Source organism: Sphingomonas sp. STIS6.2 (assembly GCF_000732685.2).
Lineage (GTDB): Bacteria > Pseudomonadota > Alphaproteobacteria > Sphingomonadales > Sphingomonadaceae > Sphingomonas > Sphingomonas aerolata.
Window position 1 is genome coordinate 1 of the sequence record NZ_JPDP02000001.1, and the last position, 57,444, is coordinate 57,444.

Here is a 57,444-nt window from a genome sequence, read left to right on the forward strand (position 1 = left end):
GCTGCTGCTGCTGCTGGCCGGCGCCGGTATCGACGTTGCTCTGCGTCAGCTTTATCCCGCGCGCATCGGCGAGTTCGGCCAGCCGCGGCTGCGCGTCCTGCAACAGCGTGCGCGTGGCGGCCTGTTCGGCGGCGAAATGCACATGCAGCGTATCGCCGTCCTTGCGGACCGAGACGTCGATCGTGCCGAGTGCATCGGGGATCAGGCGGATCCGCGTGTCGGTCGTGTTGGCCGCATCGCGCAGAATATCGATCCGCTCGATCATCGCAGTTGGCCAACGGTCTTGGCGCATGTCGAGCGGCGCTTGTACGTCCACGGTCGGGGCAAGTGCGTGAACGGTGCCGGCGGCGGCGAGCGGGGCGAGCAGCGTCGTGTCGTCCCGTAGGCGGGGCTCGTCACGGCGCTGCGCCGCCGCCTGGATCGCGGCGCCGAAGACCTGCGCGGCGGAGGCAACGGTGCGGGGTTGCGGCTGTGTGGCGGCGGCGGGCGGCTGCTGCACGACGAGGGTCACGGGTGGTGCGCCGTCGCGTGACGACCATCGCGGTGGCGGCGTGTCGGCGCTGGCGGAGTCCGCGGCAACTGCGGGCGGCAGTGCCGGAGCCTGAGCCGGCGCGCCCGGTGCCGGCAAGGGCATGACCGTGCCATTGAAAGAGGCGGGCGGCGGCAACGCTTCCCCTGCTGGCAGGCTGGGGGTGTCGGAAAGCGCGACCGGGCGGGTGCCCGACAGGATCGCGGCGGCGACCTGGAAATCGGAAGCCGCGGCAAATGCCGGGCGTGCGCCGGAAGGCGGCGGCGGGGCATTGCTGCTTGGCGTCTCATCGACGGCGGGCGTATCCGCCGTCGCTGGCGTGGCGATCCCGGACTGAAAGGCAGGAGCCTTCCTTGCGGCGTCGCGCGCAAACGCAGCGGCGGGTAGCGGCTCTGGCATCGTCGAGAGAGGGGGAGCCTGTCGCGCGCCGGGCTTGTTCGACCTGGCGAACGCGTCTCCCGCCAACGTTGCCGTGCTGATACCAGCTTCGGGCAGCGTTGCCTGCGGTGCGGCGGACGGCAGGGCTTGGGGGGCATCGGTCACGACCGGCACGGCGGTCGGATCTGCCCCGGGGATCGTCGCCTGTTCTGTCGGTGTGTCGTCGGTGGCGTCGGAATCGCGCGGACGTTTCGCCGTGGTCGGACGTTCGGTGCCGCGCAGGCCGATCCGGATGACGCGCTCCGGCGGCGGCGGAAGCCGGTTTTCGACCGGTGCCGGGTCCGGGCCTTCGATCGGCACGTCGCCGCCCCCTCCGACCAGCGGCGACACAAGCGGCGATTTCACCGGCGTGAGCGCGGACGTGCCCAATGCGACGGGCGCGAGCGCGGCCGCCGCTGCGGCCGCCGGTACGTCGGCTTTAATGTCCGCTGTTGCCGCGAACGGCACCTGGGCGAAGGCGACGCCCGGCGACCAGAACGGCAGTGTTTCGGCCGGAGCGGCGGCATCCGGCAAGGGCTTGCCGCCGCTGACAGCCGGTTGCCGGGTGATGCTATCGGCCGGTGCGACGTCGGCCACCAGCCCGGTGTCGAGCAGCGCAGCTAGCGTGTCGCCGAAATCACCCGCGGACTCGCCGCCCGCCACGCGTGGCACGGCCGTAAGGGCTAGGCCAGGAGGGGAGGCAAGCGCGGGCAGGATCATGCAATCTCTCGAATAGGGCGGTGTCAGCCCGTACTCAGCAAGGATCGTGCCGGTTCTTCCTGCAGGCCGGTGCCTCCTCGAGCGCGCGCAGCTCCCGGATGACCGCATCGGCCTGCGCACGCGCGATGAGCTTTTCGACCGCGCTCTGGTCGCGCTGTGCGGCGCGGGTCGCATCGGTGGCACGCGCGACCTGATATTCCGCCGACCGGACGCGCTCGACCGCGGCGTCGGCGGACTGTTGCAGGCGTTCGCGGTAATGCGCCGACGCCCCCAGCGAGACCGCGACCGCCGTCTGTTCCACGGGAGCGACGGCGGCGGCCAGGCCGGAAATCCGGGTGGACAGCGCCTGTTCGCTGGCGGCCTTGTCGTGCGCGCGGGCTTCGTCGGCGCGGGTCAGGCCGAGCTGCAAGGTCCGGACGCGGTGGATCCGTGCCAGCGTCTTGGCGCGGGCGTCAGCCACCGAAGACACCGACCAGCTCGGCCACCGAATCCGCCAGCGACACCTTCTCGTCCGAATCCTGGCGGATATACTCCATGATCGCGCCGTGGCAGGCGATCGCATTGTCGATCGCGGGGTCGGCGCCCGCACGATAGGCGCCCATCAGCACGAGGTCGCGATTTTCCTCATAGGTCGCCAGATTGCGGCGCAGTACGCGCGCGGCCCGGACATGCGGCGCATCGGCGATGTCGGTCATCACGCGGCTGACCGACGGGCCGATGTCGATAGCGGGATACACGCCGCGCTCGGCCAGCTGGCGGCTCAGCACGATATGCCCGTCGAGGATCGAGCGCGCCGAATCGACGACCGGGTCGTTGCCGTCATCGCCGTCCGCCAGTACGGTATAGATCGCGGTGATCGACCCGCCGGTATGGACGTCGACGCCCGCGCGCTCGATCAGGTTCGGCAGCATCGCGATGGCGGACGGCGGATAGCCGCGTGCGGAGGCGGGTTCGCCGAGCGCGAGGCCGATCTCGCGGCCGGCATGCGCGACGCGGGTCAGCGAATCCATGATCAGCAGGACCTTCTTGCCCTCGTCGCGAAACCCTTCGGCGATCGCGGTGGCGCGCAGCGCGCCGCGGATGCGGAGCACGGGCGAGTGATTGGCGGGCACCGCGACGACGACCGAGCGTGCGCGGGCGGCGCCGGCGACCTTGGTCTCAAGAAAGTCGGCGACCTCGCGGCTGCGCTCGCCGATCAGCCCGATGACGATCACGTCGGCCTGCGCGGCGCGGACGATCATGCCGAGCAGCACCGACTTGCCGACGCCCGACCCCGCCATGATGCCGACGCGCTGACCCTGGCCGATCGTCAGCAGGCCGTTGATCGCGCGCACGCCCACGTCCATCGGCTGAAGCACGCGGCCACGGTCGAGCGGCGACTGGAGCTTGCCCGCGAGCGGCCAGCGGCCGGCCCCGCGGATCGGACCGAGGCCGTCGATCGGCTTGCCCGCGCCGTCGACGACGCGACCGAGCAGTGCGGCGCCGACCTCGGCCTCGCCCGGAGGACCGATCGGCTTGACCGGCGCACGCGGCAGGAGCGCGGCGGGACCACCGAGATTCATCATCAGCGTACGCCCGTTACGAAAGCCGATCACCTCCGCCTCGACGCTCGCGCTGCCCTCGCCGACCTTGCACACGGTGCCGACGGGCAGGGTCAGCCCGACCGCCTCCATCAGCAGCCCGTCGAACGAGGCGAGCCGGCCCGACACCCTGGGGGCCGCGACGAAATCGGCGTTGCCGAGCGTTTCGAGATAATCGGCGGTGAAGCGGTTCAGCACTCAGGCGGCTTTCGCGGGCACCGCGACGCGGTCGATCGCGCTGGCGAGCTGGTCGAGCCACATGGCAGGGCCGTCCTCGACGATCGTCGACGCGCTTTCGAGCACGAAGCTGCCGCGGGCGACATTGGGGTCGCCGGCGGCAAAGATCGACTTGGGCAGCGTGCCTTCGATCAGCGCGACGTCGTCGGGATGCAGGCGCAGCAACGCGGCCTCGGCGGAATCGGCGAGCAGTTCGGTCGCGGATTCGATCCGCCCAGCGAGCAGATCGGGCGAGATGCCGATCTCGCCGACCAGCTTGCCGACCAGCAGCAGGACGGTCTGACGAAGCTGCGTCGCGACCCGGTCGCGGTCGAGCCGGTCGGTGGCGAGCGCGGCGGCGAGCGAGGCGAGCAGCGCCTGGTCACGCGCGGCATTCCCCTGTGCCACCGCGGCTGCGGCGGCGAGGCCCTCGGCATAGCCTGCGGCATGCGCGGCGGCGAGCGGATCAAGGAAGCTCTCGGTCTCGCTGGCGGGATCGAGCGGATCCCAGCCTTCGGTCGGATTGCTGTCCTTGTCGGCGGGACTGAAATGCTTCGGCCCCGGAGTCGGCGCGCTCGGGGGCGGCGTGGGCGTGGCGCCCTGCGGCGCGAACCCGGTCGCCCGGCGCGGTGCGGCGGCGACACGATCGCGGATATCGGCAGCGGCAAAGCCCATCGGCGGCGCGAAGGCGTGCGCGAGCAGCTGCGCCGCGGTGTCGTGGCGCGCGGCGAAACCCGCGACGAAACCGGATGCCCCGACAAACTTAGACATAGTCGTCTTCGCCTCCGCCCATCATGATCGTGCCATCCTTGGCGAGCCCGCGTGCGGTCGCGATCATCGCCTTCTGCGCCTCGAGCACCTCGGCGAGCCGCATCGGTCCGCGCGACTCCATCTCGTCGCGAATGCCGTCGGCGGCGCGCGCCGACATGCAGCCGAGGAAGCGGTTGCGCACCGCCTCGTCGACGCCCTTCAGCGCCTTGGTGAGGATCTCGCCATCGACGTTGCGGATCAGCGTGCCCAGATTCTTGTCGTCGAGCTCGAGCAGGTTGTCGAACACGAACATCGCCTCCTCGATCGCCTTGGCGACGTCGCGGTCGATCTTGAACAATTTGGGCATGACGCGCTGTTCGGTCGCCTTGCGCGCGCCCGACAGGATCTTGGCCGCCTCGCGCGTGCCGCCCAGCGTCACGCCCTGGCCGCTCGATCCGGTCCCGGTGCGGTTGGCGAGCAGCGTGCGCAGCGTGTCGACCGCCTCGGGCGTGATCGGCCCGAGCCGGGCGATGCGGTGGAGGATGTCGGGCTGGACCGCATCGGGCATCAGTTCGAGCACCTGGCCGCCGACCGACGCGTCGAGATTGGCGATCAGCACCGCGGCGATCTGCGGATGCTCCTTCTCGATCATCGCGGCGATCTCGCTTGCATCGAGCCAGTCGAGCAGTTCGAGTTCGCACGCCGCCTCAGCCGGGGTGATCCGCGCGAGCACGCTCTCGGCCTTTTCGCGGCCGAGCGCGCGGTTCATCACCGCCTCGATCTTGGGACGGGGGTCGAAGCCGATCGTCGTGCGCTCGCGTGCGCGGTCGACGAAATCGTCGAGCACCGTCTCGACCTCCTGCTCGGAGACATCGGCGACCTTGAACATCGCCGCGCCGAGCTGACGGACCTCTTCCGGGTCGAGCTTCTGCAGGATCGCGGCGGCTTCGTCCTCGCCCACCAGCATCATCAGCACGGCGGCACGTTCCACGCCGGTATAGGTGCGCAAGCCCTCCATCAGCGTGCATCCGCCTTGATCATGTCGCGCACGGCGAGCGCGGCGCGGGTCGGATTGTCGCGGGTGAAGCCGCGGACCGCGCCGACCCGCTCGTCATAGCCGCGCGAGCTTTCGAGCTGGTCGAGGCTGACCGGGGGGACGACGACCGGACCGGTCAGGGCCTCGGCATCCTCGCCCTCGGCACCCTCGATCGTCTGGCCGAAGGCGGGCCGCGGCGTCGCGTCCTCGCGCTTCTTCATCAGCGCCTTGGCGATCGGCCGCACGCCAAGCAGCAGGACGAGCAGCGCGATGACGATCGCGGTTCCGTTGCGCGCGAGTACCGGCAGCCACGCATTGTCGTACCAGGCGAGGCCGGTATCCGCGGCGGCATCGGCGCCGGCGAACTTGCGGCTGATCACCGTCACATTGTCGTTGCGCGTCTGATCGAAGCCGACCGCGCTCTTCACCAGGTCGGTGATCTGGTTGATCTCCATCGCGGTGCGGCGCGTCTTGTCGGGATCGCGCAGCAGCACCGCGACCGACAGGCGCTTGACGCTGCCCGGGGTGGCGCGGGTCACCGACACTTCGCGGCCCAGGTCATAGGCGCGCTGATACTGGTCGGACTGCTTCATCGCGTCGGGGGCGGGGCCACCGGCGACGGGCTGCGGCATGCCGGGATTGCCGGTCGCGGGCTGCGGTGCCTGGAGCGTGCTGGCGGCGGGCGGCGTGTTGCTGAGCGCGCCGGGGATGCCGCCCGGTGTCGCCGCGCCGTCCTTCTGGTTGCCGGTCCAGTTGCCCGTTTCGGCGCGCAGCACGCCCTGCTTGTCATAGCTTTCGCGCGTTGCCTGGGTCTCGTCGAGATTGACGTCGGCCTGAACCTCGGCGGTGAAGTTGCCGGCCCCGACCAGCGGGGTCAGCAGCTGGATCAGCTGGGTGCGGTACTTGTCCTCGACGCGACGCTGGATCTCGATCCGCTTGTCGCCCGCCGCACCGACGCCGTCGACGCCGCCCGGCTTGGTCAGCAGCGCGCCCATCTGGTCGACGATCGTCACCGAATCGGGCTTCATGCCGGGTACCGACGATGCGACGAGGTTGATGATCGAGGCGACCTGTGCGTCGCTCAACGACCGGCCGCCCTGCAGCTTCAGGATCACCGAGGCCGAGGGCGCGGCATTGTCGCGGACGAACACCGAGGCTTCGGGCGTCGCGAGATGCACGCGCGCCTCGGCGACCGCGTCGATCTCCTCGATCGACCGGGCGAGCTCGGATTCGCGCGCCTGGCGCAGGCGTTCGCCTTCCACCGCGCGGCTGACGCCCATCGGCAGCTGGTCGAGGATCGCGTAACCACCGGGCGCCGCCTTGGGCAGGCCCTGGCCGGCGAGCAGCATCCGCGCGCGCGAATAATCCTCCTCGGCAACCGTCAGTGAGCCCGTCGAATCGTCGATCCGGCTCTTGATGTTCGCGGTCGTCAGCGCGGAGGTGACCGCGGCCTTGTCGGCATCGGGCAGGTTGGTGAACAGCGTCTTCTGCGTCGGCGAGGACAGCGTCATCCACGCAAGCGCGGCGGCGGCGATCAGGCCGATCATCAGCACCATCGGCAGCGAGCGGCGTACCGCGGGCTGCGCGAAGGCGGACTTTATCTGCTTGAGCGGGTTGGCGAATTTCTCGGGGAGGCCATTGGCCGACGAAGCGGGGATGAGGGCAGTGCTCATATCATTACACCGGCATGCTCATGATGTCCTTGTAGGCGGACAGGAGTTTGTTGCGGACCTGAAGCGTCGCCTCGAACCCGACCGACGCCTGCTGGCGCGCGAGCATCACTTTGGCGATGTCGACGGTCTCGCCGCGCTCATAGCTTTCGCTGAGCTTGGCGGCCTGGGTCTGGCCCTCGTTCACGCTCTTCAGCGCGGTTTCCATCGTGTCGCCGAAGCTGACGGGTTTCGTCTCGGTCGGCGCGATGGTCGGGCCGGTCTGGCTGGCCCGCGCGAGTGCCTGGTTGCGCTCGAGGATCTGCGAGCGAAGCGCCATGACGCGGTCGACGCTCATCGCGCCGCCGCCAATTCCGCTGACGCCGCTCATGCCGACATCACCCGGGCGAAGTCCTCACCCTGTTCGCGCGCCTTGGCGAGGCGGTAGCGCAGCGTGCGTTCCGAAATGCCGAGCCGACGCGCGGTCTCGATCCGGCTGCCGCCGCATGCCTTCAGCGTCTCGCGGATCGCGGCGAACTCGCTCATCTGGACAATGGTGCCCAACGTGTCGGTCTGCGGTTCGGCGGGCGTCGCGGCAACGGGCACGAGCGGTTCGGCGATGGGCGCGACGACCGGCGCGGGGCGCGGGGCGAAGGTCATCGTCACCGGGCGATCGAACAGGATGTGGCTCGCCTCGATCGTGTCGCCGCCGCAGAATAGCAGCGCGCGCTGGATCACGTTCTCGAGCTCGCGGACATTGCCCGGCCAGTCGTGCAGCATCAGCGCCTCGATCGCCGCGCGCGACGGCCAGGGAATGACGTTGCGGTTGCCGGCATGACGCAGGATCATCGTCGCGGCGAGCGCAGGGATATCCTGCGGCCGCTCGGCGAGCGACTTGGTGGTGAGCGGGAACACCGCGAGCCGGTAATAGAGATCGGCGCGGAACCGGCCGGCAGCGACCTCGCCCTGCAGGTCGCGGTTGGCGCAGGCGATGACGCGGACGTCGATCGGCTGCGGCACGGTCGCGCCGAGCGGCACCACCTCTCGCTCCTGCAGCACGCGCAGCAGCTTGGCTTGAAGCGTCAGCGGCATCTCGGCGATCTCGTCGAGCAGGATCGTGCCGCCGTTCGCGGCGCGGAAAAAGCCCTCACCGCCCGACGACGCGCCGGTGAACGCGCCCTTCTGGTGGCCGAACAGCATCGCCTCGAGCATCGATTCGGGGAGGGCGGCGCAGTTGATCGCGATGAACGGGCCGTCCTTGCGCGGCGAGCCATTGTGGATCGCGCGGGCCAGCACTTCCTTGCCGGTGCCGGTCGGGCCGTTGATCAGCACGGTGATGTCGGCGGCGGCGACGCGCTCGGCGAGCGCCAGCAGTGCGAGCGATTCGGGGTCGGCGGCGGTTGGCATGTCGGGCCCGCCGATCAGCGCGCGGGCAAAGCCGTTGCCGACCGCGGTATCCTCGGCGGCGAAGCCGATCCGCGCGGGCGCACCGCTCCGCGACGGGGTGACGCTGCGGCCTTCCGAACCGATCACGACGGTGCGCGCGGGGTAGGCGACGAGCTCGCCCTCGGCGACGAGGAACAGGTCGTTCGCGCCCGGCTGTGCGGTGTCGAGCGATCCGATCCCGAAGCCCTGCGCACGCAGGGACGAGACGAGCGCATATTTGCGCGCCGTGACGGCGGCGGATGGAAAGATCGAGCGCATGAAGTCCCCCTGTGACGATTCGGGAATGCGGCCTTGAGGGTAAAGGCGCGGTTAAATCGTGCCGCGTCGCGGCAAACTATTTCCGGGCGCGTTCGCGCGCGCGTGTACGGGAGCGCGCCACGCCGGTGCGCGAGGGGCGGATTTTTTTCTCTAAAGCCCGGCGCGGGGCGGCCGTTACCCATCCTGACGGCTCGGTCCTTCGCCACGGGGGCGGCGGGGTAGCCGGCATGAAGGAGCTTAATCATGACTGTTATCGGGACCAACGTAGCCTCGCTGCGCGCCGCCAACGCTTCGACCACCGCCAATTCGGCGCTGTCGACGGCGATGGAACGTCTGTCGACCGGCAAGCGTATCAATTCGGCCAAGGACGACGCAGCGGGCCTGGCGATTTCGACGTCAATGACGGCGCAGATTAAGGGCATGAACCAGGGCATCCGCAACGCCAATGACGGTATTGCGATGGCGCAGACCGCTGATGGCGCGCTCGCCGAAGTCGCCAACATGGTTCAGCGCGTCCGCGAACTCGCGACTCAGGCTGCGTCGGGCACGTACAGCGCCGACGATCGAACCAACATGCAGATTGAAGTTACCAACCTGACCGCTCAGGTTGGCAAAATCGTGAAAGACACTGAATTTAACGGTGTCAAGCTATTTGGCGCTGCCGGTGCGGGCGGGACGACCACAATACAGACCGGCGCAAACGCAGCCGACACCGTCGACCTCTTCGTCGACGATTTGACGGACTTTGCGGCGATGACGGTAGATATCTCCGACGCGAACGGCACCAAGGCAAATGCGGTCCTGACTGTACTCGACGGTAATCTGAAGACGCTTAACTCGGTCCGCGCCGGCCTTGGTGCCGCGCAGAGCCAGTTGCAGTCGTCGGTAAACAATACGACGTCGAACGTGACCAATCTGTCAGACGCACGGAGCCGCATCGAGGACGCCGATTTCTCGGCCGAGACGCAGGCACTCGCCAAGGCGCAGATCCTGAGCCAGGCGTCGACCGCGATGCTCGCACAGGCGAACCAGAGCCAGCAGGGCGTGCTGAAGCTGCTTCAGTAATCCGATCCCGGCGCCGGCACCGGCCCCCGATCGGGTGCCGGCGCCAGTCGGATCGCCCCCCGGTAAACGGGGCGCAACGAACCCCGGTGGCCTCAAGGCCGCCGGGGTTTTGTGCGTTGGGATGACAGTGGGTTGGCTGAGCGCGCGAGAGTCGACTTGCGCTATCGTCGCAGTGCGGTGGCGATATGACCCGCGGGGACGACGTGTCCGTTCGGTCGTCGGATCGGATTATCGTCCCCCTGGCGGGGGCGGCATGGATTGGCCTGGCTTGCGGTCAGACCTTGCGGGCGAGCGCGCGTTTCAGTTTCGCGTGCGCGGACGCCTTGATCTGGCAGACGCGGGCGGCGCCGATGTCGAAGACCGCGCCGATCTCCTCGAGGTTCATCTCCTCGACATAATAAAGCTGGATCACCTGCGCCTCGCGTTCGGGCAGCGCGGTGATCGCGGCGATCAGCGCGGCGCGCAGGTCGCTGTCGGCGAGCTGTTCGAACGCGTCGGGGGTGTCGTCGGCGAACCACGGCATGTCGTCGGCATAGACCTCGTCGATCGAATCGAACCGGATCGCGTCCGCGGTCACATAGTCGCTGCGCAGCTTGTCGATGCTGACGCCGATATGCTGGGCGATCATGGCGTCTCCGGGGGCCTTGCCCGTCTGCGCGGTGAGCGTGGAAATGGCGTCGGCATACTCCCGGCGGCGGCGCATCGCACCGCGCGTCGTCGTCGCCTGGCGCCGCAGTTCGTCGATCATCGCGCCGCGCAGGCGGGTCGCGACATAGGCCTTGAACGGCGTGCCGCGCTCCTCGAACCCGGCCGCCGCCTCGACCAGCGCGACGAGGCCGACCTGCACCAGATCCTCGACCTCGACGATGCTGCTCATGCTGCCATGCACGTGCCACGCGATCCGGCGGACCATCGCGAGATGCTGTTTGACGAGCTGGTCGGGGTCGCCGCCGGGGCGTTGCTGGGGACGATAGGTGAGGGGCCCCGTCGGGATTTCGCCGGCGCGCGCGGGGTGGGCCTTGTCGAACGCCGCGGTCATCGGTTCGGCGCTCATGCGGCCAGCGCCTGCTGCGGTGCGCCGATGACCGCGACGACCTCGACCGCCTTGTCCTCGGGCACTTCGAAGAACGACATGACCGGGGTGTCGGGCAGGCATGTGCGGACCAGCTTGCGGATCGCGAGGCGGATCGCGGGCTGGACGACGAGTGCGAACGGCTTGGCCTCGGCGATCAGCGGCTGCGCGGCATTCTGCAGCGCCTCGACGATGCGGCGGCCGAGATCGGGTTCGATGACGTGGCGGCGCGACTGGTCGGCGCGCATCGCCTGGCCGAGCAGCCCTTCGAGATGCCCCTCGAGCGTCATCACGCGGAGCGGCTCGCGCATCCCGCACAGTTTCTGGATGATCAGCGCGCCGAGACGCGGGCGGATCAGTTCGATGATCTCCTCGGCATCCTGGCTGCGCTGGGCGGCGACCGCGATCGCGGCGGCGATGCTGCGGAATTCCTTCAGCGGGATGTTCTCGGCGAGCAGGCCCTTGAGAACCTGGGTCAGCGTGGTGATCGGGATCGGCGCGAGCGCGGTGACGAGTTGCGCCGCGCGCTCCTTCAGCCCGTCGAGCAGCGCCTGGACCTCGTCCGGGCCGAGCAGATCGGACGCGGTCTGGCCAAGCATGTGGTTGAGATGCGTCGCGACCACCGTGCCGGGATCAACAACGAGATAGCCAGCCCCGGTCGCCGCATCCGCGTCCGCGGTCGAGATCCAGGTCGCGTCGAGCCCGAAGGTCGGATCCTTGGTGGTCTTGCCGATCAGCGAGCCGAACGCCTGGCCGGTGTCGAGCGCGAGCATGTCGTCGGGCGACACGGTGTCCTCACCGACGACGACGCCGTTGACGATGATGCGGTAGACATAGGGGGCAAGGTTGATGTCGTCGCGGACGCGGACCTGCGGCACGACGAAGCCCAGTTCCTTCGACAGCTGGCGACGGACGCCGGTAATGCGGCCCATCAGCGGCGATCCGCGGCGGTCGTCGACCAGCGGCACGAGGCCGTAGCCGATGTCGAGATTGACCTGCATGCCGTCGGTAACCTCGTCCCAGCCGATCTTCGACTGGTCGATCGCCTCGACGGGGGCGATGACGACGGGGGCGGGGCGACGCTCGATCTGGCGCAGCTTCCAGGCTGCAAACCCGGCGATCGCGGCGGCGGGCAGGATCACCATGTGCGGCATGCCGGGCAGGACGCCGAGCAGTGCGAGGATCACTGCGACCGGCGTCCAGGTGCGGGGGCTACCGAACTGGCCGCCGATCTGGCCGGCGAGATCCTTGTCCGAGGTGACGCGCGTGACGATCGACGCTGCGGCGATCGACAGCATCAGCGAGGGCAGCTGCGCGACGAGCGCGTCGCCGATCGCGAGCAGGATGTAATTGTGCGCGGCGTCGGCGATCGACATGCCGTGGCTGACCGGGCCGAGGATCAGCCCGCCGATGATGTTGGCGGCGAGGATCAGCATCGCGGCAACCGCGTCGCCCTTCACGAACTTCGACGAGCCATCCATAGAGCCGTAGAAATCGGCCTCGGTCGACACCTCGATACGGCGCGCCTTCGCCTCGTCGGGGGTGATCAGGCCGGCGTTGAGGTCGGCGTCGATCGCCATCTGCTTGCCGGGCAGCGCGTCGAGCGTGAAGCGCGCGCTGACCTCGGAGACGCGGCCGGCGCCCTTGGTGACGACGATCATGTTGATGATCATCAGGATCGCGAAGACGAAGATGCCGACGACATAATCGCCGCCGATCAGGAACGTGCCGAACGCCTCGATGACGTGACCCGCCGCGCTCTCGCCCTCATGGCCGTGGACGAGCACGATACGCGTCGAGGCGACGTTGAGGCCGAGGCGGAACAGCGTCGCGAACAGCAGCACGGTCGGGAAGGCGGAGAAATCGAGCGGCTTCTGCGCGTTCAAGGCGACCATCAGCACGGCAAGGCTGATTGCGATGTTCGCAACGAAGAAGATGTCGAGCATGAATGCCGGGATCGGCACGACCATGACGAGCACAAGCATCAGGATCGCGAGCGGCAGGACCGATGCACGGGCGTTGGAGAGCAGGCGGTTCATGGGTTCAGCCCCCCATCTTCGCGAGCATCAGATAGGCGAGCCGCGCGGTGTCGGGCGTCGGGCGGAGCAGGCTCGCCGAGGTCTGGCCCGCATTGAAACCGGCGTTCCGGGTGCCGAACCGGCCCATCGTCGACGTCGCCCAGGCGAGCGCGTCCTCGGCGCTTTCATTGTTCCCGGTGACGACCGTGCTGCCGTCCATGTCGAGCGCCTGTGCGGCGAACTGGACCGAGCCGGCCGTGGCCGAACCGGTCGCGCCCGCGGCGGCGGCGCCGAGCTTCGTCGAGAATCGCTCGTAGATTGCCGACAGCGAGCGCGGCGTACCGTTGGACTCGTAGAAGACGCCGCGATTGGCGCGCGCGGCGGAGGGGAACAGCGCGGCGCCACTTGCGTCCGGATTGGCCTGCATCGTCGTCAGGAACTTCGACGCGCCGCCGAGCCCCAGGAAATGCGCCATGTACAGATCGGTGCCGGTCGCGGTGCGGCCAAGCTTGCCCTCGAGCGCGTCCTTGTTGTCCGACGCATGTTCGGCCGCCATCATCGAGGCGGCGGCGGGATCGTTGCGCAGCGCGAGGATCGCCTGGCGCGTGCCGGCATCCGCGACGCCGAGACGCCCGCCCGAGGACTGGCCGATGCTGTCGGCCGCCCAGCCGAGACCATGCTCCGCGCCGTGCTTCTTGACGACCGCGAGCCAGCTCTGTTCGATGAACTGGTACAGACCCGACGCGCTCGACGTGCCCGCCTTGGCATTGGCGTTAAGCCCGCTTTCGAGCTTCGCCTGGCCGAGCAGATAGTCGAAATCCACGCCCGTCTTGCTGCTCGCAAGCGCGATCGCGGACTGGATCCGGCCGGTAGTGATAGGATTGACGGTCATCCCGCGAGTAATGTCCCTGTTTCAGGACACTACACAGCAAGGGGCGTGCCAGATCTTGCCCGGCCGCGCGGATCAGGCGTAGGCAGCACCCATGCGTGGGCGATAGCCGGCAATGCCGCCCTCGCCGGTCAAGGTTTGCAGGCGGCGGCGGACATTTGCCGCCATCAGGTTGGTATAGATGCGGCAGGTTTCGTTGAGGCGGTTCGCCTCGTCCGCCAGCTCGCGCAGTTCGGGACCGGCAGGGCCGGTGCCGAGCGTTGCGACCGCATTGATGCCGTCGAGCTTTTGCGTCGTCGCGCGCTCCAGCCCAGCGACATCGTTGGATTTCAGCGCCGCAATCTCGGCATGCAGCGCGTCGATCACGCGTACCAGGGCGTCACGCCGGGTCATTCGGTGCCCATTCCAGTTTGAAGGCGAGGAGCCGGTCGGCGATCGTCGCGGGCAGGATCGGGAAGGTGCCGTTGGCGACCGCCTTCTTGACCGCGGCCACGCGCGCTTCGTTGATCGGGGCGGCGGCGGCCATCGTCCGCGCGAGCGCGATCGACGAGGTTGCCGAGGGTTCTGCCTCGACCGCACGGTCGGGCGCCTGCGCCAGAGGCTGGGCGGACGGCTGGACGGGCGTCGTCGCGGCGATGCGCGCGACGCTGCGCTCGCCTCCCGTCAACGGCTTCGAGCCGATCGATTCCACCATGTCTGCACCCTCTGGTTCTTGCTGACAGAGGGAGAAACGGCCGGCGTGCGAAAAGCTTTAACAAAATTAATTCGTCCAGCCGGGCAGGGTCGCGCGGCCGCTGGCGACCGCGATCGCCTGGACCGGCGTGCGGGTGTCGTCGACCTTGACCATGAAGCGCGCGCCCGGGGCGGCATCGGCCAGCGCGACGCCCTCGCGACTGATCGAAAAGCCGTCGGTGCCAGCCTCGATCACGATCGGATCGCCGCGGCGGATGACGGGGGCGGCCTTCACGACCGGGGCATAGGCCGCACGGGTCGTGGCGGGCGTCGCGCCGGGGGCCGAGGCCGGACGGATGACGGGGACGAAGATGCGCCAGGCGGGGCCGGCACAGGCGACGACCACCGCGTCATGCGCTTCGGTCCGCCACGACATCGCGACGGTAGGGCACGTCGCGAGCCGCAACCGCGAGTCGACCGTCGTGCGCGCGCCACCCTCGGCACCGATCGGCCGGCCGGTGAATGCCGAGACCGCGCGATCGAGTGCGGCGATATCCTGGAAGCCGGCGGACGGCGCACCGGCAGCGATCATCAACAGGGCGAGCATCATGAGGGGGTCCTTGGCGGTTCGCCGACAAAGGCTTGGGTGACGATGGCGGCGCGGCGGCCGGTGGTCGGCGAGGTCGCGAGCGTCACGCGGCCGGGGGCGACATGGGCGATCGCGGCCGCGACGGCGCGGGCACGGTCCGAGGCGAGGATCGCCGCGCTGCGCGTGACGGGGTCGACATCGCCGGGCGAGCCGTCGACCGATCCGGTGACGGTGATCTGGACGCGCGGGTCCCGCACCGCGTCACGCGCCCAGGCCGCCAGCGTATCGGGTGACGTCGGCAGCACAGCCGAGCCGACCGTGAAGTCGAGCATGCCGGCCGCGGCGACGGGCAGGGCCGTGGGTTGGGCAGCAGCAAGTAGACCGCCGGGTACAGGCAGTTTCGGCCGCGCTGTGTCGACGGTTGGCGTTACGGAGGCGCCGAAACCCTCGCGCAACCCGGCCGCCAGCGCGCGGGGCGCGAGCGGACGGCTACCTGCGGTCTGCGTGGCCTGGAGGAGCACGAAGAAGCCGACCAGCAGCAAGGCGAGGTCGGCGAGCGTGATCAGCCAGAGCGGACGCCCGGGCTGCGGCTCGGGATAGTCGCCGACCGTCATGCGACGCTCATCAACGGTGCGCGCGGGGCCTCGCGCGCGGCGAGCGCGACGAGTGGCGCCTCGATCCGGGCACGTTCGAACGCCTCGTTGCGGCCCTGTGCGCGCAGGCGGTTGGCGACCGGCATGAAGACGAGGTTGGCGAGCAGCGCGCCATAGAGCGTCGCGAGCAGCGCGATAGCCATCGCGCCGCCGATCGCGGTCGGATCGCTCATCGTCGCGAACATTTGGGCGAGCCCGATCAGCGTGCCGACCATGCCCATCGCGGGCGCGAGTTCGGCGGCTCCTGCCCAGACGTCGGCGGCGGCGACGTGGCGTTCGATCCGGGCATGGCGGCGATGCCGGATGAGCAGCGCCACGTCGCTGGCGCTCGCGCCGTCGACGATCGCCGCGATACCGGCGGCGATGTCGGGATCGGCGATGACGGTGCGGTCGAGCGCCATCGCGCCGTGGCGCTGGGCGATGCGGCCGAGCGCGACGATCTGCTGGAGCAGCGCATCGCCGTCGAGCCGGGCGCGGCCGAGCGTCTTCAGCGCCGCGATCGCGCGGACCAGATCGCGCAACGGCGTCCGCAAGGCGACGCCGAGGATCGTGCCGCCGCCGACGATGGCGAGGGCAGCAGGGTCGAGCAGATGGGCGAGCGTGATCATGTCCCGTAAGTCTTTGCAAGGGCCGGGCCAGTTCGCGATCCCCCGGTGAGCGGGACTCGCGCGGGCCGGTGGTTTGCCGGCTGCGCGACGGGTCGGCACCACGCCTGCCGGAACGATTGCCGCCACCTCTGCCGGGGCGGCAAGGCGTTGCCGGCCGGGTTGCCGCGCGCTTGCCGCCGGGCGGCAAAGCGGCATCATCCGGTCGGCGAGAGTGAACTGGCACGGCCATTGCTTTGGAAGGCTTGCGCAATTCAGCGCGGGAGTTCGGTCCAGTGTCAGGTGGCTCGCTGTTCGGCGTTCATGGTGCGGCCCTCGAGGTGCGATCGCAGCGCATGGGGGTGCTCGCGTCGAACATCGCCAATGCCTCGACCCCCGGCTTCAAGGCGCGCGACATCGACTTCAAGTCGGCGCTCGCGTCGCTCGAGACGGATGGCGCGGGCGGGATCGACGCGGCGACCAAATACCGCGTGCCGACGCAGACCTCGATGGACGGCAACACCGTCGAGCTGAACCAGGAACAGACCGCGTTCGCCGAGAATGCGGTGCAGTACCAGACCACGCTGTCGTTCCTGAACGGGCGGATCAGCCAGGTCACCCGCGCGCTGAAGGGGGACTAAGCGATGGCCAATGCGCCGATGACGATTTTCCAGGTCGCGGGCCGCGCGATGTCCGCGCAGCTATTGCGGATGAACACCACCGCGTCGAACCTCGCCAATGCGGGCGGCGTCGCGGGGTCTGCGGAGGCTGCGTACAAGACGATGAAGCCGGTGTTTCGTACCAGCTTCGACGCCGCCAGCGGGATGTCGACGGTCGATGTCGAGAAGGTCGTCACCGCCGGCGAGGCCCCCGCCAAGCGCTATGACCCGAACAATCCGATGGCCGACAAGGATGGCAACATCTTCGAGGCGGCGGTCGATGAAACGCGCGAGCTGGTCGACATGATGGAGACCGCGCGCAGCTACCAGAACAATGTCGAGGTGATGCAGACTGCGAAGTCGCTGATCATCGATACCCTCAAGCTAGGCCGCTGATCATGGCAAGTTCCTTCGACTCCACGCTTTCCAACCTCGGCATTACGCGCGCGACGACCGCCGCGACGACGACCACGGCATCCAATTCGACGACTCTCAACCAGTCGGATTTCCTGAAGCTGATGACCGCGCAGATGCAGAATCAGGACCCGTTCAACCCGGTCGACAACACCCAGATGGTCGCACAGATGGCGCAGTTCTCGAGCCTCGCCGGTATTTCCGAGATGAGCACGACGATGAAGTCGATTGCCGACAAGCTGAACGTGACCAGCGCGAGCGATGCGATGGCCTATGTCGGCAAGACCGTGCTGACCGCAGGCGACACGGCCTATGGTCGGACCAGCGGCGGGCTGGCCGGCGGGATCGAGCTCGGCGCAGCGGCGAGCAACGTCAACGTCACGATCACCGATGCCAATGGCGGCGTGCTGAAGACCATGTCGCTCGGCAGCGCCGACAAGGGCACCGTGAACTACGACTGGGACGGCAAGACCGCGACCGGCGAGGATGCCGGGACGGGACCGTTCAAGGTCATCGTCAACGCCCAGAATAATGGCACGACCGTTGCATCACAGAACCTCGTCTGGGCGCCGGTTCAGTCGGTTTCGACGACGACCGGTGCCGCCATCCTCACGCTACCGGGCCTCGGTGAGGTCCCCGTCACCGCGGTTCGCCAGATCGGCTGATCGCCCGCTGCTTGCCAGAATTCCAGGAGTAACCCGATGTCCTTCTATACCTCGCTTTCCGGCCTCCAGGCCTCGCAGACCGAAATGTCGACGATCTCGCACAACCTCGCGAACGTCTCGACCAACGGTTTCAAGAAGAGCCGTACCGAATTCGCCGACGTGATCGCGTCGAGCGTGTCGCTGAACCCGGCGCAGCAGATCGGCTCGGGCACCGTGGTGCAGGGCAATCGGCAGCAGTTCAGCCAGGGCAATCTCATCCAGTCGGCCAACGCGCTCGATCTCGCCGTGTCGGGCGACGGCTTCTTCGTGGTCAAGCCGAGCACGACGTCGCTCAACGTCAACTATACGCGCAATGGCGGCTTCCTGGTCGATGCCGATCGCTATGTGGTCGATTCGAACGGCAGCCATCTTCAGGTCTATCCGGTCGACGGGTCGGGCAAGGTCGTCGCATCGGGGCTCGATTCCGCGGTCAGCCTCCAGCTTCCCGCCACCAGCGGCAAGGCCGTTCCGACCGCGAACGTGTCGATGTCGCTGAACCTCAGCGCCAATGCGGCGATCCCGGCGACGAAGACGTTCGACCGGTTCGACCCGACCAGCTACAACCAGTCGGCGCAGACGACGATCTACGACGCGAGCGGCAACGCGCAGACGCTGACCAATTATTTCAAGCGCACGACGACGCCCGATGCCGCCAACGGCAATACGAGTAGCTGGGAAGTGTTCAGCTATGTCGGCGACAAGCCGATGACCACCAGCGGTGCGGCAAGCGTCGAGCTGGACTTCGACACCACCGGCAAGCTGACCGCGCCGACCACTGCGGTCGCGTTCGACCCGTTCACCACTGCAGGCAGCAGCACGACGCAGCAGTTCGGCTTCACCTTCGGGCTCGACACCATGCAATTGGCATCGGCGTTCAACGTCGCCGCGCGCGCGCAGGACGGCAAGGCGGTCGGCCAGATCCAGGGCGTGACGATCGACGAGTCCGGCATCGTCAAGGCGAGCTTCTCGAACGGCGACACGCAGGCACTCGGCCAGGTGATGCTCGCCAACTTCTCGAACCCCGAGGGTCTGCGCCAGCTCGGCAGCAGCTACTGGTCGGCGACGGGCATTTCGGGCGAGGCCAAGCTCGGCATCGCCGACGTCAACGGCTTCGGCAAACTGATGTCGGGGACGATCGAGCGCTCGAACGTCGACATCACCGAAGAGCTCGTCTCGCTGATCGCGGCACAGCGCAATTTCCAGGCGAACTCGAAGGCCTTGGATACCGCAAGCCAGATCTCGCAGACCATCTTCAACATCCGCAGCTGACCCAGGGCGCGGACGGAGAACCCTGAATGGATAAGCTGGTCTACACCGCGGCGACGGGACTGCGCGCGCACATGGCGGCGCAGTCGGCGATCGCCAACAACATGGCGAACGCGTCGACCACCGGATTCCGCGCCGACCGCGTGGTGTTCGACCGGATCGACCTGAAGGGTGGCGGCCAGCAGTTCGAGGCGCGCGCGCCGACGTCGGAGGAAGTGACCGACGCCGACCGCGCGCCGGGGGCGATCCAGACCACGGGCCGGCCGCTCGACGTCGCGGTCACCGGCGCGACCGCATGGCTCGCGGTCCAGGCGTCGGACGGCTCCGAAGCCTATACGCGGCGCGGCGACCTGGAGATCGCGCCATCGGGCGTGCTTCAGACCGGCGACGGTTTTCCGGTGATGGGGTCGGGCGGGCCGATTACGATCCCGCCCTATGACACGCTCTCGATCGCGGGCGACGGGACGATCTCGATCGTGCCGCAGGGTGGCGACGCGAATGCGCCGCAGGTGATCGACAAGCTGAAGCTGGCCGACACCAAGGGGTCGGACACGGTCAAGGGGCTCGACAATCTGCTGCGTGTGCGCGGTGGCGGCGTGCTGCCCGAGGATCTCGATGCGAAGGTGCAGGGCGGGGCGATCGAGGGATCGAACGTCAACATGACGCAGGCGCTGGTCGACATGATCGAGAATCAACGCAGCTACGAGGTCCAGGCCAACATGCTGAAGTCCGCCAAGGACATGGATGAAAGCGGTGCATCACTGATGCGCCTGCCGAGCTAAGGAAGGATTAGGCCATGAGCAGTTCCGCCATGCATATCGCGCGTACCGGGCTCGATGCCCAGGATACGCGCATGCGGGTCATTTCGAACAACCTCGCCAACGTCAACACGACGGGGTTCAAGAAGGATCGCGCCGCGTTCGAGACGCTGGCGTACCAGGTCGTCACCGCACCGGGTGCGCAGTCGACGTCGGAGACCAAATACGCGACCGGGCTCAACCTCGGTACCGGCGTCCGGATCCAGGGCACGGCGCGGATCGATACGCAGGGGTCGATGCAGACGACGGGCAACAGCCTCGACCTCGCGCTCGACGGCGACGGCTATTTCCAGGTGCAGATGCCCGGCGGCACGCTCGGCTACACCCGCGCGGGCAATTTCTCGCGCAGCCCCGAGGGGCTGATGGTGACCAGCGAGGGTTATCAGGTGATGCCCGGCATCACCGTGCCCGAGGGGACGACCAACATCACGATCGGCCAGGACGGTACCGTCTCGGCGACGATCCCCGGCCAGTCGGAAGCGCAGCAGATCGGCCAGATCCAGGTCGCGAGCTTCGCCAATGGTGCCGGGCTCCAGGCGACCGGCGACAATTACCTCGTCGAGACCGCCGCGTCGGGCGCCGCCAATCTGGGCGTTGCCGGGCAGGATGGCCGCGGTCGCGTGCGGCAGGGGATGCTCGAGGCGTCGAACGTCAACGTCGTCGAGGAGCTGGTCGACATGATCGAGACGCAGCGTGCGTATGAGGTCAATTCGAAGATGATCTCGGCGACCGACGACATGCTGAAATACGTCAACCAGAACATCTGATCGCAGGGCGCATCATGGCATTTCCGATCCCCACGCGCGCGCCGATCGCGCTCCTCGCGATTGCCGCCGGCACGCTCGCGCCGTTGTCGGCGCCGGCCAGGCTGTTCGGCAAGAAGGCGCCGCCCGAGGACTTCACCGTCGCACGGCCGCTGCCCGTGCCCGTGGCGTCGCCCGCGACCGGATCGATCTTCCAGGCGCAGGACGGCTATGCCGCGCTGTACGAAGGCTGGCGGGCGCGGAAAGTCGGTGACCCGCTGACGATCGTGCTGGTCGAGCGCACCGCCGCGTCGAAATCCTCGGGCTCGAAGCTCGACAGCAGCGGCTCGGCAAGCATCACCCCGCCGACGACGGGCGCTCTGAACCTGTTCAACCGCGCCGATGCGACGATCAGCGGCGGGCGCAACTTCAACGGCGCAGGCGCCGCCGACCAGGCGAACTCGCTGTCGGGCGAAGTCAGCGTGACGGTCGCCGAAGTCTATCCCAACGGCACGATGCTGGTGCAGGGGCAGAAGCGCGTGACGCTTAACCGCGGCGACGAGTTTCTTAAGATCAAGGGGCTGGTGCGCACCGCCGATGTCGACCGCGACAACCGCGTGCTGTCGACGCGGGTCGCCGATGCGCAGATCTCGTACACCGGCAAGGGCGATGTCGCCCGCGCCGGCCGCCAGGGGTGGCTCAGCCGCTTCTTCTCCGTCGTCAGCCCTTTCTGAGGCCGTGACCATGCGCTTCCTGCTCGCCCTTTTCGCCTCGCTCCTGATCGCAGCCCCGGCGTCTGCCGACCGGATCAAGGATCTGGGCGGGTTCCAGGGGATCCGGTCGAACCAGCTGACCGGCTACGGCATCGTCGTCGGGCTGCCCGGCACGGGCGACGACAATCTGGAATATACCGTCCAGTCGCTTAAAGCCGTCGCGTCGCGCTTCGGGCTGCAGCTGCCGCCCAACGCCAATCCGGGGATGAAGAACGCCGCGGTGGTGATGATCACTGCCGAACTGCCGCCCTTCGCCAAGCCCGGCCAGCGGCTCGACATCACCGTCGCGTCGATGGGCAAGGCCAAAAGCCTGCGCGGCGGCAGCCTGATCATGACGCCGCTGCTCGGCGCGGATAACCAGATCTATGCGATGGCGCAGGGCAATCTCGCGGTCGGCGGGCTCGGCGCGGAGGGCGCGGACGGGTCGAAGATCGTCGTCAACATCCCCTCGACCGGGCGCATCCCCGAGGGCGCAACGGTCGAGCGCGCGGTCGCGACCGGGTTCGACAGCGCGCCGATGCTGACCTTCAATCTCGCGCGCGCCGATTTCACCACCGCGCAGAACGTCGCGGGCGCGATCAATTCGAAGCTGGGCTTCGGCAGCGCACAGGCGATCGACGCGGTTTCGGTCGCGGTCCGCGCGCCGGTCGGTGCGGACGTTCGTGCGACCCTGATGTCGACGATCGAGAATCTCGACGTGGTCTCCGCCGAGCCCTCGGCAAAAGTAATCGTAAATGCGCGCACCGGTACGGTCGTTATAAACTCCGCGGTGCGCGTGGGGCCTGCCGCGGTGACGCATGGGAAGCTGACGGTGCGGATCGACGAGAAGCCACAGGTGAGCCAGCCCGCGCCGTTCAGCCAGGGCCAGACCGTCGTCACGCCGAACAGCGCGGTCGCGGTCGAGGAGGAGCGTCGCCCGATGTTCCTGCTGAACCCGGGGCCCCGGCTTGCCGACATCGTCAAAGCGGTGAACGCGATCGGCGCGTCGCCCGCCGACCTCGTTGCCATCCTCGAGGCGTTGAAAGAGGCCGGCGCGCTCAAGGCCGAGTTGATCGTCCTGTGAGCCCGATCGCAGCCCCCGGCCCGATCGATGCGGGCGGCATCTCGACCGATACGAGCCGGCTCAAGTCGAACGACAATCTCGACAAGGCGGGCAAGAAGTTCGAGGCGGTCTTCACCGGCATGATGCTCAAGAGCATGCGCCAGGCGAAATTGAGCGATTCGCTGTTCGAATCCAAGGCGCTCGACACGTTTACCGAAATGCAGGACGCGCGCGTCGCGCAGACGATGGCCGAGCACACGCCGCTCGGCATCGGCAAGGCGATGACCGATTTCCTCGCCAAATCGCAATCCGATCTTAACCCGGGCGCGGCAGAGCCGTCGGCATGAGCGACCTCCTGTCGATCGGCGCGTCAGGCGTGCGGGCGTACCAGACCGCGCTGAACACCGTGTCCGAGAACATCGCGAACACCGGCACCGCGGGTTATACCCGGCGGACGACGAATCTCGGCCAGGTGACCTCGATCGGCAGTGGCATCAATGCGAGCGTCGCGACGGGCAGCAACGGCGTCACCGTCACCGGCATCTCGCGCTCGGCCGACACGTTCCGTTCGCTCGCGGTCCGCAATGCCGGGTCGGATCTTGCCAGGACGGAGACCGCGGCGGCCTGGCTCGGGCGGATCGAGACGTCGCTGACCGACAACAAGCTCGGCGATCGTCTCACCAGCTTCTTTTCCGCCGCGCAGACCTTGTCGGCGGATCCGACCTCGGTGCCGGCCCGGTCGGTGATGCTCGAATCCGCGACCAGCGCGGCCGCGGCGTTTACCGCTACGGGCAAGGCGCTCGACACCGCAGCGGCCGATCTCGACACCGCGACGCGCCAGGCGACGCAGACGCTCAATTCGTTCGGCACCGCGCTCGCCAAGGTCAATGACGGCATCGCGCGTAGCCAGAAGGGGTCGACCAACGCCGCGCAGCTCGGCGACCAGCGCGACCAGTTGCTCGAGCAGATGAGCACGATCACCGATATCAGCACGGAGTTCGACGATCTCGGCCGCGCGACGGTGCGGCTGGGCGGGGCGAGCGGCCCGGTATTCGTGGCGGGCCCCGATGCGGGCAATGTCAGCTATCTGAAGAATGACGAGGGCGCGGTCGGGTTCGTCGTGCAGCGGACGGGCACGACATCGGCGGTGACGCCGTCGGGTGGCGCGCTGGCCGGCTATGCCGAGGGCGCGCAGAAGATCGTCGCGGCGCGCGACACGCTCAACGGCATCGCGACCGATTTCACCACGCAGGTCAACGCCATCCAGGCGCAGGGGCGCGATCTCGACGGCAATCCGGGTGCGGCGCTGTTCAAGACCGGCGACACGCCAACCAGCATCACCGTCGCGCTGACCGATCCGCGCGGCATTGCCGCGGCGGGCGCGACCGGCGGCGCGCGCGATGCGTCGAACCTGGCCGCGCTGCTCGCGACGCGCGACCCGACGACGGGCAGCGAACAGCGGCTGACCAACATGATCACCAGCAATGCGGCGTCGCTGGAGCAGCGCAAGCTGGTCGGCGATGCGCAGGGTGCGATCCGCGACGGCGCGGTGACCGCACGCGATTCGGGCAGCGGTGTCGATCTCGACAGCGAGGCGGTCGACCTGCTCCGCTTCCAGCAGGCCTATCAGGCGTCGAGCCGCGTCATCCAGACCGCGCGCGACATCCTCCAGACCATCCTCGAGATCCGGTAGGCCTTATGCAGATCGCGACCAGCCTGTTCTACGACCGCTCGGCCAAGGCGATGAATACGCTGTCGAAGCAGGCGGACGCGTTGCAGACGCAGATCTCGTCCGGCATCAAATTCACCGCGCCTTCGTCCGACAGCGCCGCCTATCAGCGGCTGGCGGGGCTCGCGCGCGATGCGGTCGACGACAAGGCCTATGCCGCGAACCTGACGACCGCCGCATCGGTGCTGAAACAGTCGGACACCACGCTCAGCGCGATCACCGCGCAGTTGCAGCGCGTGTCCGAACTCACGGTGCAGGCGCGCAACGGCACGCTGAGCGGCGATGCGCGCAAGGCGATCGGCGTCGAAATTGCGGGCATCGTCGATACGATCTCGAGTCTCGCGAACGTGAAGGACCTGCGCGGCCAGCCGATCTTCGGCGGCGCGGACGGCGGGCCCGCGGCGGTGAAGCAGCCCGATGGCAGCTATGCGCTGGCCGCGACCAGCGTCTCGCCGATCCCGGTCGGCGACGGCGCGAGCGTCCAGGCGAACGAATCGGCGTCGCGCGTGCTGCGCGCCGACGGCAAGGATACGCTGGCGGTATTGAGCGCGATCGCAACTGCGCTCCAGGCCGAAAGCTACGATCCGGCCGCGCTCGATACCGCGCTCGACGATCTGTCGGCGGCGTCGGAACAGGTGTCGTCGATCCAGGCGTCGCTCGGCGCGCGCGCGTCGCGGGTCGATCTGGAAACCGCCCGGCTGAAGGACGTCGCGGTCGACCGCGAGGATACCCGTCAGTCGATCGAGGGCACCGACATCACGACGGCGATCACCGAATTGCAGAAGACGATGACGATCCTGTCGGCGACTCAGGCGAGCTTCTCGAAGCTCAGCGCGCTGTCGCTGTTCGATTATCTTCGCTGAGCGCATTTATAGGACGGATCGAGCGGGTCCGGTAACCGGATGGCTACGAAATCCGGTTAATCCTCCGGTGACAGGGCCGGCATTCCGGGCTTTGGGGGAATTTCCAACACCATGTTTCCGATTATCGGCATCGTCGTCCTGCTCGTCATGGTGTTCGGCGGCTTTGCGTTCACCGGCGGGGCGCTCGGCCCCGTGCTCGAGGCGATCCCGCACGAGATGCTCATCATCGGCGGCGCGGCCGCCGGCGCGCTGATCATCGGCAATTCGGGCAAGGAGCTCAAAGGCCTCGGCGGCGGGCTGATGAAGGTCTTCAAGGGCCCGAAATACAAGAAGCAGGATTATCTCGACGTCATTTTCCTCGTCAGCAAGCTGATGAAGATGCTGCGCGTCGACGGGCCGATCGCGCTCGAGCCGCATGTCGAGGACCCCAATTCCTCCGCGGTCTTCGCCGAATACCCCAAGCTGCTGAAGGACCATGCGCTGATCAACCTGATCGCCGACACGCTGCGCCTCGTCGTGGTGTCGAGCGGTACGCTCGACGTGCATGCGGTCGAGGAGGTGATGGACCAGTCGATCAAGACGCATCATCACGAGGAGGAAAGCGCGCACGGCACGCTGACCAGCCTCGCCGACGCGCTGCCTGCGCTCGGCATCGTCGCGGCGGTGCTCGGCGTGGTGAAGACGATGGGATCGATCGACAAGCCGCCGTCGGTGCTCGGCTCGATGATCGGGTCGGCGCTGGTCGGCACGTTCATGGGCGTGCTGCTGGCCTATGGCATGGTCGCGCCGCTCGCGAACCGGCTGAAGCAGGTGCTCGACGCGGACGCCTCGATCTACGGCGTGGTGAAGCAGATCATCATCGCGTCGCTGCACGGCCATCCGCAGCCGCTGGTGATCGAGGCGGCGCGCTCGGGGATCGCGCATCGCAACCAGCCGGGCTTCGCCGAAGTCTTTGACGGGCTGCGCGGGAAGTAGGATGGCACGCGCGCCGCACGGGGCGAACCAGCCGCCCAAGATCATCGTCAAGAAGGTCTATATCGAGGGCCATGGCGGCCATCATGGCGGTGCCTGGAAGGTCGCCTATGCCGATTTCGTGACCGCGATGATGGCGTTCTTCCTGCTGCTGTGGATCCTCGGCGCGACGACCGAGAAACAGCGCAAGGGCATTGCCGACTATTTCGCGCCGACGCTGATCGACACGCACACGCTGGGGATCGGCGGCGGTGCGCTGCTCGGTGGCGAATCGATCCTGTCGAAGAACAAAATCGGTCCGCAAGCCGGACAGACCAGCCTGCCGCAGATCGCCATTCCGAATGCGGGCGCGGGCGGCGCGGACACCGGCACCGGGCCCAAGGGCAACAAGAAGGGGCTCGACGCGCTGAATGCGGAGGATCGCCGCAATTTCGACGCGATGCGCCGCAAGGTGCTCCGCCAGATCGAACAGTCGAAGAACCTGTCGCGTCTCGCGAGCCACATCCGCTTCGTGCCGACCCAGGACGGGATGCGCATCGACCTGATCGACGATGCCGATTATTCGATGTTCGCGATGGGCACGACGGCGCTCGACGCCAGGGCAGGCGATCTGATCGGGATGATCGCGGGATCGATCGCCGGGTCGGCCAACCCGATCATGATCCGCGGGCACACCGACAGCGTGCCCTATGGCGATCCGCGCGCGATGAACAACTGGATGCTTTCGTCGGGCCGCGCCGAGGCGACACGACGGCGGCTGCTCGCCGGCGGCACGCCCGAGGCGCGCTTCGAACGGATCGAGGGTGTCGCGGACCGCGAGCCGCTGATCGTCAAGAACCCGAGCGATCCGCGCAACCGGCGCGTCGCGATCACCTTGCTCTACCGTCGGGGTCGTTTCGGCAGCTAGCCCGGCGCGACGACCCGGCCGGTGTCCGCCGGGGTGGTGAGGGGCGGCAACGGCGCGTGCGACCTGCCTAATGCGAAAAGGGGCCGGTGGCGAACCACCGGCCCCTGCAGGCGCTCGTATCGATCGACCCGCGTTGCTTATTCGGCGACAGCCTCGACCTTGCGCTTGCGCTGCGGCGCAGCAGCCGGGGCTTCGGTCTTGCGGGCGCCGGGCTTGCGACCGAGACCAATCTTCTTGGCCATGGCACGGCGGCTTTCCGAATAGGTCTCGGCGACCATTGGATAGTCCGGCTTCAGCCCGTAGCGTTCGCGATATTCGATCGGCGTCATGCCGTGCGTCGCCAGGTGGCGGCGCAGTGTCTTGTACGGCTTGCCGTCGATCATCGAGATGATGTGATCTTTCGATGCCAGCGATTTCCGGACCGAAACTGCCGGGGTGTATTCGGCGACGGGTTCGACCACGGGCTCCTCCGTCGACGTGCCCAGCAATGCAGACACGGTGTCGTGCATCTTGCCAAGGAACGACGGAACCTCTTCGGCAGACGTGCGCGTATTGGGGTTTGTCAGCCACGCGATCGTCAGTTCGGTCGCCAATTCAACAGCGTTCAGCTCAATAATGTCTTCGGACATGATATGCTCCAGTCTTTGATCGACGCCTACGCCTATAGCACCCTATAATCAACATCCGATTTGAACCTATTATGCCATTTGCTATGCATTTTCTTCCAAAAGCCGTGCGGCACGGTCTCAAGACGCAATTTCACCGGCATGGATGCAGTCTCGAGGAAGATCGGGAAGTGGTCCGGGCGGACACTTATTATAGGGGATAATGTCCGATATCTTCATTAACTATGATGCAGATCAGGCCTGATTGATCCGTGGGATGAATATGGGACCGATACCATGGACCTGAATGCTACTGCGGAGGAAGGACGGTTGACCCTAACCCCTCACTGTCTTTGACGGTCCTTCCGAAGTCTGGGGCGGCGTGCGCCTGAGGTCAGTCGGCTCAAGCCGGACGCGTGTGCCTCAGTGCATCGAACCCGGGCAGCAGGCCTAGCGCTGGAGCGCTGATCTGACGGGGGCGGACCGGGCTTCGGTTGCCGAGGTGGTCGGTAATGTGTGAGCTAAGATCTGATTGCTTGGGGCATTGCCGATCGGCCGCCCGACGGGTCGCCTAAGGCGCTGACCGTCGTCTCACCCACCTGGCGAGAATGGTGCCCGGAAGAGGACTCGAACCTCCACGACCTTGCGATCGCCAGCACCTGAAGCTGGTGCGTCTACCAATTCCGCCATCCGGGCACGGGGTAGGAGGGCGCCTCTAGTGGAGGGTTGCGATGCTTGTCAACAACCCTCTTGCTGGGGCAAAGGGCGGGCAGGCATAAAGAATTGGACGGACGGGCGATGAACGACAGACTGGTGACGCTGATCGGGGGCGGAGGTTTCGTCGGCCGCTATGTCGCGCAGGCGCTGCTGGCGTCGGGTGCGCGGGTCCGGATCGCACAGCGCGATCCGCGACAGGCGTTTTTTCTCAAGCCGCTCGGCGGGCTCGGGCAGACGCAATTCGTCGGCGCCGACGTGACCAAGCCCGCGACGATCGCACAGGCGGTGCAGGGTGCGGACATCGTCGTGAACCTGGTCGGGGTGCTGGCGGGTGATTTCCACGGCGTCCAGACGCTCGGCGCGCGGACCGTGGCGGAGGCCGCCGCCAAGGCGGGGGTCGGCGCGCTGGTCCATGTCTCGGCGATCGGTGCGGACGCCGCATCGGACTCGGCCTATGGCAAGTCGAAGGGCGAGGGCGAGGCGGCGGTCCGCGCGGCCTTCCCCAACGCGACGATCCTGCGGCCGTCGATCATCTTCGGGCAGGAGGATCAGTTCGTGAACCGCTTCGCCGGGATGATCGCCAAGGCGCCGGTCGTGCCCGTGCTGCGCGCAGGAGCAAAGTTCCAGCCCGTGTTCGTCGGCAATGTCGCGGACGCGATCGTCGCCGCGGCTGCGGCTCCCGAGACGTTCGGCGGCAAGACGCTGGAGATCGGCGGGCCCGACGTCATCACCATGGGCAACCTGATCCGCTGGATCGCCGCCGCAATCGGCCGCGAACCGTCGATCGTCGAATTGCCCGATTTTGCCGGGGCACTGATCGCCAAGGCCGGGTTCCTGCCAGGCGCGCCGATCACCCAGGATCAGTGGCGGATGCTGCAGAGCGACAATATCGTCACCGGGGTCGACGGGCTGAAGGCGATGGGGATCGAGGCGACACCGATGTCGACGGTCGCGCCTGGCTGGCTCGTCCGTTTCCGCAAGGCGGGGCGGTTTGGTCGCCGCGCCGAGACTCGTGTCGAGACTGGGGTGGACATGCATTCGGCGACCCACGTGGTCTGATCCCGATGCGGGTCTAGCCGCCATCGACACTGATCGACCAGTCCTGATTCACCGCGCTGCGGGAGCTTTTGCGTGTCCGAACTTCTTACCGTCATCCTTCTCGGCATCGTCGAGGGGATCACCGAATTCCTGCCGGTCTCGTCGACAGGCCATCTCATCCTCGCGACGCGGTTGCTCGGCTATGATGCGGGGCGCTGGGAGGTGTTCAACGTCGTCATCCAGCTCGGCGCGATCCTTGCGATCGTGGTCCTGTACTGGCGCACCTTCTGGGCGGTGGGCATGGGCCTCATTCGCCGCGAACCGAAATCCTGGCTGTTCCTGCGCAATCTGGTGGTCGCCTTCATCCCTGCCGCGGTGATCGGGCTGGCGCTGCACCATTATATCGAGGCGCTGCTCGGCAATGCCGAGGTGGTCGCGATCGCGCTGGTCGTTGGCGGCTTCGCCATTCTGGCGGTCGAGCGGTTCGCACCGCGCAGCGACATCAGCGGTGTCGCGGACATCCCGCTGCGCACCGTCGTCGGGATCGGCCTGCTCCAGTGCCTCGCGATGATCCCTGGCGTCAGCCGCTCGGGCGCAACGATCCTCGGGGCGCTGGCACTCGGCGTCGAGCGGCGCACCGCCGCCGAGTTCAGCTTCTTCCTCGCCATCCCCACGATGCTGGGCGCGAGCGGGCTCGAACTGATGAAGAACCATGCGGCGCTGACCAGCGGCGATGGTGTCGGCCTGCTGTCGATCGCGATCGGCGCGCTCGTTTCGTTCGTCGTCGCGTTGCTGGTGGTCAAATGGTTCGTCGGGATCGTCACAAAGCACGGGTTTGTGCCGTTTGCCTGGTATCGCATCGCCGCGGGCTCCGCCGCGCTGGTATGGCTTCTGTCGAAATAGGTCCGGGTCGGCATATATTCTGTGAGATTTGTGAATATATTCCCCGTCCTGCCAAATTTGGCATAATTTATAGGTCAGTATAGCTGACTTAATGGGCGATTTTGCCGTGACAAACCTCCGATGACGCAATAACGCGATTGTCGGAGGCATACATGGCGAACGATTCGATGCTCAAATTCGTCGGGCGGGAGCAATCCTATCCCGACAAGCGTAATGCGGCGGAACGCGCGGACGATTTTCGCGAGATCGCCGCGCGCTATGCGGTCGAACCCGCCGAAGAGCAGGCGGGGCGCTGTTCGCAATGCGGCGTGCCCTATTGCTCGGTCCATTGTCCGCTCCACAACCATATCCCCGACTGGCTGCGCCTGACTGCCGAGGGCCGGCTCCGCGAGGCGTATGAGCTGAGCAACGCGACCTCGACCATGCCCGAGATCTGCGGTCGCATCTGTCCGCAGGACCGGCTGTGCGAGGGTAATTGCGTCATCGAGTTCACGGGCCACGGCGCGGTCACGATCGGCTCGGTCGAGAAGTTCATCACCGACACCGCCTGGGAGAATGGCTGGGTCGAGCCGCTGGTCCCCGGCAAGTCTCGCGGCCAGTCGGTCGGCGTGATCGGGGCAGGGCCTGCCGGGCTGAGCGCCGCCGAATATCTGCGCGGCCACGGCTATGACGTGCACGTCTATGATCGTTACGACCGCGCGGGCGGCCTGCTCACTTATGGCATTCCCGGGTTCAAGCTCGAAAAGCCGATTGTCATGCGTCGGGTCGAGCGACTGAAGACCGCGGGCATCGTGTTCCACGAAGGCTTTGCGGTCGGTGACGACGCCAGCCTCGACGAGCTGCGCCAGCGCCACGACGCGATCCTGATCGCGACCGGCGTGTACAAGGCGCGCGCGATGGACCTGCCCGGTGGCGGTTCCAATGGCGTGGTGGCGGCGCTCGACTTCCTCGTCGCGTCGAACCGCAAGGGTTTCGGTGATGCGGTCCCCGCGTTTGACGACGGCAGCCTGAATGCCGAGGGCAAGGACGTCGTCGTGATCGGCGGCGGCGATACCGCGATGGACTGTGTCCGCACCGCGATCCGCCAGGGCGCCAAGTCGGTGAAATGCCTCTATCGCCGCGACCGCGCGAACATGCCCGGGTCGCAGCGCGAAGTCGCCAATGCCGAGGAGGAGGGCGTCGAATTCGTCTGGTTGTCGGGCCCGCAGAGCTTCGACGGCGGCGAGAGCGTGTCGAGCGTCAAGGTGCGCAAGATGCGTCTGGGCGCAGCCGATGCGAGCGGTCGCCGCACGCCCGAACCCGATCCTGCCGGTGACTATTCGGTCGATGCCGACCTGGTCATCAAGGCGCTGGGCTTCGATGCCGAGGACCTGCCGACCTTGTTCGCGACGCCCGAACTGGGGGTAAGCCGCTGGGGTACCGTGCTGGTCGATGGCAAGACGCTGATGACCAGCCTCGACGGCGTGTTCGCAGCGGGCGACATCGTCCGCGGCGCAAGCCTGGTCGTGTGGGCGATCCGCGACGGGCGTGACGTGGCGGCGACGATGCACAAATATCTGAAGGCGAAGGCGGCCAGCGCGAAGGTCGCGGCGTGAGGTTGAAGCCCGACGAGGTCGCGGCGATCAAGAACGCGGCCGCGGAGACGTTCGGTGAATCCGCGGTCGTGCGTCTGTTCGGCAGCCGGATCGACGACACCGAGCGCGGTGGTGATATCGACCTTCACATCGAGGTCGACGCGGTCGCCGACGAGGGCCGTGCGCGCGGGCTATTCGAGGACAGGCTCTTCCAGCGGATCGATCCGCAGAAGGTCGATGTCGTGCTGACGATCCGTGGCGGTACGCCGCACGGCTTCGAACGGATCGCCTACCGCGACGGGATCGTGCTGTGACGGCGCCCGAAAACGATATTCTGGCCGTCATCTGCGATCGCGTGCAGTCGCTCATCACCGCCCTGGACGAGGATATGCGGCTGCTCGGTACCGTCCCGGCCGATCTCACCGCGTTCAACGCCATGACGGAACACGGCCGCGTCGGATCGCGCGCCTTGCTAAAAACGGTCGAGCAGCTGGAAGACCAGTTGATGCGGCTGTTTCGCACCATCCTTCAGGCACGCGCGGTCAATACGAAGGACCTCTATGCCCGTGATGTTGCCAACCGGATGGAATCGCTGCGCATCATCGACAGCGCCGACGACTGGATGGCGGTCGTCAAGCTGCGCAATCGTCTGGTCCACGACTATCCGCTGACCCGCGAGGCGCGGTTCGCCAAGCTGGTCGAGGCGGCCCGGGCCACCGAGACTCTCCGCGCCGCTGCCCAGCGCGCGCTCACCTACGTCGACAAGAAGGAATGGTTGGCATGACCAACGAAACCGAACGCGCCTATCTCGCCGAACACGGCATGTACCGCCCCGAGTTCGAGGGTGATGCCTGCGGCGTCGGGCTCGTCGCCGCGACCGACGGCCGCGCCTCGCGGCGCGTCGTGCAGTCCGCGGTCGATGCGCTGAAGGCGGTGTGGCACCGCGGCGCGGTCGATGCGGACGGCAAGACCGGCGATGGCGCTGGGCTTCACATCGACCTTCCGCTCAAGTTCTTCGACGACGCGGTCGCCGCCTCGGGCCACAAGGTGCGGCCGAACCGGCTCGCGGTCGGCATGATCTTCCTGCCGCGCACCGATCTGGGGGCGCAGGAGGATTGCCGGACGATCGTCGAGAGCGCGATCATCGAGGCGGGCTATACCATCTATGGCTGGCGCCAGGTGCCGGTCGACGTGTCGGTGATCGGCCAGAAGGCGCAGGCGACGCGCCCCGAGATCGAGCAGATCATGATCGCCGGGCCGCTGCCCGACGAGCAGGACGCCGCCGAGTTCGAAAAGACGCTGTACCTGGTCCGCAGGCGTATCGAGAAGCGCGTGATCGCGGCGCAGATCCAGGGCTTCTACATCTGTTCGCTGTCGTGCCGCTCGATCATCTACAAGGGGCTCTTCCTCGCCGAATCGCTGTCGGTCTTCTATCCCGATCTGTGCGACCAGCGGTTCGAGAGCCGCGTCGCGATTTTCCATCAGCGTTATTCGACCAACACCTTCCCGCAATGGTGGCTGGCGCAGCCGTTCCGCTGCCTTGCGCATAACGGCGAGATCAACACGATCCGCGGCAACAAGAACTGGATGCTGTCCCACGAGATCCGGATGGCGAGCCTCGCCTTCGGGGACAATTCGGAGGACATCAAGCCGGTGATCCCGGCAGGCGCGTCCGACACCGCCGCGCTCGATGCGGTGTTCGAGGCGATCTGCCGCTCGGGCCGCGATGCGCCGACCGCAAAGCTGATGCTGGTGCCCGAGGCAGCAAGCCCCGACATGCCGTCCGAGCACCGCGCGATGTACCAGTATCTGGCGTCGGTGATGGAGCCATGGGACGGCCCGGCCGCGCTGGCGATGACCGATGGCCGCTGGGCCGTCGCGGGCATGGACCGCAACGCGCTCAGGCCGCTGCGCTATACGCTGACCGTCGACGGGCTGCTGATCGTCGGATCGGAAAGCGGGATGGTCGTCGTTCCCGAATCGACGATCATCGCCAAGGGGCGGCTCGGGCCGGGCGAGATGATCGCGGTCGATCTCGACGAGGGTGTCCTGCTGCAGGACCGCGCGGTCAAGGATCGCATCTCCGGCGAGGCGGACTATGCCGCGATGATCGGCGAGTTCCACACGCTGGCAGACCTGCCGTCGGTCGAGGATGCCGTGGTCCGCTATGATCGCGCCGAGCTGGCACGGCGCCAGGTCGCGGCCGGGCAGACGATCGAGGACATGGAGCTGATCCTGTCGCCGATGGTCGAATCGGCCAAGGAAGCGATCGGATCGATGGGCGACGACACGCCGCTCGCGGTCATTTCGGACAAGCCGCGGTTGATCAGCCAGTTCTTCCGCCAGAATTTCAGCCAGGTGACGAACCCGCCGATCGATCCTCTGCGCGAGCGGCACGTGATGTCGCTCAAGACGCGGTTCGGCAATCTCGCCAACATCCTCGACGTGCGCGATCAGCGCGAGCGCGTGCTGGTGCTCGATTCACCGGTCCTCACCGGTGAGCATTGGGCGCGGCTGAAGGCGCATTTCGGCGGCGCGGTTGCCGAGATCGATTGCACCTTCGATGCCGGCGGCGGCCCGGAGAAGCTGCGCGCGGCGATCCAGCGGATCCGCAACGAGGCCGAGCAGGCGGTCCGCCAGGGCAAGAGCGAACTGTTCCTGACCGATGAGGCGATCGGCGAGGACCGCGTCGGCATCGCCGGCGTGCTCGCGGTGGCGGCGGTGCACACGCATCTCGTCCGTCGCGGCCTGCGCTCCTATGCGTCGATCAACGTGCGGACGGCGGAATGCCTCGACACGCATTATTATGCGGTGCTGATCGGCGTCGGCGCGACCACCGTGAACGCCTATCTCGCCGAGGCCGCGATCGTCGATCGCCAGAGCCGCGGGCTGTTCGGGGATCTCGATCTGGCCGAATGCCTCCGCCGCCACCGCGTTGCGGTCGAGGAGGGGCTGCTCAAGATCATGTCGAAAATGGGCATCGCGGTCATCTCGTCCTACCGCGGCGGCTATAATTTCGAGGCGGTGGGCCTGTCGCGCAGTCTGGTGAACGACCTGTTCCCCGGCATGCCCGCTAAGATCAGCGGCGAGGGCTATGCCTCGCTTCACGTCAACGCGACCGATCGCCACGAGGCGGCGTTCGATCCGGCGGTCGCGACGCTGCCGATCGGCGGCTTCTATCGCCAGCGCCACACTGGCGAGACGCATGCCTATTCGGCGCAGCTGATGCACCTGCTACAGACGGCGGTCGCGACCGACAGCTATACGAGCTATCTGCAATTCTCGCGCGGGGTGTCGGACCTGCCGCCGGTGTATCTGCGCGACCTGCTCCAGTTCAACTTCCCGGCCGAGGGCGTGCCCGTCGACCAGGTCGAGGCGATCACCGAGATCCGCAAGCGGTTCGTGACGCCGGGCATGTCGCTCGGCGCGCTCTCCCCCGAGGCGCACGAGACGCTGGCGATCGCGATGAACCGGATCGGCGCGAAGGCGGTGTCGGGCGAGGGCGGCGAGGACAAGTCGCGCTTCGTGCCGTACGCGAACGGCGACAATGCGAACTCGACGATCAAGCAGATCGCCTCCGGCCGGTTCGGCGTGACCGCGGAATATCTGAACGCGTGCGAGGAGATCGAGGTCAAGGTGGCGCAAGGCGCCAAGCCCGGCGAGGGCGGCCAGCTCCCCGGCTTCAAGGTGACCGAGTTCATCGCCAAGCTGCGTCATGCGACGCCCGGCGTGACGTTGATCTCGCCGCCGCCGCATCACGACATCTACTCGATCGAGGATCTGGCGCAGCTCATCTATGACCTGAAGCAGATCAATCCGCGCGCGCGCGTCTGTGTGAAGCTCGTCAGCTCGGCGGGCATCGGCACCGTGGCGGCGGGCGTCGCGAAGGCGCATGCCGACGTGATCCTGATCGCGGGGCATGTCGGCGGCACCGGCGCGTCGCCGCAGACGTCGATCAAATATGCGGGCACGCCGTGGGAAATGGGGCTGTCCGAGGTCAACCAGGTGCTGACGCTCAACGGCCTGCGCGGGCGCGTGCGGCTGCGCACCGATGGCGGACTCAAGACCGGACGCGACATCGTGATCGCCGCGATCCTCGGCGCGGAAGAGTTCGGGATCGGCACGCTGTCGCTGGTGGCGATGGGCTGCATCATGGTCCGCCAGTGTCATTCGAACACCTGTCCGGTCGGTATCTGCACGCAGAACGACGCGCTCAGGCAGAAGTTCGTCGGCACGCCCGAGAAGGTCATCAACCTGATGACGTTCATCGCCGAGGAAGTCCGCGACATCCTCGCGCGGCTGGGCGTGAAGAGCCTCGACGACGTGATCGGCCGTACCGAGCTGTTACGGCAGGTCAGCCGCGGTGCCGAGCATCTCGACGATCTCGATCTCAACCCGATCCTCGCCAAGGTCGACGCATCGGATGCCGAGCGGCGCTTTTCGCTCTCGACCTTCCGCAACGAAGTGCCCGACAGCCTCGACGCGCAGATCATCAAGGATGCCGCGGCGGTGTTCTCGCGCGGCGAGAAGATGCAGCTGACCTATTCGGTGCGCAACACGCACCGCGCGGTGGGGACGCGGCTGTCGAGCGAGATCACGCGCAAGTTCGGCATGTCGACGCTCGCCGACGATCACGTCACGATCCGGTTGCGGGGCTCGGCGGGCCAGTCGCTCGGCGCGTTCCTCTGCAAGGGGATCACGCTCGAGGTGTTCGGCGATTCGAACGACTATGTCGGCAAGGGACTGTCGGGGGGGACGATCATCGTGCGGCCCGCGGTGAGTTCGCCGCTCGCCAGCCAGGACAACACGATCATCGGCAACACCGTGCTCTATGGCGCCACCAGCGGCCGGCTGTTCGCGGCGGGGCAGGCGGGCGAGCGGTTCGCAGTCCGCAACTCAGGCGCGACCGTGGTCGTCGAGGGCTGTGGCGCGAACGGCTGCGAGTACATGACCAACGGAATCGCGGTCGTGCTCGGCGCGGTGGGGGCGAACTTCGGCGCTGGGATGACCGGCGGGATGGCGTTCGTCTATGATCCCGAGGGCCTGTTCGCAAAGCGCGCCAACCCTGAGAACATCACCTGGGACCGGGTGAAGTCGCTCCACTGGGCGGATGTCCTGCTAGACCTGGTGCGCGACCATGCGGATACGACCGACAGCAAATGGTCGAAGGGCCTGCTCGAGGACTGGGACCGGGTGGCACCGCATTTCTGGCAGATCGTGCCGAAGGAAATGCTGACGCGCCTGCCGCATCCGCTGGATGACAGCGCGGAGCTGGTCGCGGCTGAATAGCGTCTGCCGCGTATTCCACCCCGGCGAAGGCCGGGGCCCAGTTGGAAAGGTCGCAGTAACGGAGCACCGCGCTTCGTTATCTGCGCGTCCCAACTTGGCCCCGGCCTTTGCCGGGGAGGGGGTAAGAAGGGGTTCACGCGGAGACGCGGAGACGCGGAGCTTGAATCCCCTCGTCGCTTCTTGATCGCGAACGGTGATGAAGGAGCTTTGCTCATAGCGAGCGCGACACCTCCGCGCCTCCGCGTCTCCGCGTGAACCAATCTTCTTACGCACCAGCAAACCCGCGCTAGTGACACACCCGCCCGATGCCGCCTAAACGGACGCTATGTGGCAGCTTTATCAATTCCCCTTATGTCCCTTCTCGCGAAAGGTGCGCTTGCTGCTGGGCGAGAAGGGCATCGGCTACGAGCTCGTCCGCGAATCGCCCTGGGAGCGGCGTGACGAGTTTATGGACATGAACCCCGCGGGTCAGACGCCGGTGATGGTCGATGCGTCGCGCGGCGTGGCACCGCTGATCGATTCGATGGCGATCTGCGAATTTTTCGAGGAAACCGTCGAGAAGTCGGCGATGATCAACGGCACCGCGACCAACCGCGCGGAGATCCGCCGGCTGGTGACGTGGTTCGACACGCATTTCTATCGCGACGTGACCGGCCCGCTGCTCCACGAGCGGATGGTCAAGCGCCTCGCGCACCGCGCCGCACCCGATGCCAAGGGCCTGCGCGAGGCGATGAAGGCAGCGGTGGGACATCTGGATTACACCGATTACCTGCTCGATCACCGCAACTGGCTGGGCGGCGCGACGATGAGTCTGGTCGATCTGGCCGCCGCGGCGCAGATCTCGGTCACGGATTATCTCGGCGGGATCGACTGGAAGGGGCACGACCAGACGGCACGCTGGTATCGCGGGTTCAAGAGCCGGCCGAGCTTTCGTCCGTTGCTGAGCGAGCGCATGGAATTGATCGCGCCGCCCGCGCATTACGACAATGTGGACTTCTGACGATGGCCGAGCCCGGAATCGCGTTCGACGACTTTGCCAGGGTCGATATCCGGGTCGGGACGATCATCGCGGTCGAGCCCTTTCCCGAGGCCCGCAAGCCTGCGTTCAAGCTGACGATCGATTTCGGTGACACGATCGGGACCAAGCGATCCTCGGCCCAGATCACGGACCATTATTCGCCGGAGACGCTCGTCGGCCGCCAGGTCGCCGCGGTGGTCAATTTCCCGCCGCGGCAGATCGGGCCGATGATGTCCGAGGTGCTGACGCTCGGCTTTCCCGATTCAGACGGCAAGGTCGTGCTGATCGCACCGTCCGAGCCCGTCCCGAACGGCGGCCGCCTCTTCTGACGCGGCGCCGTCCGGGCCGAATCCGGCCCGGCGCCTAGCCCTCGAGGCTTTTCGAACTCTGCTCGACCATGTCGCGCGACAGTCCGGGCGTGTGCAGGATCCGCTCGAGTTCCGCACGCATCAGCCCGGCGCGTTTGGCGTCGAACCGGCGCCAGCGACCAAGCGGCGGCAGGAGCTTTGCCGCGGTCTGCGGATTGAGCCGGTCGAGCGCAATCAGATGATCCGCGAGGAAGCGATAGCCGCTGCCGTCGATCGCGTGAAAGGCACGCTGGTTTGCCGCGAACGCGCCGATGAGCGCGCGCGCGCGGTTCGGATTGGTCAGCGTGAAGTCGGGATGGCGGGCGAGCGCCGCGACGACCGTGCCGGTATCGTCGCGTGACGACTGGGCCTGGGTCTGGAACCACTTGTCTAGCACCAGCGGATTGGTGCTGTAGCGCGCGTAGAAGCGGTTGAGCGCCGTGTCGCGCTGTGCCGCCGTCGAGCTGACGAGCGCGGTCAGCGCGCCCTGGCGGTCGGTCATGTTGTCCGCCCCCTCGAACTGCGCGAGTGCCAGTTCGGCGGCGTCGGGGGCGTCGCTCGCCATGATATAGGCGAGCGCGACCGAGCGCAGCCGGCGCAGGCCCTTGCCCTCGGGCGTATAGGCAAAGGGTGCCGAACCGGCGCGCGCATGCGCCTGGCGCCACTGGCGTTCGAGCTGCGTGCCGAGATCGCGACGCAGGCCGTCGCGCGCGCGGAAGATGGCGTCGGGATCGACGATCCGCATCTGGTCGCCGATAAAACTCTCGGAGGGGAGCATCACCGCTTCGGCGATGAAGGCGGGGTCGAGCTCGGGATCCTCCAGCGTCCGGGCGACCGCAGCGATCACACCGTCATGCTCCGCCCGACCCGTGCTCGCGCTGGCCACGAGCGTCTCGAGCATCAGCTGCTGCATCGCCTCATACCGCGCGAAGGGATCGTCGTCATGCGCGCTGAGAAAGGCGAGGTCCGCCGCGCTACGATCGCTTTCGACCACGACCGGCGCGGAAAAGCCGCGGTTGATCGACAGGACCGGGCGTTCGTCGATCCCCTCGAACCGGATCGTCTCGCCCGGCCCGTCGAGCAGGACGAGCCGTTCGTCGATCAGGGCGGTGCCCGTGTCGGCGCCGAACAGCTTGATCGCGAGCGGCAAGACCATCGGCGCCTTGTCCGGCTGGCCCGGCGTGGCGGGCACATGCTGCGCCAGCGTCAGCGTCGCGCGCCGCGCCGCGGGATCATGCGACAGGCTTGCCGAGAGACGCGGAGTGCCTGCCTGCGAATACCAGAGGCGGAACTGCGTCAGATCGATCCCGCTCGCCTCTTCCATGCTGGCGACGAAATCCTCGCAGGTCGCGGCGGTGCCGTCGAAGCGGTCGAAATACAGATCGGTCCCCGCCCGGAAGTTCTTCGGCCCGAGGATCGCCGCCATCATGCGGATCAGCTCGGCGCCCTTGTTGTAGATCGTCGCGGTGTAGAAGTTGGAGATCTCCTGATAGGATTCGGGGCGGACGGGATGCGCGAGCGGCCCTGAATCCTCGGGAAACTGCGACGCACGCAGGCCGCGGACGTCCTCGATCCGCTTGACCGCACGGCTGCCCTGGTCGGCGGAGAAACCCTGGTCGCGATAGACCGTGAAGCCCTCCTTCAGCGACAGCTGGAACCAGTCGCGGCAGGTGATCCGGTTGCCCGACCAGTTGTGGAAATATTCATGCGCGACGACCGCGGCGATCGCGTCATAGTCGTAATCGGTCGCGGTATCGGGGTCGGCCAGGATGTAGCGCGAGTTGAAGATGTTGAGGCCCTTGTTCTCCATCGCGCCGAAATTGAAGTCATCGACCGCGACGATGTTGAACACGTCGAGATCATATTCGCGGCCATAGGTCGCCTCGTCCCAGGCCATGGAGAGCGCCAGCGCCTCGAGCGCATGATCGGTCTTGGCGAGGTCCGCCTTGCGCACCCAGATGCCGAGCGACACCTCGCGCCCCGACATCGTCGTGAAACGGCCCGAATTGACCGCAAGATCCCCGGCGACGATCGCGAAGAGATAGGAGGGCTTGGGGAAGGGGTCGTTCCATTCCGCCCAGTGGCGGCCATCGGCGAGATCGCCCTGTGCGACGGGGTCGCCGTTCGCCAGCAGCACGGGGAAACGCGCCTTGTCCGCGGTCATCCGCACCGAATAGCGGCTGAGCACGTCGGGGCGGTCGGGGAAATAGGTGATGCGCCGAAACCCCTCCGCCTCGCACTGCGTGCACAGATTGCCGCCCGAGGCATAGAGCCCCATCAGCTGGGTGTTGCGGTCGGGGGCGATCTCGACCTCGGTCTCGACGACATGCGCGTCACCCGACAGGGGGATCACCAGCTGCTCGCCCTCGAAATGCCAGTCGTTGACCGCGACGCCGTCGACCATGATCGACAGCGGTCGCTGGCCTGCCCCATCGAGCTTCAGCGGATCGCGGTGGTCACCGTTGCGGGTGACGGACAGCGTCGCGATGACGCGTGTCGCGGACGGATCGAGCGTGAACTCCAGCCGTGTCGTCGGCACCAGCCAGGCCGGCGCCGTATAATCGACCCGGCGAATGGCGACCGGGGCAGCGATGTCGGGCTGGGCGAGGCTGTGTTGGATGTCGAGCATAGGAGTCGAATATAGGGGCCGTCGCGGGCTCCGCCAGCCAAAGCTTGCCGGGCTGTGCTTGCGTGTCGCGGCCGGCGTGCTACCCGGCTGCAACACGTTCGTCTTGCAAGGATTTCGGCATGTATCGGCTCATCGGCGCGCTCTCGGTGCTCGCCCTCTCCACGGCGACGCTGGCGCAGACGTCGGCCCCGCAACCGAAAGCCGCCGCGCCGACACCGGCACCCGCATCGGGGGCCACCCCGGTGGCAAAGCCCGATCCGGCGATCCTCAATGCACGGCTCGCAGCGCCGCTGCCGGCGGATCAGGCGGCGATGAAGGCGCACGTCCTGTTCCTCGCCTCCGATGCGATGAAGGGGCGCGAGGCGGGCAGCCCCGAGTTCGACATCGCCGCGCAATATGTCGCTGCGCAATTCTATGCCGCCGGTCTGCGGCCGGGCGGTGACGATGCCGGCTATCTGCAGCGCGTACCGCTGGTCAGCTACAAGGCCGCGGACAAGGGCAGCTTCACCTGGACGCCGCAGTCGGGCGCCGCGCAGCCGCTGGTGTTCGCGGCAGATTATGTCCCCGCCGCCAACGGTGCCAAGGCCGATACCGCGGTGTCGGCGCCGATCGTATTCGTCGGCTATGGCATCGACGCCCCGCAATACGGCCAGAACGACTATGCCGGCGTCGACGTCCGCGGCAAGATCGTCGCCTATTTCGGCGGCGCGCCGGCACGGTTCAGCGGCGAGGAGCGCGCCTTTTTCGGATCCGGCGGCACCAAGGCCCGGACCGCCGAAAGCAAGGGGGCGGTCGGCGTGATCACACTCGAAAGCCCGCGGACCGCCAAGGCCCGCCCGTTCGCGCGATCGGCGCAATTCTACGACGCCGCCCGGATGACCTGGGCCAACCCCGACGGCACCGGCAAGGTCGACGCGCCCGGCGCGCCGTCGCTCGGCACGCTGAGCGTCGCAGGTGCGACCAAGCTGTTCGGCGCGTCGTGGAAGGCGATCGCCAAGCAGGCGCGGTCGGACAATGCGAAGTTCAAGTCGGCGCCGCTTGCGGGCACGCTGACGGTCGCGACCAAGACGAGCTTCGCGCCGGCGGCGAGCAGCAACGTCGTCGGCGTCATCCCCGGCACCGATCCGGTGCTTGGCAAGGAGGTCGTCGTGCTGTCCGCGCATCTCGACCATATCGGCATCACCCGGCCCGCGAACGGCGCGAAGGACGGCGATGCGCTCAACAACGGCGCGCTCGACAATGCGATCGGCATCGCCAGCCTGATCGAGGAAGCCAAGCGCTTCACGACCAGCGGCAAGGGCTCGAAGCGCACGCTGATCTTCCTTGCGGTCACGGGCGAGGAAAAGGGGCTGGTCGGCAGCGATTACTTCACCAACCATCCGACCGTGCCGCTCGCCAATATCGTCGCGGACGTGAACCTCGACATGCCGATCCTGACCTACAAGTTCGAGGACATGGTGGTGTTCGGCGCGGAGCGATCGACGCTCGGCCCGATTGTCCAAAAGGCGGTCGCGGCGATCGGTGTCGGCCTGTCGCCCGATCCGATGCCCGAAGAGGGAATCTTCGTCCGCTCGGATCATTTCCGCTTCGTGCAAAAGGGGATCCCGGCGGTGTTCCTGTGGCCGGGGCAGAAGGGGCCGGGCAAGGCCGCGGTCGCCTATTTCATGGCGAACAATTATCACAAGCCGTCTGACGATCTGTCGCAGCCGATCCTGTGGGATCAGGGCGTGCGGTTCGTCGATGCGAACTACCGGATCGCCCGCGAGATCGCCGATGGCGCGGAGCGGCCGGTCTGGAATGCGGGCGATTATTTCGGCACGCTCTACAAGGGCCCGATGGGCCGGGCAGCGGCCGCGAAATGAGCCGGCTGCTCGTCTTCGGCCTCGGCTATACCGCGTCGCGGATCGCACGCCGCCTGGCCGGGGACGGGTGGCATGTCGTCGGCACGTCGCGCGACGGTCGCGGCGACACGATCCGGTTCGACGACGCCGCCGCGGTCATGACGGAGATCGCCGCGGCGACGCATATCCTGTCCTCGGTCCCGCCCGAGCATGACGCCGACCCCGTGCTGGCGCGCTACGGATCGGCGCTGCTGCGGACGCGCGCCTGGCTCGGCTATCTGTCGTCGACCGGCGTCTACGGCGATGCCGGTGGTGCCTGGGTCGACGAGACCGCGCCGATCGGCGGCGGACGCCGGAGCACGCGGGCGGCGGCGGATGCCGACTGGCTCGCGATCGGTGCACGGACCTTTCGCCTGCCCGGCATCTACGGCCCCGGGCGGTCGCCGCTCGACCGCGTGCGCGAGGGCAAGGCGCACCGCATCGACCAGCCGGGACAGGTGTTCAGTCGCGCACATGTCGACGATATCGGCGCGGGCGTGATCGCGGCGTTCGATGCGCCGCCGGGCGCCTATAATCTGGCGGACGACGTCCCCGCGTCGCAGAACGACGTCGTCGCCTTCGCCGCGGCGCTGCTCGGCCTGCCCGCGCCGCCGTTCGTGACGATCGAGCAGCTGTCGGCCATGGGCCGTGGTTTCTACGCCGAGAACCGGCGGGTCGCGAACGGCAAGGCGAAGCGCGTCCTGCGCTGGACGCCGACCTGGCCGGATTACCGGGCGGGTCTGCGGGCGCTGAGCGCGATGACGAGCCCGGCACCCGCGAGCACCGCACCGGCCACCGCCAGCGTCGACCAGTGATAATGCTCGAAGATCGTCGATAAGATCATCGCGATGACCGGCACGATCACCCCCGAATAGGCCGCCTTGGCAGGCCCGATCGCGCGGATGACGTTGAAGTAGAGCGGGAAGGCGAGCGCGGAGGCGAAGATGCCGAGATAGAGGATCCCGGCGATATAGCCCAGCCGCAGCTCGAACACCGGCGGTCCGGTGGTGATCCAGGCGAAGGTCGCGTCGAGCGTCGCGCCGATCAGCATCGCGATCGCCAGCATCGGGGCCATCGGATAGCGTTTGGCAAACGCGCTGCCCTGCATGACATTGGCGATCGACGCGGCCAGGACGCCGCCCAGCGTCAGGGCGATGCCGATGGTCGCGGACTGCGGACCATGCGGATCGACCCTCGCCTCGTTGACGAACAGCAATGCGACGCCCGCCATCGCGACGGCGCACCCGAGCATCAATTGTCGCCCGAGCTTCTGCTCCAGGAAGATGCGGCCGAACACCGCGTTGGGGACGAGCAGCAACGCGAAGACCACCGCGACCAGCCCCGACGTCACATAATGCTCGGCGCGGTAGACGAAGTTGAAATTGAACGCGAACAGCGCGGTGCCGATGACCGCGGCAAAGGCATAGCCGCGGGCGTCGAGCACGAGGCTTTCACGCTTTACCCGCGCATAGATCGCCATCGCGATGCCGGCGATGAGGAAGCGGTAGCTGATCGACCAGCTCGGCGGCACCACCGCGATCTGGTCGCGGATGACGAGCCAGGTCGACCCCCAGATCAGCGTGACGATCCCGAACGGGACGAGCACCGCCGCACGCGTCGACTGGATCGGGGGGTGCGGCGAACCGGACGGCCCGGTCATAACGCCCGGATCGCGTCCGCGAGCTGGTCGACCGGACCGACCGGCGTGTCCCACGCGGTCACCAGCCGGATCTCACCTGCTGCCCAGTCATAGAAATCGAACCCCTGCGCGCGGAGCGCGGCGGCTTCGTCGGGGGTCGCGCGGAGAAAGACCTCATTGGCCTCGACCGGATGGACGAGGCGGTCGCCCGCGGCCGCGGCCAGTCGCGTGGCAGCCTGGTTCGCGGCCTCGCCATTGGCGAGCCACAGGTCGTCCTCGAGCATCGCGAGGATCTGCGCGGCGAGGTAACGCCCCTTCGACAGCAGCAGGCCCGCGCGCTTGCGGCGATACTGGGTGACCGCGGCGAGCTGGTGTTTGAAGAACACCAGCGCCTCCGCACTCATCGCGCCGTTCTTGACGAACCCGAAACTCAGCGCGTCGACGCCTGCGCGCCACGTCATGTCGGCGGGCGAGCATCCCGCATGGACCATCGCGTTTGCAAAGCGTGCGCCGTCCATGTGGAAGCCGAGCCCGCGCTCCCTTGCGAGCGCGCCGATCTCGGCGACTTCGTGGGGGCGGTAAACCCGGCCATATTCGGTGGCGTTGGTGATCGAGATCGCGTGCGGCTGGACGCGGTGGACGTCGTCGGGGATCGCGTCGAGAACGGTGCGGATCGTCGCGGGCGTCAGCTTCGCGCCCTCCCCATCGGCGAGGAACAGCTTGGCGCCGTGGGTGTAGAATTCGGGCGCGCCGCCCTCGTCATTCTGGATATGCGCGTCGCGGTGGCAGACGATGCCGCCATGTGGCGGGCACAGCGCGGCGAGCGCAAGGCAGTTGGCGGCGGTGCCGGTGGGCACCCACAGCACCGCGACCTCGGTTTCGAACAGCGCCGACAGGCGGCCGTCGAGCTGCTGGCTCCATTGATCACCCGCATAGGCGGTGTCGAGCGTGTCGGCGGCGGCGATCGCGGCCATGACCTGTGGGTGGATCCTGGCGGCGTTGTCGGAGAAAAAGCGCATCGTCAGGACATGCTGCGATGCGGTGATGGCGTCAACGGGCGCTTCGCCTGGGTCGCCCCCTTCTACGTCGTCATCCCGGGTCCTGACTTTCGTCAGGATGACGGCGGGGGATCGGACTACTGCCCCTCGTCAAACCCCGGTTCCTCCTCGGGCGGCCGGCGATCGTCGCGGGGTGGCCCATCCTCCGGTCGATCGCGGCGTGCGGGGCCGACCGAGATCGTCCCGTCCTCGCCCATCTTCAGGTTGAAGCCGAGCCCCTCGATCTCGCCGCCGAGTGGCAGGACGCTGTTGTCCCCGTCTTCGGGGGGCAGCGCATCGGGGTCGATCTCCTCGACCGGCGGCGCGGGGGCGGCGACGGGAGCGATACCCAGCGCAGACTGCATGAAGTCGCGCCAGATCCGCGCGGGGATGCCGCCGCCCGACAGGCCGGGGTTCGAGCTGTTGTCGTCGTTGCCGACCCATACGCCGACCACCAGGTCGCGTGCGAAGCCGACGAACAGCGCATCCTTGTTGTCCGACGTCGTCCCGGTCTTGCCGAACGCATCGACCGTCAGGTTGGCGCTCCGCCCGGTTCCGTTGCGGATCGAGGCAGCGAGCAGGTCGAGCATCTCGTCATGGATCTTCGGCGGCAGTGCGGTCGAACCGCCGGTCAGCGACTGGTACCAGCCCTTTTCCCGAACATCGGCCAGCCCGCGCGGCTGCACCGGATAGGTCTCGCGCGCGATCGCGGCATAGGCGGCGGTCAGCTCGAGCAGCGACACGGTCGAGGTGCCGAGGCCGATCGTCGCCTCGTTCGGAATGGGCGTGGAAATCCCCAGGTCGCGCGCAGCCTTGATCACTGCCCGGACGCCGACTTCTTGCGTCAACCGGGCGGCCGCGACGTTGGACGAGCGGGCAAATGCCTGGCGCAGCGTGATCGTCCCCTGGTAGCGGCCGTCGCTGTTCTTGGGCGTCCAGTCGCCGATCGTCACCGGGCGGTCCTCGATCGTCGAATCGGGTGTCATTCCCGCGCGCATCGCGGCGAGATAGACGAACAGCTTGAACGTCGAGCCGGGCTGGCGCCGCGCCTGCGTCGCGCGGTTGAACGGGCTCTTGCGGTAGTCCTTGCCGCCGACCATCGCGACGACGCGGCCATCGGGGCGCATCGCCACCAGCGCGACCTGCGCCTCGCGCAGTCCGGCGCGCGCGACGGTGCGTTCGGCGGCACGTTGCAGCCGCGGATCGAGCGTGGTCCGGACGGTCGTCTCGGTCTTCACCTCGCCCGCCTGGTCGCGCGCCTCGGGCAGGATCCAGTCGGCGAAATAGGTGCCGTTGGGAAGTTGCGTCGGGCGGTTCGACAGCACGCGTTGCGGGCGGACCGCATCGCCCTCCGCTTCGGTGAGGAAACCCGCGGCGACCATCGCGCCGACGACGACGGCTTCACGCTTGCGCGCACCCTCGAGGTTGGAGGTCGGGGCAAGCCGCGACGGCGCCTTGACCAGGCCGGCTAGCATCGCCGCCTGGCCGACGTTCAGCGCCGCGGGTGTCCGGCCGAAATAATGCTTGGCGGCGGCGCTGATCCCATAGGTGTTGTCGCCGAAATACACGTTCGACAGATAGCGCGAGAGGATCTCGTCCTTCGACAGCCATGCCTCGAGCCAGACGGCGATCATCGCCTCCCGGATCTTGCGCGTCGCGGTGCGGTCCGAATCGAGGAACGCGTTCTTCGCGAGCTGTTGCGTGATCGTGCTGCCGCCCTGGCGCACGCCGCCCGACCCGAGATTCGCCCAGGCCGCGCGCGCGATCCCGCGCGGGTCGATACCCCAGTGCGAATAGAAGCGGCGGTCCTCGATCGCGAGGAACGCCTCGCGCACGTGCGGTGGCAGCGTCGCCGCGTCGACCGGTTTGCCGATGATCGCGCCACGCCGGGCGATCGGCGTACCGTCATCGGCGGTCAGCGTGATCGAGGGCGGGGTCGGTGGCTGCAGCGATTTCGACAAAGGCGCCGTGATCGCCAGCCAGATTATCGCAATCACCAGCAGGATGATGCCGATACCGGTGCCGCGCACGATCCACCGGCCGATCCCGCCCCGCCTGCGCCGCGGTGTCGCGGGCTGGGGGTAGCCATCGTCCTGGCGGGGATCGTAATTGCCGTCCGGATCCTCGCCCAGTCGCTCGCGCTCATATTTCTCGCGCAGGCGTTCGCGCTCGGTGATCAACCGCTCGCGTTCATAGGCATAGGGCTCGCGTTCGCCGGACATGCCGGAGCCGGATCGGGCGGGGTCGAAGGGATCGGGGCGCATCGGATCGTTCCAGCGGTCGGGCATCTGGTGTGTTATCGTTCTATGACAGTTCGGACAAGCCTATGCGCACGCTTAACGTGTACGCGCGCTGAGCGACAGCATTGGCCTGTTGTCATCACCGGGCGAAACGGGGAAGAGCATAATGATGACGTTCGAACAGGGTGACACCGTGGCAGCTACCGACTCTCTATCGCCCTCCCTGCCGCTTGTCGTCGGCATTGGCGGGACGATCGGCGGCGTGTCGTCGACCGAGCGCGCATTGCGGATCGCGCTCGATTCGGTCGAGCGACACGGATACCGGACGCAGATGTTCGGTGGCGCGGACATGGCCCGGCTGCCGCTTTACGATCCGAAGGCGACCGAGCGGACCGAGGACGAGCGTGCCTTTGTCGCGGCGGTGCGCGCGGCCTCGGCAGTGATCATCGCCAGTCCGGGCTATCATGGCAGCATCTCGGGCGTGGTGAAGAACGCGCTCGACCTGCTCGAGGAAACCGCGCGCGATCCCGAACGGCCCTATCTGGCGGACATGCCGGTCGGGCTGATCGCGACCGCCTATGGCTGGCAGGCGACGGGCAGCACGATCGCGGCGCTTCGCTCGATCGTCCACGCACTGCGCGGCTGGCCGACGCCATTCGCAGCGGCGATCAACACACAGGTTACCAAATTCGATGCCGAGGGCGGCGCGAGCGATCCCGCGGTCCTCGAGCAGCTTCGCCTGGTCGGCCGGCAGGTCGCGCGGTTCGCGCCGCTGTCCGAACCGGCAAACTGATCGCGCGTCGCACCGCCCCATCACCCGGGGCTGGCCCGGAATGACGCGGCGGGCGTGACGGGCCAGTCTTACCGCAGCCCGCCGCCGAGCGCGCGATAGAGCTCGACCGCGTTGGTGTCGCGGACCAGCCGCGTCGCCAGCAGGCTCTGCTGCGCGGTGTAGAGCGAGCGCTGTGAATCGAGCGTGTTGAGGAACGGATCGATCCCCGCGCGGAAGCGCAGTTGCGACAAGTTGAACGCGCCCGCCGCATTGTCGCGCAGCGACGTCTGCGCCTCGAGCTGGCCGTTGATCGTACCGCGGCGGGCAAGCGCGTCGGCGACCTCGCGGAAGCCGGTCTGGACGCTCTTCTCATAGGTAGCGAGCATCGCGTCGCGCGAGGCCTTGGCGTAGTCCAGATCGCCCTTGTTGCGACCGAAGTCGAAGATCGGCTGCGTGATCGACGGCGCGACCGACCAGGATTCGCTGCCCTTGCCGAACAGGTTCGACAGGCCGAGGCTCAGCGTGCCGAGCGACGCGGTCAGCGAGATATTGGGGAAGAACGCCGCGCGGGCCGCACCGATATTGGCGTTCGCCGCAATCAGCTGATGCTCGGCGGCCGCGACGTCGGGGCGGCGCAGCAGGACTTCGGAGGATAGGTTGGCGGGCAGATTTTCCAGCGTCGGCGTCTTCTCCGGCATCCGGGCCGGCAGCAGGTCGGCGCTCAGCGTCGTGCCTGCGAGCAGGTTGAGTGCGTTCTGGTCCTGCGCGATGAGCGTCGTCGCGTCGGCGATGTCGGAGCGCGCCTGGTCATAGGTCGTCCGCGCCTGGCGCACTTCGAGTTCGGACGCGATGCCGATGCGGAACCGATCCTGCGTGAGCTTGAGCGTTTCCCCAAAGGCCCGTTCGGTGTCCTGCGCGATCTTCAGCCGATCCTGGTCCGCCGCCATCGTCAGCCAGGCGGTCGCGGTTTCCGCGATCAGCGACACCTGCGCGGCGTTGCGGTTTTCCTCCGCGGCGAAATAGGCCTGTTGCTGCGCCTGAGTCAGATTGCGGACCCGGCCGAACAGATCGATTTCCCAGGCCGAGACGCCGAGATTGGCCGAATAGATGTCGAACCGGCCGCCGCCAGCGACCGCCCCGGCACCGGTGCCGCCGCCGCCGGTGCCGCCTCCAGTACCGCCGCCCGTGCCGCCACCCGTGGTGCCGCCCGTACCGCCACCGACGGCGCCGAAGGGGGACTTCTGATAGGTCGCACTGCCCGTCGCACCCAGCGTCGGGAACAGGTCGGCGCGCTGGACGCGATATTGCGCCCGCGCCTGCGCGACATTGGCAACCGCGATCCGGACGTCGCGGTTGTTGTCGAGTGCGGTGCGAATGACGCGGCGCAGGCGGTCGTCGGTGAAGAACGCCTCCCATGCGGTGTCCGCGGGCACGATCGCACCCGCCGCATCGGTCGCCGCATAAGCCGGTCCGGTCGGCGTGGACGGGGCCACCGGAAGCTCGGGCCGGACATATTTCGGGGCCAGGTTGCAACCGGCGAGCGTGAGCCCGGCGGCGAACGTCAGAGCGATTTTGCGCGAGAACATCGGATCAGGCCTCCTGCGGCCGCTGGTCGTGGGGCGTGGTGTCGCCGTCACGGGTGTCGTCACGTGTGTCATCACGGTGGCGGTCTCCGTCCTGCTGGCCGGGCTTGTCCTGCTTGAAGACGCGCTTCACGAGCAGGAAGAACAGGGGCACGAAGAAGATCGCGAGCACGGTCGCGGACAGCATGCCGCCCACCACCGCCCAGCCGATTGCGTTCTGGCCGCCGGCACCCGCACCGCTCGACAGTGCGAGCGGGAGAACACCGAAGATGAACGCGAACGAGGTCATCAGGATCGGGCGGAGACGCAGCTTGGCGGCCTCGACCGCGGCATCCGCGGCGTTCATCCCGTCGCCCATCTTCTCCTCGGCGAACTCGACGATCAGGATCGCGTTCTTCGCCGCCACGCCGATCGTCGTGATCAGGCCGACCTGGAGATAGATGTCGTTGTTGAGCCCCGCGACCATCGCCGCGAGCACCGCACCGAGCACGCCGAGCGGCACGACGAGAAGCACGGCGATCGGGATCGACCAGCTCTCGTACAGTGCGGCAAGGCAGAGGAACACGATCAGCAGCGACAGCGCATAGACATAGGTCGACTGCCCGCCCGAAAGCTGTTCCTCATAGCTGAGGCCGGTCCACTCATAGCCGATGCCGGGGGGCAGCTTGGCCGCCATTTCTTCCATCGCCTTGATCGCGGTGCCGCTGCTGACGCCGGGTGCGGGCGACCCCATGATCTCGAACGAGGCGACGCCGTTATAGCGTTCGAGACGTGCGGGGCCGTAGGTCCAGTCGGTCGTCGAGAAGGAGGACATCGGCGTCATCGCGTTGGTTGCGCCGCGGACGAAGAAGTTGCCGAGGTCGGCGGGCGACTTGCGGAACGGTGCATCGGCCTGGACGAACACCTTCTTCACGCGACCGCGGTCGATGAAGTCGTTGATGTAGGATCCGCCGAACGCGGTGCTGACGGTGGTGTTGATATCCGCCTGGCTCAGCCCGAGCGCGCCTGCCTGGGCCTGGTCGACGTTCAGTTTGAGCTGTGGCGCATCCTCCAGGCCGTTCGGACGGACCTGCATCAGGCGCTTGTCCTGGCTGGCCATGCCGAGCAGCATGTTGCGTGCCTCAAGCAGCTTGTCGTGGCCAACGCCGGCATTGTCCTTCAGCATGAAGTCGAAGCCGTTGGCGTTGCCCAGTTCCTGCACGGCGGGGGGCACGAAGCCGATCACCATGCCGGCGCGGATCCCGGCGAGCGCCTGGTTCGCGCGCTGGGCGACCGCGGCGACGGTGTTCGCGTCGCCTTCGCGATCCTCCCACGGCTTGAGCTGGATGAAGGCGAGGCCGACATTCTGGCCCTGGCCGACAAAGCCGAAGCCGCTGATCGTGAAGATGCCCGCAATGTTGGCCTTTTCGTCGACCAGGAAGTGATCGCGCAGCTTGTCCATCGTCCGCGCAGTCTCTTCCATCGTCGTGCCCGTGGGCATCGACACCTGCGCGAACATCAGCCCCTGATCCTCTTCGGGAAGGAAGCCCGAGGGCAGTCGCAGGAAGACGAACAGCATCGCGCCGACGATGACCGCATAGACGATCATCGTCCGCACCCAGCCCTTTTCTACGCGGCGCAGGCCCTTGCCATATCGGTCGACGCCGCGATCGAAGGTCCGGTTGAACCAGCCGAAAAAGCCCTTCTTGTCGCCGTGATCCTGCTTGGACGGCTTCAGGATGGTGGCGCAGAGTGCGGGCGTCAGGATCAGCGCGACCAGCACCGAAAGCACCATCGACGAAACGATCGTGATCGAGAACTGGCGGAAGATCACGCCGGTCGAGCCGCTGAAGAACGCCATCGGCAGGAACACCGCGGACAGGACGAGACCGATGCCGACCAGCGCGCCGCTGATCTCGTCCATCGATTTCTTGGCGGCCTCCTTGGGGCTCAGCCCCTCTTCCTGGATCAAGCGTTCGACATTCTCGACGACGACGATCGCGTCATCGACGAGCAGACCGATCGCCAGCACCATGCCGAACAGCGTCAGCGTGTTGATCGTGAAGCCCGCGACCTGAAGCACGGCGAGCGAGCCGAGCAGCACGACCGGCACCGCAATCGTCGGGATGAGGGTGGCACGGAAGTTCTGGAGGAAGAGGAACATCACGAGGAAGACGAGGATGATCGCCTCGATCAGCGTGTGGACCACCTGTTCGACCGACAGCCGCACGAACGTCGAATTGTCGACCGGATAGGCGATCTTGACGTCGGCCGGGAACTGCTTGGCGATCTTCTCGACCTCGGCCTTCACCAGCGTGACGGTGTCGAGCGCGTTGGCGCCCGGCGCCAGCTTCACGCCGAAGCCCGCCGCCTGCTTGCCGTTGTAGCGCGCCTGGAAGCTGTAGTTTTCCGAGCCCATTTCAACCCGGGCGACATCGGCGAGGCGCACGGTGGCGCCGCCGGTGGCCGAGCGGATGATGATCTGGCGGAACTGTTCCGGGGTCTGCAGACGCGACTGCGCAGTGACGGTGGCGTTGAGCGCCTGGCCCTTGACCGCGGGAAGGCTGCCGACCTGACCGGCGGAAACCTGTGCGTTCTGCGCGGTGATTGCCGAGGTGATGTCGGTGACGGTGACGCCGAGGTTCGACATCTTGAACGGATCGACCCAGATCCGCATCGAATATTGCGCGCCGAACACCTGCGTGTCGCCGACGCCCTTGATCCGGCTGAGCGGATCCTGAAGCTTGGATGCGATCAGATCGCCGAGATCGACCTGATCATGGCTGCCGTCCTGCGAATAGGCGGCGATCACGAGCAGGAAGTTGGCGGTCGCCTTGGTCACGCGAAGCCCGGCCTGCTGCACTTCCTGCGGCAGGAGCGGGGTCGCCTGTTGCAGCTTGTTCTGCACCTGGACCTGCGCGATGTCCGCGTCGGTGCCCTGTTCGAAGGTCAGCGTGATCGCGAGATTGCCCGCGCCGTCGCTGGTCGAGGCGAAGTAGCGAAGGTTGTCGATCCCCTTCATCTGCTGCTCGATGATCTGCGTCGTCGTATTCTCGAGCGTCTGCGCGTCGGCGCCCGGATAGGACGTCGCGACCGTCACCTTGGGCGCGGCGATCTCGGGGAACTGCGCGATCGGCAGCGACCGGATCGCCAGTACGCCGGCCAGCATCAGGATGATCGCGATGACCCATGCGAAGATGGGTCGATCGATGAAATAGCGTGACATGAGGCGTTACTTCCCGGCCTGCGTGGAGGCGGCACCACCAGCCGTGGCATTCCCGGCGGCGTCCTTGCCACCGGCCTTGCCGACCTGCTGCGGAGCGGCGGGCTTGACGGTCGTGCCGGGGCGCAGGTTGAGCAGCCCCTCGACGATGAGCTTGTCGCCGGGCTTCAGCCCGCTGGTGACGATCCACTTGTCGCCGATCACGCGGTCGGTGACGACATTGCGCTGTTCGACCTTGTTCTGCGCGGTGACGACCATCGCGGTCGCCTTGCCACGCGGATCGCGCGTGATGCCTTCCTGCGGGGCCATGATCGCCTGGCTGCGGATCCCCTCGACGAGCTTGGCGCGGACATACATGCCCGGCAGCAGCAGCCCGTTGGGATTGGGGAAGCTGGCGCGCAGCGTGACCGCGCCCGTCGCCGGATCGACGGTGACTTCGGCGAACTGCAGACGACCCTCGATCGGATAGGTCTGGCCGTTGGGCAGGATCAGCTGAACGCGTGCGGTGCCGTCGCCACGCGTCACGCCGCCCGAGGCCATCGCCGCCTTCAGGTCGAGCAGCTGCGCCGCCGACTGGGTGACGTCGACATAGACGGTATCGGTCCGCTGGATCGTCGCGAGCGCGTCGGTCTGCCCGGTCTGGACGAGCGCGCCGGCGGTGAAGATCGACCGGCCGATACGACCCGAGATCGGCGCCTTGATGCGGGTGAAATTGAGGTTCACGCGTGCTGCTTCAACCGCTGCACGCTGCGCTGCAACATTGGCACGTGCCTGCTGCGCGGAGGCGGTGGCGTTGTCCGCCTCCTGCTTGCTGACCGCGTTAAGCGCGACGAGCTGGCCGTAACGCTGCGCCTGGAGTCGGGTCGCATTGATCTGCGACTGCGCCGCGCCAAGCTGGCCCTGCGCGGTGCCGAGCGCAGCGCGATAGGGGGCGTCCTCGATTTCGTAGAGGACCTGGCCCGAACGGACCATCGCGCCTTCGGTGAACAGGCGACGGCGGATGACGCCCGATACCTGCGGCCGCACTTCCGACGTCTCTACCGCAGCAATCCGCCCCGGCAGCTCGGTGGTGAGCGTCACCGCCTCCTGCGCGACCGTCACGACGCCGACCGTGGGCGTCGGCGGGGGCGGGGGGGCTTCTTCCTTGCTGCACGCCGCCATCAGCGCCAGCGCGGCCAGGGCCACCGATCCCTTGAGGTTCAATCGCTGCATGTTGAGCATCCCGACGTCCGTGCAGAAGAGTTCACCGGAATGAACGTTCATTCCGCTTGCGCCGCCGCTATGGACGTGCAAACGCCGGGTCAAGTTAAAACGTCGTCCGGAGTGGAATTTTGAGTGCAGTGCAACATGAGAAGTCGGCGCGTTCGCACATCGTTGATGCGGCCCGGCATCTTTATGCGACGCAGGGATTCCATCAGACGTCGATGGCCGAACTGGCTGCCGCTGCGGACGTTAGCGTCGGCCAGATCTATCGCCTGTTCACCGGCAAGAACGCGCTGATCCAGGCGCTGATCCTTGAGGATGCCGAGGCCAAACTCTCAGACCTGCGCAAGCTGACCGACGACGTGTCGACGGGGCGGCTGTCGATCGAGCGCGGATTTGTCGAGCTCGCGCGGCGGTCGCTCGCCAAGGGGGATGAGGCGCTGTCGTTTGATATCATGGCAGAAGCGCATCGCAACGGCGAGGTCGCGGACACGATCGGCTCGCTCTGCACCGGGTTTCGCACGGTGGTGCGCGATCTCGCCTGCGTCGCCAATCCCGCGCTGTCGGCAAATGCGCTCGACGGCGCGGAGGAGCTGGTGCTGGCGTGCATGTTCGGGCTGGGGCACCGGACCTTGTCCTGTCCGCGGCTGTCCGAGACCGAAACCGCAGAGGTCACCGGGCGGATGATCCTCGCGGCGCTCCACGCGCTCTGAGACACGACACGGTGTCCTGACGACGGGGCAGGCGGCCCCGTTTGGCGGGCGGGCGGCGGCGCGGGGCATTACCGATTGTTGCACTGCGGCGCGCGAAGTCGGATAAGCGGTGCATGACCGAAACGACACGACGCGACATCATGATGGCCCTTGCGGCCACGGGCCTGTGGCCGGCGGCGGCACTGGCACAGACGGGGGCGGGCACCCCCCGCAGGCGCGGCACCGCGGCGTCGACCGCCCCCGCGCTGGGCAAGCCCGAGTCGTTTTCCTGGGAGGCGCTGCAACAGCGCGCCGCCGCGCTGGCGCGCGCGCCTTACCGCGCGCCGGCCAAGGTCGCGGCGGCCGAGGCGATCGATTATGATGCGGTCGGCTCGATCAGCTATCGACCCGAGCGCACGCTGGCGGGGGGCATCCGCCTGTTCCCGCTCGGCCGCTATGCGCCGACCCCGGTCGTAATCCATGTCGTCGAACGCGGGCAGGCGCGCGCGGTCGATTTTGCCGCGGATCTCTTCAAGGCCGAGTCCGGGCATCACGCCGCCCTCGGCATCGCCGGCTTTCGCGCGGTGTCGAGTGATGGCAAGAGCGACTGGATGGCGTTTATCGGCGCCTCCTATTTCCGTACCGCCGGTTCGCAGGACCAATATGGCCTGTCCGCGCGCGGTATCGCGATCGACACGGGGATCGACGGCAAGGAGGAATTTCCCGCCTTTACCGCCTTCTGGATCGAGGCGACGGGCGCGCAGAGCTACACCGTCTATGCCCTTCTCGACGGGCCCAGCGTGACCGGTGCGTACCGCTTCGTGTGCCGGTACACCGACGGGACCGATGGCGGCGTCGTGCAGGATGTCTCGTCGACGATCACGCTGCGCAAGGACGTCGCGCGGCTCGGCATCGCGCCGGCGACGAGCATGTTCTGGTATGGCGAGGGCAACCGCGCCGCGGCGATCGACTGGCGCCCCGAAATCCATGATTCAGACGGGCTGGCGATGGCGACCGGTGCCGGCGAGCGGATCTGGCGTCCGCTCGCCAATCCCGCGACCCCCACGCTCGACAGCTTCCAGGACGACAATCCGCGCGGCTTCGGCCTGATCCAGCGCGACCGGGCGTTCGATCATTACCAGGACGACGGTGCCTTCTACGATCGCCGAGCAAACCTGTGGATCGAGCCGAAGGGCGACTGGGGCAAGGGGGCGGTGACGCTGTACGCCTTCCCGACCGCGAGCGAGACGGTCGACAATATCGCCGCTTTCTGGGTGCCCGCCGCGCCGGCGACCGCGGGCAAGACGATGCAGTTCGACTATCGGCTGACCTGGTCGTCGCGCGATCCGTCGGTCGCGCAGGCCGCGCATGCGGTCGAGAACTGGCGTGGCTCGGCCGGCCGGCCGGGCGCCGAGCCGACGCCGGGCGCACGGAAGGTCGTGGTGGATTTCGTTGGTGCGACGCTCGCCGGGCTCGACCGGTCGAGCGGGGTGACGGTGCAGGCCGATGTGAGCCGTGGCCGGGTCCTCGCCAGCGCCGCCTATCCGGTCGTCGGCCAGCCGAACCGCTGGCGCGTCACGCTCGATGTCGCCCCCGAACGCGGCGTCCTCGCCGATGTCCGGCTGTTCCTGAAGCGCGGCGGGCAGTCGCTCAGCGAAACCGTGCTGACGCAGGTGGGTTGAGCCATGACCGTGGACAGCCCGGGCCGCCCCGGTCATCCCGCACTTCCGGCACGATTGCCCGCCGACGTCCCGATCGACATGCCGCTGCAGAATTTCCGGGCGCGCGGCACCGGCGGCGGGCCGACACCCGACCCGCTGGCCGGACCGTCCAACGGCTCGGACACGCTGACCTCGCCCGAGGGCATGTCGTCGCGGCGACTGCTCCTGTTCCTGCTGACGATGCTGCTCGCCACCACCGCCTCGGCGGCGGTCCAGGATTCGTTGCTCGGCGACGGCATCGACCTGTGGGACGTCGCGCTGCTCGTGCTGTTCTTCCCGCTGTTCGCGTGGATCGCGTTCGGGTTTCTCAATGCGCTGATCG

Annotated in this window: 52 protein-coding genes and 1 tRNA gene (1 of these 53 only partly in view); 28 read left to right on the plus strand and 25 right to left on the minus strand. The window is 67.5% G+C overall.

What is annotated here, in order from left to right:
- From sphst_RS21425 to sphst_RS00040, 8 genes are all read right to left on the minus strand, one after another.
- Window positions 1–1,666 (minus strand): flagellar hook-length control protein FliK (locus sphst_RS21425; RefSeq protein ID WP_159043432.1); only part of this gene is annotated, 1,666 nt, incomplete at its 3' end.
- A gap of 34 nt (window positions 1,667–1,700) precedes the next feature.
- Window positions 1,701–2,126: a hypothetical protein gene (locus sphst_RS00010; RefSeq protein WP_031395548.1), complete on the minus strand. Its 426-nt coding sequence runs from the start codon at window positions 2,124–2,126 to the stop codon at window positions 1,701–1,703.
- Complete coding sequence (locus tag sphst_RS00015) at window positions 2,119–3,444, minus strand: FliI/YscN family ATPase (RefSeq protein ID WP_056409652.1); 1,326 nt, start codon at window positions 3,442–3,444, stop codon at window positions 2,119–2,121. Before sphst_RS00015 ends, sphst_RS00010 begins: the two co-directional genes overlap by 8 nt.
- Window positions 3,445–4,233 (minus strand): FliH/SctL family protein, encoded by a 789-nt coding sequence (locus sphst_RS00020; RefSeq protein WP_056409654.1) that lies wholly within the window; start codon window positions 4,231–4,233, stop codon window positions 3,445–3,447.
- On the minus strand, window positions 4,226–5,230 hold the full coding sequence (gene fliG / locus sphst_RS00025) for a flagellar motor switch protein FliG (protein ID WP_031394705.1): 1,005 nt from the start codon (window positions 5,228–5,230) through the stop codon (window positions 4,226–4,228). Before fliG ends, sphst_RS00020 begins: the two co-directional genes overlap by 8 nt.
- Window positions 5,230–6,921: a flagellar basal-body MS-ring/collar protein FliF gene (gene fliF, locus sphst_RS00030; protein ID WP_107044981.1), complete on the minus strand. Its 1,692-nt coding sequence runs from the start codon at window positions 6,919–6,921 to the stop codon at window positions 5,230–5,232. The genes fliG and fliF overlap by 1 nt, the downstream gene beginning before the upstream one ends.
- Window positions 6,922–6,925: 4 nt before the next feature.
- Window positions 6,926–7,288, minus strand: a complete 363-nt coding sequence (gene fliE / locus sphst_RS00035; protein WP_031394529.1) for a flagellar hook-basal body complex protein FliE — start codon at window positions 7,286–7,288, stop codon at window positions 6,926–6,928.
- Complete coding sequence (locus sphst_RS00040) at window positions 7,285–8,601, minus strand: sigma-54 interaction domain-containing protein (protein WP_107044982.1); 1,317 nt, start codon at window positions 8,599–8,601, stop codon at window positions 7,285–7,287. Before sphst_RS00040 ends, fliE begins: the two co-directional genes overlap by 4 nt.
- 243 nt (window positions 8,602–8,844) lie before the next feature.
- Between sphst_RS00040 and sphst_RS00045 the strand changes: the two genes are divergently transcribed.
- Entirely contained in the window at window positions 8,845–9,666 is an 822-nt protein-coding gene (locus tag sphst_RS00045; protein WP_031394272.1) for a flagellin N-terminal helical domain-containing protein, read from the plus strand.
- 274 nt (window positions 9,667–9,940) lie between these two features.
- Here sphst_RS00045 and sphst_RS00050 read toward each other — a convergent pair whose 3' ends face one another.
- The 8 genes from sphst_RS00050 to sphst_RS00085 form a co-directional block, all read right to left on the minus strand.
- The gene (locus sphst_RS00050) at window positions 9,941–10,720 is read right to left on the minus strand and encodes a FliA/WhiG family RNA polymerase sigma factor (protein ID WP_031394271.1); all 780 of its coding nucleotides are present in this window, start codon (window positions 10,718–10,720) and stop codon (window positions 9,941–9,943) included.
- Window positions 10,717–12,777, minus strand: coding sequence for a flagellar biosynthesis protein FlhA (flhA, locus tag sphst_RS00055; RefSeq protein WP_031394270.1), 2,061 nt, complete (start codon window positions 12,775–12,777; stop codon window positions 10,717–10,719). Before flhA ends, sphst_RS00050 begins: the two co-directional genes overlap by 4 nt.
- A gap of 4 nt (window positions 12,778–12,781) precedes the next feature.
- Window positions 12,782–13,648, minus strand: a complete 867-nt coding sequence (locus tag sphst_RS00060; protein ID WP_031394269.1) for a hypothetical protein — start codon at window positions 13,646–13,648, stop codon at window positions 12,782–12,784.
- Window positions 13,649–13,720: 72 nt separating this feature from the next.
- Window positions 13,721–14,038 carry a hypothetical protein gene (locus sphst_RS00065; protein WP_031394268.1) on the minus strand — a complete coding sequence of 106 codons (318 nt, stop codon included), beginning with the start codon at window positions 14,036–14,038 and terminating at the stop codon, window positions 13,721–13,723.
- Window positions 14,025–14,339, minus strand: a complete 315-nt coding sequence (gene flgM / locus sphst_RS00070) for a flagellar biosynthesis anti-sigma factor FlgM (protein ID WP_031394267.1) — start codon at window positions 14,337–14,339, stop codon at window positions 14,025–14,027. The genes sphst_RS00065 and flgM overlap by 14 nt, the downstream gene beginning before the upstream one ends.
- A gap of 66 nt (window positions 14,340–14,405) precedes the next feature.
- Complete coding sequence (locus sphst_RS00075; RefSeq protein WP_320481756.1) at window positions 14,406–14,927, minus strand: flagella basal body P-ring formation protein FlgA; 522 nt, start codon at window positions 14,925–14,927, stop codon at window positions 14,406–14,408.
- Window positions 14,924–15,520, minus strand: coding sequence for a flagellar motor protein MotB (locus tag sphst_RS00080; RefSeq protein WP_107044983.1), 597 nt, complete (start codon window positions 15,518–15,520; stop codon window positions 14,924–14,926). The genes sphst_RS00075 and sphst_RS00080 overlap by 4 nt, the downstream gene beginning before the upstream one ends.
- On the minus strand, window positions 15,517–16,167 hold the full coding sequence (locus sphst_RS00085; RefSeq protein WP_031394678.1) for a motility protein A: 651 nt from the start codon (window positions 16,165–16,167) through the stop codon (window positions 15,517–15,519). Before sphst_RS00085 ends, sphst_RS00080 begins: the two co-directional genes overlap by 4 nt.
- A gap of 272 nt (window positions 16,168–16,439) precedes the next feature.
- On the opposite strand from sphst_RS00085, the gene sphst_RS00090 reads away from it, so the two are divergent.
- The 13 genes from sphst_RS00090 to sphst_RS00150 all read left to right on the plus strand — a co-directional run bounded on the left by sphst_RS00090 (window position 16,440) and on the right by sphst_RS00150 (window position 27,033).
- Window positions 16,440–16,784, plus strand: a complete 345-nt coding sequence (locus tag sphst_RS00090) for a flagellar basal body rod protein FlgB (protein WP_031394679.1) — start codon at window positions 16,440–16,442, stop codon at window positions 16,782–16,784.
- Window positions 16,785–16,787: 3 nt separating this feature from the next.
- Window positions 16,788–17,198 carry a flagellar basal body rod protein FlgC gene (gene flgC / locus sphst_RS00095; RefSeq protein WP_031394680.1) on the plus strand — a complete coding sequence of 137 codons (411 nt, stop codon included), beginning with the start codon at window positions 16,788–16,790 and terminating at the stop codon, window positions 17,196–17,198.
- A gap of 2 nt (window positions 17,199–17,200) precedes the next feature.
- A complete protein-coding gene (locus sphst_RS00100; protein WP_031394681.1) occupies window positions 17,201–17,881 on the plus strand; it encodes a flagellar hook assembly protein FlgD in 681 nt (226 codons plus the stop codon).
- Window positions 17,882–17,917: 36 nt separating this feature from the next.
- Window positions 17,918–19,189, plus strand: a complete 1,272-nt coding sequence (locus tag sphst_RS00105; protein WP_031394682.1) for a flagellar hook protein FlgE — start codon at window positions 17,918–17,920, stop codon at window positions 19,187–19,189.
- 26 nt (window positions 19,190–19,215) lie between these two features.
- Window positions 19,216–19,968 carry a flagellar basal body rod protein FlgF gene (locus sphst_RS00110; protein WP_031394683.1) on the plus strand — a complete coding sequence of 251 codons (753 nt, stop codon included), beginning with the start codon at window positions 19,216–19,218 and terminating at the stop codon, window positions 19,966–19,968.
- A 14-nt stretch (window positions 19,969–19,982) separates the two neighbouring features.
- On the plus strand, window positions 19,983–20,771 hold the full coding sequence (flgG, locus tag sphst_RS00115) for a flagellar basal-body rod protein FlgG (protein WP_031394684.1): 789 nt from the start codon (window positions 19,983–19,985) through the stop codon (window positions 20,769–20,771).
- 14 nt (window positions 20,772–20,785) lie between these two features.
- Complete coding sequence (locus tag sphst_RS00120) at window positions 20,786–21,481, plus strand: flagellar basal body L-ring protein FlgH (RefSeq protein ID WP_082447096.1); 696 nt, start codon at window positions 20,786–20,788, stop codon at window positions 21,479–21,481.
- Window positions 21,482–21,491: 10 nt separating this feature from the next.
- On the plus strand, window positions 21,492–22,583 hold the full coding sequence (locus sphst_RS00125; protein WP_031394687.1) for a flagellar basal body P-ring protein FlgI: 1,092 nt from the start codon (window positions 21,492–21,494) through the stop codon (window positions 22,581–22,583).
- Window positions 22,580–22,909 (plus strand): rod-binding protein, encoded by a 330-nt coding sequence (locus sphst_RS00130; RefSeq protein ID WP_031394688.1) that lies wholly within the window; start codon window positions 22,580–22,582, stop codon window positions 22,907–22,909. Before sphst_RS00125 ends, sphst_RS00130 begins: the two co-directional genes overlap by 4 nt.
- Entirely contained in the window at window positions 22,906–24,255 is a 1,350-nt protein-coding gene (gene flgK, locus sphst_RS00135; RefSeq protein WP_056409686.1) for a flagellar hook-associated protein FlgK, read from the plus strand. Before sphst_RS00130 ends, flgK begins: the two co-directional genes overlap by 4 nt.
- Before the next feature lie 5 nt (window positions 24,256–24,260).
- Complete coding sequence (locus sphst_RS00140; protein WP_031394195.1) at window positions 24,261–25,154, plus strand: flagellin N-terminal helical domain-containing protein; 894 nt, start codon at window positions 24,261–24,263, stop codon at window positions 25,152–25,154.
- Window positions 25,155–25,265: 111 nt separating this feature from the next.
- Window positions 25,266–26,129, plus strand: coding sequence for a flagellar motor stator protein MotA (gene motA, locus sphst_RS00145; protein WP_031394196.1), 864 nt, complete (start codon window positions 25,266–25,268; stop codon window positions 26,127–26,129).
- 1 nt (window position 26,130) lies between these two features.
- Window positions 26,131–27,033 (plus strand): flagellar motor protein MotB, encoded by a 903-nt coding sequence (locus sphst_RS00150; RefSeq protein WP_031394197.1) that lies wholly within the window; start codon window positions 26,131–26,133, stop codon window positions 27,031–27,033.
- Window positions 27,034–27,170: 137 nt separating this feature from the next.
- Here sphst_RS00150 and sphst_RS00155 read toward each other — a convergent pair whose 3' ends face one another.
- Together sphst_RS00155 and sphst_RS00160 are read right to left on the minus strand one after the other, a co-directional pair.
- The gene (locus sphst_RS00155; RefSeq protein ID WP_031394198.1) at window positions 27,171–27,662 is read right to left on the minus strand and encodes a MucR family transcriptional regulator; all 492 of its coding nucleotides are present in this window, start codon (window positions 27,660–27,662) and stop codon (window positions 27,171–27,173) included.
- A 585-nt stretch (window positions 27,663–28,247) separates the two neighbouring features.
- Window positions 28,248–28,334 (minus strand) — tRNA-Leu (locus sphst_RS00160).
- A gap of 102 nt (window positions 28,335–28,436) precedes the next feature.
- Here sphst_RS00160 and sphst_RS00165 point away from each other — a divergent pair.
- The 8 genes from sphst_RS00165 (at window position 28,437) to sphst_RS00200 (ending at window position 38,506) form a co-directional block, all read left to right on the plus strand.
- Window positions 28,437–29,414: a complex I NDUFA9 subunit family protein gene (locus sphst_RS00165; RefSeq protein WP_051916382.1), complete on the plus strand. Its 978-nt coding sequence runs from the start codon at window positions 28,437–28,439 to the stop codon at window positions 29,412–29,414.
- A 72-nt stretch (window positions 29,415–29,486) separates the two neighbouring features.
- The gene (locus sphst_RS00170; RefSeq protein WP_031394200.1) at window positions 29,487–30,296 is read left to right on the plus strand and encodes an undecaprenyl-diphosphate phosphatase; all 810 of its coding nucleotides are present in this window, start codon (window positions 29,487–29,489) and stop codon (window positions 30,294–30,296) included.
- Window positions 30,297–30,448: 152 nt separating this feature from the next.
- On the plus strand, window positions 30,449–31,891 hold the full coding sequence (locus sphst_RS00175; protein WP_056409692.1) for an NAD(P)-dependent oxidoreductase: 1,443 nt from the start codon (window positions 30,449–30,451) through the stop codon (window positions 31,889–31,891).
- Window positions 31,888–32,184, plus strand: coding sequence for a nucleotidyltransferase domain-containing protein (locus sphst_RS00180; protein ID WP_031396484.1), 297 nt, complete (start codon window positions 31,888–31,890; stop codon window positions 32,182–32,184). The genes sphst_RS00175 and sphst_RS00180 overlap by 4 nt, the downstream gene beginning before the upstream one ends.
- A complete protein-coding gene (locus tag sphst_RS00185) occupies window positions 32,181–32,654 on the plus strand; it encodes a HepT-like ribonuclease domain-containing protein (RefSeq protein ID WP_031396483.1) in 474 nt (157 codons plus the stop codon). Before sphst_RS00180 ends, sphst_RS00185 begins: the two co-directional genes overlap by 4 nt.
- Complete coding sequence (gene gltB, locus sphst_RS00190; protein WP_031396482.1) at window positions 32,651–37,159, plus strand: glutamate synthase large subunit; 4,509 nt, start codon at window positions 32,651–32,653, stop codon at window positions 37,157–37,159. The genes sphst_RS00185 and gltB overlap by 4 nt, the downstream gene beginning before the upstream one ends.
- A 325-nt stretch (window positions 37,160–37,484) precedes the next feature.
- Complete coding sequence (locus sphst_RS00195; RefSeq protein ID WP_031396481.1) at window positions 37,485–38,159, plus strand: glutathione S-transferase family protein; 675 nt, start codon at window positions 37,485–37,487, stop codon at window positions 38,157–38,159.
- Between the two features lie 2 nt (window positions 38,160–38,161).
- The gene (locus sphst_RS00200) at window positions 38,162–38,506 is read left to right on the plus strand and encodes a tRNA-binding protein (RefSeq protein WP_031396480.1); all 345 of its coding nucleotides are present in this window, start codon (window positions 38,162–38,164) and stop codon (window positions 38,504–38,506) included.
- A 34-nt stretch (window positions 38,507–38,540) separates the two neighbouring features.
- On the opposite strand, the gene pepN is transcribed toward sphst_RS00200, so the two are convergent.
- The gene (gene pepN, locus sphst_RS00205; protein WP_031396479.1) at window positions 38,541–41,153 is read right to left on the minus strand and encodes an aminopeptidase N; all 2,613 of its coding nucleotides are present in this window, start codon (window positions 41,151–41,153) and stop codon (window positions 38,541–38,543) included.
- Between the two features lie 119 nt (window positions 41,154–41,272).
- Between pepN and sphst_RS00210 the strand changes: the two genes are divergently transcribed.
- Both sphst_RS00210 and sphst_RS00215 read left to right on the plus strand, forming a co-directional pair.
- Window positions 41,273–43,015, plus strand: coding sequence for a M28 family metallopeptidase (locus sphst_RS00210; protein ID WP_031396478.1), 1,743 nt, complete (start codon window positions 41,273–41,275; stop codon window positions 43,013–43,015).
- Window positions 43,012–43,848 carry an epimerase gene (locus sphst_RS00215; RefSeq protein WP_031396477.1) on the plus strand — a complete coding sequence of 279 codons (837 nt, stop codon included), beginning with the start codon at window positions 43,012–43,014 and terminating at the stop codon, window positions 43,846–43,848. Before sphst_RS00210 ends, sphst_RS00215 begins: the two co-directional genes overlap by 4 nt.
- Here sphst_RS00215 and sphst_RS00220 read toward each other — a convergent pair.
- The 3 genes from sphst_RS00220 to sphst_RS00230 form a co-directional block, all read right to left on the minus strand.
- Entirely contained in the window at window positions 43,761–44,693 is a 933-nt protein-coding gene (locus tag sphst_RS00220; protein ID WP_031396476.1) for a DMT family transporter, read from the minus strand. The two genes, sphst_RS00215 and sphst_RS00220, sit on opposite strands and share 88 nt — an antisense overlap.
- Window positions 44,690–45,691, minus strand: coding sequence for a threonine aldolase family protein (locus sphst_RS00225; RefSeq protein WP_031396475.1), 1,002 nt, complete (start codon window positions 45,689–45,691; stop codon window positions 44,690–44,692). The genes sphst_RS00220 and sphst_RS00225 overlap by 4 nt, the downstream gene beginning before the upstream one ends.
- Window positions 45,692–45,807: 116 nt before the next feature.
- Window positions 45,808–47,997 carry a transglycosylase domain-containing protein gene (locus tag sphst_RS00230; RefSeq protein ID WP_056409713.1) on the minus strand — a complete coding sequence of 730 codons (2,190 nt, stop codon included), beginning with the start codon at window positions 47,995–47,997 and terminating at the stop codon, window positions 45,808–45,810.
- 121 nt (window positions 47,998–48,118) lie between these two features.
- On the opposite strand from sphst_RS00230, the gene sphst_RS00235 reads away from it, so the two are divergent.
- Entirely contained in the window at window positions 48,119–48,742 is a 624-nt protein-coding gene (locus sphst_RS00235) for an NADPH-dependent FMN reductase (protein ID WP_051916696.1), read from the plus strand.
- Window positions 48,743–48,810: 68 nt separating this feature from the next.
- On the opposite strand, the gene sphst_RS00240 is transcribed toward sphst_RS00235, so the two are convergent.
- From sphst_RS00240 to sphst_RS00250, 3 genes are read right to left on the minus strand one after another with little or no spacing between them, the layout of a single operon-like run.
- Complete coding sequence (locus tag sphst_RS00240) at window positions 48,811–50,307, minus strand: efflux transporter outer membrane subunit (protein WP_107044985.1); 1,497 nt, start codon at window positions 50,305–50,307, stop codon at window positions 48,811–48,813.
- Window positions 50,308–50,311: 4 nt separating this feature from the next.
- Window positions 50,312–53,509, minus strand: coding sequence for an efflux RND transporter permease subunit (locus tag sphst_RS00245; RefSeq protein WP_107044986.1), 3,198 nt, complete (start codon window positions 53,507–53,509; stop codon window positions 50,312–50,314).
- Window positions 53,510–53,515: 6 nt separating this feature from the next.
- Complete coding sequence (locus tag sphst_RS00250; RefSeq protein WP_031395481.1) at window positions 53,516–54,718, minus strand: efflux RND transporter periplasmic adaptor subunit; 1,203 nt, start codon at window positions 54,716–54,718, stop codon at window positions 53,516–53,518.
- A gap of 128 nt (window positions 54,719–54,846) precedes the next feature.
- Between sphst_RS00250 and sphst_RS00255 the strand changes: the two genes are divergently transcribed.
- The 3 genes from sphst_RS00255 to mdoH form a co-directional block, all read left to right on the plus strand.
- Entirely contained in the window at window positions 54,847–55,422 is a 576-nt protein-coding gene (locus sphst_RS00255) for a TetR/AcrR family transcriptional regulator (RefSeq protein ID WP_320466530.1), read from the plus strand.
- A 113-nt stretch (window positions 55,423–55,535) separates the two neighbouring features.
- On the plus strand, window positions 55,536–57,083 hold the full coding sequence (locus sphst_RS00260; RefSeq protein ID WP_107044987.1) for a glucan biosynthesis protein: 1,548 nt from the start codon (window positions 55,536–55,538) through the stop codon (window positions 57,081–57,083).
- A gap of 3 nt (window positions 57,084–57,086) precedes the next feature.
- Window positions 57,087–57,444 carry the 5' end (the start) of a glucans biosynthesis glucosyltransferase MdoH gene (mdoH, locus tag sphst_RS00265; protein WP_107044988.1) on the plus strand. It continues 1,511 nt past the right edge of the window, so the window shows 358 of its 1,869 coding nt (coding positions 1–358); the start codon lies at window positions 57,087–57,089; its stop codon lies off the right edge, out of view.

Bases quoted from the DNA above. Each gene is read 5' to 3' on its own strand.
- sphst_RS00155 (WP_031394198.1), bottom strand. From the start codon at position 27,662: ATGTCCGAAGACATTATTGAGCTGAACGCTGTTGAATTGGCGACCGAA.
- sphst_RS00060 (WP_031394269.1), bottom strand. From the start codon at position 13,648: ATGACCGTCAATCCTATCACTACCGGCCGGATCCAGTCCGCGATCGCG.
- fliG (WP_031394705.1), bottom strand. From the start codon at position 5,230: ATGGAGGGCTTGCGCACCTATACCGGCGTGGAACGTGCCGCCGTGCTG.
- flgG (WP_031394684.1), top strand. From the start codon at position 19,983: ATGAGCAGTTCCGCCATGCATATCGCGCGTACCGGGCTCGATGCCCAG.
- sphst_RS00125 (WP_031394687.1), top strand. From the start codon at position 21,492: ATGCGCTTCCTGCTCGCCCTTTTCGCCTCGCTCCTGATCGCAGCCCCG.
- sphst_RS00250 (WP_031395481.1), bottom strand. From the start codon at position 54,718: ATGCAGCGATTGAACCTCAAGGGATCGGTGGCCCTGGCCGCGCTGGCG.
- pepN (WP_031396479.1), bottom strand. From the start codon at position 41,153: ATGCTCGACATCCAACACAGCCTCGCCCAGCCCGACATCGCTGCCCCG.
- gltB (WP_031396482.1), top strand. From the start codon at position 32,651: ATGACCAACGAAACCGAACGCGCCTATCTCGCCGAACACGGCATGTAC.
- sphst_RS00235 (WP_051916696.1), top strand. From the start codon at position 48,119: ATGACGTTCGAACAGGGTGACACCGTGGCAGCTACCGACTCTCTATCG.
- sphst_RS00165 (WP_051916382.1), top strand. From the start codon at position 28,437: ATGAACGACAGACTGGTGACGCTGATCGGGGGCGGAGGTTTCGTCGGC.
- sphst_RS00120 (WP_082447096.1), top strand. From the start codon at position 20,786: ATGGCATTTCCGATCCCCACGCGCGCGCCGATCGCGCTCCTCGCGATT.
- fliE (WP_031394529.1), bottom strand. From the start codon at position 7,288: ATGAGCGGCGTCAGCGGAATTGGCGGCGGCGCGATGAGCGTCGACCGC.
- sphst_RS00240 (WP_107044985.1), bottom strand. From the start codon at position 50,307: ATGTTCTCGCGCAAAATCGCTCTGACGTTCGCCGCCGGGCTCACGCTC.
- flgC (WP_031394680.1), top strand. From the start codon at position 16,788: ATGGCCAATGCGCCGATGACGATTTTCCAGGTCGCGGGCCGCGCGATG.
- sphst_RS00040 (WP_107044982.1), bottom strand. From the start codon at position 8,601: ATGCGCTCGATCTTTCCATCCGCCGCCGTCACGGCGCGCAAATATGCG.
- sphst_RS00080 (WP_107044983.1), bottom strand. From the start codon at position 15,520: ATGACGGTCGGCGACTATCCCGAGCCGCAGCCCGGGCGTCCGCTCTGG.
- sphst_RS00105 (WP_031394682.1), top strand. From the start codon at position 17,918: ATGTCCTTCTATACCTCGCTTTCCGGCCTCCAGGCCTCGCAGACCGAA.
- sphst_RS00140 (WP_031394195.1), top strand. From the start codon at position 24,261: ATGCAGATCGCGACCAGCCTGTTCTACGACCGCTCGGCCAAGGCGATG.
- sphst_RS00075 (WP_320481756.1), bottom strand. From the start codon at position 14,927: ATGATGCTCGCCCTGTTGATGATCGCTGCCGGTGCGCCGTCCGCCGGC.
- sphst_RS00045 (WP_031394272.1), top strand. From the start codon at position 8,845: ATGACTGTTATCGGGACCAACGTAGCCTCGCTGCGCGCCGCCAACGCT.
- sphst_RS00050 (WP_031394271.1), bottom strand. From the start codon at position 10,720: ATGAGCGCCGAACCGATGACCGCGGCGTTCGACAAGGCCCACCCCGCG.
- sphst_RS00085 (WP_031394678.1), bottom strand. From the start codon at position 16,167: ATGATCACGCTCGCCCATCTGCTCGACCCTGCTGCCCTCGCCATCGTC.
- flgM (WP_031394267.1), bottom strand. From the start codon at position 14,339: ATGGTGGAATCGATCGGCTCGAAGCCGTTGACGGGAGGCGAGCGCAGC.
- sphst_RS00230 (WP_056409713.1), bottom strand. From the start codon at position 47,997: ATGCCCGACCGCTGGAACGATCCGATGCGCCCCGATCCCTTCGACCCC.
- sphst_RS00020 (WP_056409654.1), bottom strand. From the start codon at position 4,233: ATGTCTAAGTTTGTCGGGGCATCCGGTTTCGTCGCGGGTTTCGCCGCG.
- sphst_RS00245 (WP_107044986.1), bottom strand. From the start codon at position 53,509: ATGTCACGCTATTTCATCGATCGACCCATCTTCGCATGGGTCATCGCG.
- sphst_RS00215 (WP_031396477.1), top strand. From the start codon at position 43,012: ATGAGCCGGCTGCTCGTCTTCGGCCTCGGCTATACCGCGTCGCGGATC.
- sphst_RS00220 (WP_031396476.1), bottom strand. From the start codon at position 44,693: ATGACCGGGCCGTCCGGTTCGCCGCACCCCCCGATCCAGTCGACGCGT.
- sphst_RS00100 (WP_031394681.1), top strand. From the start codon at position 17,201: ATGGCAAGTTCCTTCGACTCCACGCTTTCCAACCTCGGCATTACGCGC.
- flhA (WP_031394270.1), bottom strand. From the start codon at position 12,777: ATGAACCGCCTGCTCTCCAACGCCCGTGCATCGGTCCTGCCGCTCGCG.
- sphst_RS00150 (WP_031394197.1), top strand. From the start codon at position 26,131: ATGGCACGCGCGCCGCACGGGGCGAACCAGCCGCCCAAGATCATCGTC.
- sphst_RS00195 (WP_031396481.1), top strand. From the start codon at position 37,485: ATGTGGCAGCTTTATCAATTCCCCTTATGTCCCTTCTCGCGAAAGGTG.
- fliF (WP_107044981.1), bottom strand. From the start codon at position 6,921: ATGAGCACTGCCCTCATCCCCGCTTCGTCGGCCAATGGCCTCCCCGAG.
- flgK (WP_056409686.1), top strand. From the start codon at position 22,906: ATGAGCGACCTCCTGTCGATCGGCGCGTCAGGCGTGCGGGCGTACCAG.
- sphst_RS00110 (WP_031394683.1), top strand. From the start codon at position 19,216: ATGGATAAGCTGGTCTACACCGCGGCGACGGGACTGCGCGCGCACATG.
- sphst_RS00210 (WP_031396478.1), top strand. From the start codon at position 41,273: ATGTATCGGCTCATCGGCGCGCTCTCGGTGCTCGCCCTCTCCACGGCG.
- sphst_RS00200 (WP_031396480.1), top strand. From the start codon at position 38,162: ATGGCCGAGCCCGGAATCGCGTTCGACGACTTTGCCAGGGTCGATATC.
- sphst_RS00065 (WP_031394268.1), bottom strand. From the start codon at position 14,038: ATGACCCGGCGTGACGCCCTGGTACGCGTGATCGACGCGCTGCATGCC.
- sphst_RS00175 (WP_056409692.1), top strand. From the start codon at position 30,449: ATGGCGAACGATTCGATGCTCAAATTCGTCGGGCGGGAGCAATCCTAT.
- sphst_RS00225 (WP_031396475.1), bottom strand. From the start codon at position 45,691: ATGCGCTTTTTCTCCGACAACGCCGCCAGGATCCACCCACAGGTCATG.
- motA (WP_031394196.1), top strand. From the start codon at position 25,266: ATGTTTCCGATTATCGGCATCGTCGTCCTGCTCGTCATGGTGTTCGGC.
- sphst_RS00260 (WP_107044987.1), top strand. From the start codon at position 55,536: ATGACCGAAACGACACGACGCGACATCATGATGGCCCTTGCGGCCACG.